The 57,094-nt window shown below is 64.4% G+C and carries 51 protein-coding genes and 1 tRNA gene (1 of these 52 only partly in view); 24 read left to right on the top strand and 28 right to left on the bottom strand.

Annotated elements, in window-relative coordinates:
- Positions 1–464: the 3' end of a pyruvate kinase gene (gene pyk, locus P6U30_RS33955; protein ID WP_407167050.1), read on the top strand. Its footprint begins 976 nt before the window's first position; 464 of the gene's 1,440 nt are visible here — the last part of the coding sequence; the start codon falls outside the window, past its left edge; its stop codon occupies positions 462–464.
- A gap of 57 nt (positions 465–521) precedes the next feature.
- On the opposite strand, the gene P6U30_RS33960 is transcribed toward pyk, so the two are convergent.
- Positions 522–950: an OsmC family protein gene (locus P6U30_RS33960; RefSeq protein ID WP_407167051.1), complete on the bottom strand. Its 429-nt coding sequence runs from the start codon at positions 948–950 to the stop codon at positions 522–524.
- A gap of 84 nt (positions 951–1,034) precedes the next feature.
- Complete coding sequence (locus tag P6U30_RS33965) at positions 1,035–1,709, bottom strand: TetR/AcrR family transcriptional regulator (protein WP_407167052.1); 675 nt, start codon at positions 1,707–1,709, stop codon at positions 1,035–1,037.
- 322 nt (positions 1,710–2,031) lie between these two features.
- Between P6U30_RS33965 and P6U30_RS33970 the strand changes: the two genes are divergently transcribed.
- From P6U30_RS33970 to P6U30_RS33980, 3 genes are all read left to right on the top strand, one after another.
- Positions 2,032–3,015 carry a phosphatase PAP2 family protein gene (locus tag P6U30_RS33970; RefSeq protein WP_407167053.1) on the top strand — a complete coding sequence of 328 codons (984 nt, stop codon included), beginning with the start codon at positions 2,032–2,034 and terminating at the stop codon, positions 3,013–3,015.
- Positions 3,016–3,357: 342 nt separating this feature from the next.
- On the top strand, positions 3,358–4,875 hold the full coding sequence (locus tag P6U30_RS33975) for a hypothetical protein (protein WP_407167054.1): 1,518 nt from the start codon (positions 3,358–3,360) through the stop codon (positions 4,873–4,875).
- A 107-nt stretch (positions 4,876–4,982) separates the two neighbouring features.
- Complete coding sequence (locus P6U30_RS33980; protein ID WP_407167055.1) at positions 4,983–6,404, top strand: 4-amino-4-deoxy-L-arabinose transferase; 1,422 nt, start codon at positions 4,983–4,985, stop codon at positions 6,402–6,404.
- 88 nt (positions 6,405–6,492) lie between these two features.
- On the opposite strand, the gene P6U30_RS33985 is transcribed toward P6U30_RS33980, so the two are convergent.
- The 13 genes from P6U30_RS33985 to P6U30_RS34045 all read right to left on the bottom strand — a co-directional run bounded on the left by P6U30_RS33985 (position 6,493) and on the right by P6U30_RS34045 (position 21,690).
- Positions 6,493–6,912, bottom strand: a complete 420-nt coding sequence (locus tag P6U30_RS33985; protein WP_407167056.1) for a DUF3052 domain-containing protein — start codon at positions 6,910–6,912, stop codon at positions 6,493–6,495.
- A gap of 11 nt (positions 6,913–6,923) precedes the next feature.
- On the bottom strand, positions 6,924–8,846 hold the full coding sequence (gene ftsH / locus P6U30_RS33990) for an ATP-dependent zinc metalloprotease FtsH (RefSeq protein ID WP_407167057.1): 1,923 nt from the start codon (positions 8,844–8,846) through the stop codon (positions 6,924–6,926).
- Between the two features lie 253 nt (positions 8,847–9,099).
- Positions 9,100–10,122 (bottom strand): tRNA lysidine(34) synthetase TilS, encoded by a 1,023-nt coding sequence (gene tilS, locus P6U30_RS33995; RefSeq protein ID WP_407167058.1) that lies wholly within the window; start codon positions 10,120–10,122, stop codon positions 9,100–9,102.
- A 52-nt stretch (positions 10,123–10,174) separates the two neighbouring features.
- On the bottom strand, positions 10,175–11,218 hold the full coding sequence (ybgF, locus tag P6U30_RS34000) for a tol-pal system protein YbgF (RefSeq protein WP_407167059.1): 1,044 nt from the start codon (positions 11,216–11,218) through the stop codon (positions 10,175–10,177).
- Positions 11,219–11,470: 252 nt separating this feature from the next.
- Entirely contained in the window at positions 11,471–11,965 is a 495-nt protein-coding gene (pal, locus tag P6U30_RS34005) for a peptidoglycan-associated lipoprotein Pal (RefSeq protein WP_407148841.1), read from the bottom strand.
- A gap of 308 nt (positions 11,966–12,273) precedes the next feature.
- Positions 12,274–13,011 carry an N-acyl amino acid synthase FeeM domain-containing protein gene (locus tag P6U30_RS34010; RefSeq protein ID WP_407167060.1) on the bottom strand — a complete coding sequence of 246 codons (738 nt, stop codon included), beginning with the start codon at positions 13,009–13,011 and terminating at the stop codon, positions 12,274–12,276.
- 166 nt (positions 13,012–13,177) lie between these two features.
- Positions 13,178–15,505 carry a putative bifunctional diguanylate cyclase/phosphodiesterase gene (locus P6U30_RS34015; protein ID WP_407167061.1) on the bottom strand — a complete coding sequence of 776 codons (2,328 nt, stop codon included), beginning with the start codon at positions 15,503–15,505 and terminating at the stop codon, positions 13,178–13,180.
- Between the two features lie 183 nt (positions 15,506–15,688).
- Entirely contained in the window at positions 15,689–17,017 is a 1,329-nt protein-coding gene (gene tolB, locus P6U30_RS34020; RefSeq protein ID WP_407167062.1) for a Tol-Pal system beta propeller repeat protein TolB, read from the bottom strand.
- Between the two features lie 72 nt (positions 17,018–17,089).
- Positions 17,090–18,022, bottom strand: a complete 933-nt coding sequence (locus P6U30_RS34025; RefSeq protein ID WP_407148845.1) for a cell envelope integrity protein TolA — start codon at positions 18,020–18,022, stop codon at positions 17,090–17,092.
- A gap of 36 nt (positions 18,023–18,058) precedes the next feature.
- Positions 18,059–18,535 (bottom strand): biopolymer transporter ExbD, encoded by a 477-nt coding sequence (locus P6U30_RS34030; RefSeq protein WP_407148846.1) that lies wholly within the window; start codon positions 18,533–18,535, stop codon positions 18,059–18,061.
- Between the two features lie 34 nt (positions 18,536–18,569).
- Positions 18,570–19,283: a protein TolQ gene (tolQ, locus tag P6U30_RS34035; RefSeq protein ID WP_407167063.1), complete on the bottom strand. Its 714-nt coding sequence runs from the start codon at positions 19,281–19,283 to the stop codon at positions 18,570–18,572.
- A gap of 1,173 nt (positions 19,284–20,456) precedes the next feature.
- Positions 20,457–20,843, bottom strand: a complete 387-nt coding sequence (gene crcB, locus P6U30_RS34040) for a fluoride efflux transporter CrcB (protein ID WP_407167064.1) — start codon at positions 20,841–20,843, stop codon at positions 20,457–20,459.
- A 247-nt stretch (positions 20,844–21,090) separates the two neighbouring features.
- Positions 21,091–21,690 carry a superoxide dismutase gene (locus tag P6U30_RS34045; RefSeq protein WP_407148848.1) on the bottom strand — a complete coding sequence of 200 codons (600 nt, stop codon included), beginning with the start codon at positions 21,688–21,690 and terminating at the stop codon, positions 21,091–21,093.
- A gap of 126 nt (positions 21,691–21,816) precedes the next feature.
- On the opposite strand from P6U30_RS34045, the gene P6U30_RS34050 reads away from it, so the two are divergent.
- Both P6U30_RS34050 and P6U30_RS34055 read left to right on the top strand, forming a co-directional pair.
- Positions 21,817–22,347, top strand: coding sequence for a GNAT family N-acetyltransferase (locus tag P6U30_RS34050; RefSeq protein ID WP_407167065.1), 531 nt, complete (start codon positions 21,817–21,819; stop codon positions 22,345–22,347).
- Positions 22,348–22,636: 289 nt separating this feature from the next.
- On the top strand, positions 22,637–24,025 hold the full coding sequence (locus P6U30_RS34055) for an MATE family efflux transporter (RefSeq protein WP_407167066.1): 1,389 nt from the start codon (positions 22,637–22,639) through the stop codon (positions 24,023–24,025).
- 119 nt (positions 24,026–24,144) lie between these two features.
- Here P6U30_RS34055 and P6U30_RS34060 read toward each other — a convergent pair whose 3' ends face one another.
- The gene (locus P6U30_RS34060; protein WP_407167067.1) at positions 24,145–25,296 is read right to left on the bottom strand and encodes a DUF3095 domain-containing protein; all 1,152 of its coding nucleotides are present in this window, start codon (positions 25,294–25,296) and stop codon (positions 24,145–24,147) included.
- A 268-nt stretch (positions 25,297–25,564) separates the two neighbouring features.
- On the opposite strand from P6U30_RS34060, the gene P6U30_RS34065 reads away from it, so the two are divergent.
- Positions 25,565–26,605: an IS110 family transposase gene (locus P6U30_RS34065; protein WP_407167068.1), complete on the top strand. Its 1,041-nt coding sequence runs from the start codon at positions 25,565–25,567 to the stop codon at positions 26,603–26,605.
- Positions 26,606–26,956: 351 nt separating this feature from the next.
- On the opposite strand, the gene htpG is transcribed toward P6U30_RS34065, so the two are convergent.
- The 5 genes from htpG to aspT form a co-directional block, all read right to left on the bottom strand.
- Complete coding sequence (gene htpG / locus P6U30_RS34070) at positions 26,957–28,819, bottom strand: molecular chaperone HtpG (RefSeq protein WP_407167069.1); 1,863 nt, start codon at positions 28,817–28,819, stop codon at positions 26,957–26,959.
- 111 nt (positions 28,820–28,930) lie between these two features.
- A complete protein-coding gene (locus P6U30_RS34075) occupies positions 28,931–29,743 on the bottom strand; it encodes an MBL fold metallo-hydrolase (RefSeq protein ID WP_407170609.1) in 813 nt (270 codons plus the stop codon).
- A gap of 284 nt (positions 29,744–30,027) precedes the next feature.
- Positions 30,028–31,128, bottom strand: coding sequence for an asparaginase (locus P6U30_RS34080; protein WP_407167070.1), 1,101 nt, complete (start codon positions 31,126–31,128; stop codon positions 30,028–30,030).
- Between the two features lie 71 nt (positions 31,129–31,199).
- Positions 31,200–32,801, bottom strand: coding sequence for a bifunctional aspartate transaminase/aspartate 4-decarboxylase (locus tag P6U30_RS34085; protein ID WP_407167071.1), 1,602 nt, complete (start codon positions 32,799–32,801; stop codon positions 31,200–31,202).
- A 41-nt stretch (positions 32,802–32,842) separates the two neighbouring features.
- Positions 32,843–34,531, bottom strand: coding sequence for an aspartate-alanine antiporter (gene aspT / locus P6U30_RS34090; RefSeq protein WP_407167072.1), 1,689 nt, complete (start codon positions 34,529–34,531; stop codon positions 32,843–32,845).
- Between the two features lie 801 nt (positions 34,532–35,332).
- Here aspT and P6U30_RS34095 point away from each other — a divergent pair.
- On the top strand, positions 35,333–36,487 hold the full coding sequence (locus P6U30_RS34095) for an OpgC domain-containing protein (RefSeq protein ID WP_407167073.1): 1,155 nt from the start codon (positions 35,333–35,335) through the stop codon (positions 36,485–36,487).
- Positions 36,488–36,569: 82 nt separating this feature from the next.
- Positions 36,570–37,280, top strand: coding sequence for an alanyl-tRNA editing protein (locus P6U30_RS34100; protein ID WP_407167074.1), 711 nt, complete (start codon positions 36,570–36,572; stop codon positions 37,278–37,280).
- Positions 37,281–37,291: 11 nt separating this feature from the next.
- Here the strand turns inward: P6U30_RS34100 and P6U30_RS34105 are convergent, their stop codons facing one another.
- Positions 37,292–38,581 carry an MFS transporter gene (locus P6U30_RS34105; RefSeq protein WP_407167075.1) on the bottom strand — a complete coding sequence of 430 codons (1,290 nt, stop codon included), beginning with the start codon at positions 38,579–38,581 and terminating at the stop codon, positions 37,292–37,294.
- A gap of 145 nt (positions 38,582–38,726) precedes the next feature.
- On the opposite strand from P6U30_RS34105, the gene P6U30_RS34110 reads away from it, so the two are divergent.
- A complete protein-coding gene (locus tag P6U30_RS34110; RefSeq protein ID WP_407167076.1) occupies positions 38,727–39,053 on the top strand; it encodes a hypothetical protein in 327 nt (108 codons plus the stop codon).
- A 94-nt stretch (positions 39,054–39,147) separates the two neighbouring features.
- Here P6U30_RS34110 and P6U30_RS34115 read toward each other — a convergent pair.
- Positions 39,148–39,224, bottom strand: a tRNA-Met gene (locus P6U30_RS34115).
- Between the two features lie 314 nt (positions 39,225–39,538).
- On the opposite strand from P6U30_RS34115, the gene P6U30_RS34120 reads away from it, so the two are divergent.
- Positions 39,539–40,972, top strand: a complete 1,434-nt coding sequence (locus P6U30_RS34120) for a coniferyl aldehyde dehydrogenase (RefSeq protein WP_407167077.1) — start codon at positions 39,539–39,541, stop codon at positions 40,970–40,972.
- Between the two features lie 32 nt (positions 40,973–41,004).
- Here the strand turns inward: P6U30_RS34120 and P6U30_RS34125 are convergent, their stop codons facing one another.
- Positions 41,005–41,253 (bottom strand): hypothetical protein, encoded by a 249-nt coding sequence (locus tag P6U30_RS34125; protein WP_407167078.1) that lies wholly within the window; start codon positions 41,251–41,253, stop codon positions 41,005–41,007.
- Positions 41,254–41,361: 108 nt separating this feature from the next.
- Between P6U30_RS34125 and P6U30_RS34130 the strand changes: the two genes are divergently transcribed.
- The 3 genes from P6U30_RS34130 (at position 41,362) to P6U30_RS34140 (ending at position 43,864) form a co-directional block, all read left to right on the top strand.
- On the top strand, positions 41,362–41,877 hold the full coding sequence (locus P6U30_RS34130; protein WP_407167079.1) for a CvpA family protein: 516 nt from the start codon (positions 41,362–41,364) through the stop codon (positions 41,875–41,877).
- A gap of 218 nt (positions 41,878–42,095) precedes the next feature.
- Positions 42,096–42,878: an SDR family oxidoreductase gene (locus P6U30_RS34135; RefSeq protein ID WP_407167080.1), complete on the top strand. Its 783-nt coding sequence runs from the start codon at positions 42,096–42,098 to the stop codon at positions 42,876–42,878.
- Positions 42,875–43,864 carry an NADPH:quinone reductase gene (locus P6U30_RS34140; RefSeq protein WP_407167081.1) on the top strand — a complete coding sequence of 330 codons (990 nt, stop codon included), beginning with the start codon at positions 42,875–42,877 and terminating at the stop codon, positions 43,862–43,864. The genes P6U30_RS34135 and P6U30_RS34140 overlap by 4 nt, the downstream gene beginning before the upstream one ends.
- Before the next feature lie 56 nt (positions 43,865–43,920).
- On the opposite strand, the gene P6U30_RS34145 is transcribed toward P6U30_RS34140, so the two are convergent.
- A complete protein-coding gene (locus P6U30_RS34145; protein ID WP_407167082.1) occupies positions 43,921–44,337 on the bottom strand; it encodes a DUF3775 domain-containing protein in 417 nt (138 codons plus the stop codon).
- A gap of 118 nt (positions 44,338–44,455) precedes the next feature.
- Here P6U30_RS34145 and P6U30_RS34150 point away from each other — a divergent pair, with 118 nt between their 5' ends.
- The 5 genes from P6U30_RS34150 to P6U30_RS34170 all read left to right on the top strand — a co-directional run bounded on the left by P6U30_RS34150 (position 44,456) and on the right by P6U30_RS34170 (position 49,172).
- A complete protein-coding gene (locus tag P6U30_RS34150) occupies positions 44,456–45,304 on the top strand; it encodes an MBL fold metallo-hydrolase (RefSeq protein WP_407167083.1) in 849 nt (282 codons plus the stop codon).
- 162 nt (positions 45,305–45,466) lie between these two features.
- Positions 45,467–46,309, top strand: a complete 843-nt coding sequence (locus tag P6U30_RS34155; protein ID WP_407167084.1) for a fumarylacetoacetate hydrolase family protein — start codon at positions 45,467–45,469, stop codon at positions 46,307–46,309.
- 147 nt (positions 46,310–46,456) lie between these two features.
- Positions 46,457–47,068: a glutathione S-transferase family protein gene (locus tag P6U30_RS34160; protein WP_407167085.1), complete on the top strand. Its 612-nt coding sequence runs from the start codon at positions 46,457–46,459 to the stop codon at positions 47,066–47,068.
- Between the two features lie 25 nt (positions 47,069–47,093).
- Positions 47,094–48,284, top strand: coding sequence for a serine hydrolase domain-containing protein (locus tag P6U30_RS34165; protein WP_407167086.1), 1,191 nt, complete (start codon positions 47,094–47,096; stop codon positions 48,282–48,284).
- An 18-nt stretch (positions 48,285–48,302) separates the two neighbouring features.
- Positions 48,303–49,172 (top strand): MBL fold metallo-hydrolase, encoded by an 870-nt coding sequence (locus tag P6U30_RS34170; protein ID WP_407167087.1) that lies wholly within the window; start codon positions 48,303–48,305, stop codon positions 49,170–49,172.
- Positions 49,173–49,348: 176 nt separating this feature from the next.
- Here the strand turns inward: P6U30_RS34170 and P6U30_RS34175 are convergent, their stop codons facing one another.
- Complete coding sequence (locus P6U30_RS34175; RefSeq protein ID WP_407167088.1) at positions 49,349–49,891, bottom strand: methylated-DNA--[protein]-cysteine S-methyltransferase; 543 nt, start codon at positions 49,889–49,891, stop codon at positions 49,349–49,351.
- A 152-nt stretch (positions 49,892–50,043) separates the two neighbouring features.
- Between P6U30_RS34175 and P6U30_RS34180 the strand changes: the two genes are divergently transcribed.
- The gene (locus P6U30_RS34180) at positions 50,044–50,853 is read left to right on the top strand and encodes an alpha/beta fold hydrolase (protein WP_407167089.1); all 810 of its coding nucleotides are present in this window, start codon (positions 50,044–50,046) and stop codon (positions 50,851–50,853) included.
- A 93-nt stretch (positions 50,854–50,946) separates the two neighbouring features.
- Here P6U30_RS34180 and P6U30_RS34185 read toward each other — a convergent pair whose 3' ends face one another.
- Positions 50,947–51,402 (bottom strand): carboxymuconolactone decarboxylase family protein, encoded by a 456-nt coding sequence (locus P6U30_RS34185; RefSeq protein ID WP_407167090.1) that lies wholly within the window; start codon positions 51,400–51,402, stop codon positions 50,947–50,949.
- A gap of 113 nt (positions 51,403–51,515) precedes the next feature.
- Between P6U30_RS34185 and P6U30_RS34190 the strand changes: the two genes are divergently transcribed.
- From P6U30_RS34190 to P6U30_RS34205, 4 genes are all read left to right on the top strand, one after another.
- The gene (locus P6U30_RS34190) at positions 51,516–52,382 is read left to right on the top strand and encodes a sigma-70 family RNA polymerase sigma factor (RefSeq protein ID WP_407167091.1); all 867 of its coding nucleotides are present in this window, start codon (positions 51,516–51,518) and stop codon (positions 52,380–52,382) included.
- 166 nt (positions 52,383–52,548) lie between these two features.
- Positions 52,549–53,223, top strand: coding sequence for a GntR family transcriptional regulator (locus P6U30_RS34195; RefSeq protein WP_407167092.1), 675 nt, complete (start codon positions 52,549–52,551; stop codon positions 53,221–53,223).
- Between the two features lie 113 nt (positions 53,224–53,336).
- Positions 53,337–54,137 (top strand): phytanoyl-CoA dioxygenase family protein, encoded by an 801-nt coding sequence (locus P6U30_RS34200; protein WP_407167093.1) that lies wholly within the window; start codon positions 53,337–53,339, stop codon positions 54,135–54,137.
- Between the two features lie 154 nt (positions 54,138–54,291).
- The gene (locus P6U30_RS34205; RefSeq protein WP_407167094.1) at positions 54,292–55,599 is read left to right on the top strand and encodes an NAD(P)H-dependent oxidoreductase; all 1,308 of its coding nucleotides are present in this window, start codon (positions 54,292–54,294) and stop codon (positions 55,597–55,599) included.
- A gap of 197 nt (positions 55,600–55,796) precedes the next feature.
- Here the strand turns inward: P6U30_RS34205 and P6U30_RS34210 are convergent, their stop codons facing one another.
- Positions 55,797–56,882, bottom strand: a complete 1,086-nt coding sequence (locus P6U30_RS34210; RefSeq protein ID WP_407167095.1) for an NAD-dependent epimerase/dehydratase family protein — start codon at positions 56,880–56,882, stop codon at positions 55,797–55,799.
- Between the last annotated feature and the right edge of the window lie 212 nt (positions 56,883–57,094).

The following is a 57,094-nucleotide window of genomic DNA, read 5'->3' on the forward strand; positions in this document are numbered from 1 at the left end:
ATCGCATCGGCGAGGAAGTGGAACGCGACCCGACCTATCGCGGCGTGCTCAACGCCCAGCGCGTCGATCCCGAACCGACGGTGGGCGACGCCATTGCCGATGCGGCGCGGCAGATCGCCGAGACGCTCGATCTGTCGGCCATTATCTGCTGGACCTCCTCGGGCTCGACCGCGATCCGCGTGGCGCGCGAACGCCCCAAGGTGCCGGTGGTCGCGATCACGCCGAACCTCGTCACCGGCCGCAAGCTCTCCGTCGCCTGGGGCGTGCATTGCGTGGTCGCGGAGGACGCGCATGATCTCGACGACATGGTCAACCGCGCCGGCTCGATTGCTTTCCGAGACGGTTTCGCCAAAGCCGGCCAGCGCGTCATCATCGTCGCCGGCGTGCCGCTGCGCGAGCCCGGCACCACCAACATGCTGCGTATCGCCTCGGTCGGGCCGAACGGCGAAGCGGAAGTGGTCTGACGACGCCGCAGCGTTCCGGATCCGCTCCGTGCATGACCCGGAACTTGGGTGGACCGATCAGCCCTGCAACGATGCGTCGAGCGTGATCTTGGTATTGAGCAGCTTCGAGACCGGGCATCCGGCCTTGGCCTTGCCGGCCAGTTCCTGAAACTTCGCGTTGTCCGCACCGGGGATTTTCGCACTGAGCTTCAGGTGCACCGAGGTGATGGCAAAGCCGTCATCGACCTTTTCCAGCGTCACGTCGGCCGTAGTCTCCATGTGCTCGGCCGTGAGCTTGGCCTCGCCCAGGATCAACGACAACGCCATCGTGAAGCACGCGGCATGCGCCGCACCGATCAGTTCCTCGGGGTTCGAGCCCGGCTTGCCCTCGAAGCGGCTGGCGAAGCCATAGGGATAATCCTTCAGAGCGCCGCTCTTGGTCGATATCGCGCCCTTGCCGTCCTTGATGCCGCCCTGCCATTTGGCCGAGCCATGGGTCGTCGTCATGCGTTGCTCCTTGAGGTTCGCCGCACCCAGCGCCCGAAGCTACAACGCCGATGCGACAGAAAGTGTTCGCATCGCGGCCCGATCTCAGGCGCCGACCAGCGCCTTCGCCGGCGTCGTCGCCTGCACCACGAGCCCACGGGCGCGCGCATCCATGACGCCGACGGCGCGCAGGGCGAGCAGGGTCACGGTCTGCACCGCATCACGCAGCTTCACGGGATCTTCGAGATTGGCCGGCGCCAGCGGACCGACCAATGCCTCGTGCAGCGCGCCGAGCAGGGCTGTGGCCGCCAGGCCTGTGTCCTGGGCCGGCAGATGGCCGGCTCGCACCGCGGCATCGATGCGCGTCGCAAGCTCGCCGGAGATGTCGCGGCGGCAGGCCAGACGCGAGGCGGTGACGTCGACATCGACCGGCTCGGCAAGAATGCCCCAAGCGAGCTTGCGGTGCGACAGCACGTGAATCGCGATGGTTGTCACGGCGGCGGCCAACGCCGATGACGGTCCAGGCGCAGCATCCGCCGCGCGGCGGATCGCGGCGAGTTCGTCACGCGATACATCCGCGATCAGTTCCGAGATCAGATCGGCCTTTGAGGGGAAATAGCGATAGACGGTACCGGCTGCGACATTGGCGCGGACCGCGACCGGAGCGATCTGGACCGCCGCCATGCCGCCGTCAGCGGCAGCGTCGCGCGCTGCGGACAGGATTGCGCTGCGCCGGGCAGCCAGCCGTTTCACGACTTGATGAGTGCGCCGATACACCATGGCGTTGCCATCCCCCCGAGCGCGCAGCCTACCGGCGCCCACCGGCAGAACGCACGCATCTTCAAAGCCTTGAGCGATTGATCCCGCAATCGTCACAAGAAGTGAACAACTATTCAGACAGAAAGACAAGGTGGAATTGTAAGGAATTTGCGACAGCGAAAGGCTGGCCAGGATTGCGGCAGCAACGTCCTTGACGATGGGCTGGCACCGACCAGGACATCGCAAGGCGCACGCGACCGGCACGGATCGACATTGCGCACGGCCGTTATCCTCATCTTAAAGGACGTCGAGGACTCTACCGCTCTCATCATCGGGTGCGGCCATGACTGAATCGGACGCCCGCCTTGCCTGGCGGCTCTTCAATCTCAACTGGATTCCGATTGCTGCAATGAGCTTCGTGCTCCTGCTCGCGGTGCTGTTTGCAGGCTTCTCGCTCGAGCCGGTCACGTTCGGCGTGATGAGCGGCATGGCCGGCGAATTCGCGCTGATGGTCTATCTGTATTTCTGGGCGCGCGGATCGGCGACTGATCCGAAACTGCTGTTCGGGCTCGGCGCCATCGCGCAGTTGCTCTTGATCGTGACGATCATGGGACCGCTGACCTATGTGGCGCTCGCGCTGAACTGGCCGCTGCAGGATCACGCCTTCCTCGCGATCGATCGCGCGATGGGACTCGATCCGGAGATGCTGCTCCACTTCGTGAACGACCACGCATGGCTGATGAGCTCGCTTGTCACCGGATATGGCTTCATCAAGTGGTTTCTGCTGGGCGTTCCGATCATCCTGGCCGCAACGCTGCGACTGGTCAGGCTGCAGCAGTTCGTCGCTGCATTCAGCCTCGCATTGGCCATCACGCTCGTGATCTCGGCGCTCGTTCCGGCAATCGGCACCTTCTACGGCCTGAATATCTCGCCCGCCGATTTCCCCGCCGTCCACGCCGAGATCTATGCGGCCCAACTGCGTGACATCCTGGCGGTACGTTCCGGCACGCTGCATCATCTCGAACTGTTCAAGCTTGCGGGCGTCGTGTCATTCCCGAGCTTCCACGCCGCGTCCGCCGTGCTCTACTTGTGGGCGCTGTGGCCGGTCCGCCTGATCGGCATCGTGGCGGCCGCGATGAATGTCCTGATGATTGCCTCGACACCGGTGATCGGTGCGCATTACGTCATCGACGTGATCGGCGGGGTGCTGCTGGCCGTGCTCTGCATCGTCGCGGCAAAGTACGCCACCGCCTTGCTCGACAGCCGGGCGACGGCTGCCGCGCTTGGCTATGCCCCGGCACGGCCGCTCGAGGCCGACGTGCGCTGAGCGCTGTTTCGGTTCGCCGACACTAAGGGCGTGCCGTTGTCGGCATGGTAAATCGCGATCCAAGATGATCGTTCGATTTCGAGATATCTGCGCCGGCAATCGGCACGGTCTGCCGCGCTTCGCGTGATCTTTCAGTGACTCGTGCCGCATATCGCTCGGCCGCAGGAGCTTTGCCGCGTTGTCGAGCGCTGAACTGTTGGCGGTTTCGGTAAGCCGAACCACGTCGATTGCCGGATCGAATTTACTCGACTTTAGATAAGTTCCCCTAAGCCACCAAGTGGCTCGCGTCCGACGGCCGGCGAGCGCAGAGAGCCATCGGGCTCGCGTCTTCGTGAGGGATCGGTGGACAGGATCCAAGTCTGGCTTGAGCCGACATTCGACAAGATTGCGAACGCGGCGAGCCCCTTCCTTCTGAGATCGGCAGTTTACCTTTTTCTGATCTCGTTCATCTGTCTGTTCTACATTCTGAACGCGCCGCTCTTGCTTGCTCACTATGATCTGGGCTGGCATCTCGCCGCTGGAGACCTGATCCGGGAACGCCATAGCGTCCCTCTCACAGACCCCTGGTCATTCACCCATGGCGACAAGCAATGGTATAATCTGTCCTGGCTCTGGGACCTACTTGCCAGTGTGACGTATCAATATACAGGTTTTGGCGGCCTGCTCCTGAGCACCGTTGCCTGTGGCGCAGCGATCGTCGGCATCCTGGCGTCCATCTGTCTTGGCTACGGTGCGTCCGCGGTTGCGGTTTGTATTTCGGTCTTCCTGGCCTGCCTGCTCTATCCCGCCTACTACGCCACGCCGAACATCTATCTCGCGGTTTCGCCGAATACATGCACGATGTTGCTGTGTGTGGTCTTCTACCACCAATGCCTGCGAAAGACCCGATGGTTCGTACTTCCGCTGCTGATGGGGCTTTGGAGCAATTTGCACGGAGGCTTTCTGCTCGGCTTTCTCGTGATCGGCGTTTTCTTCGGCGTAGCCGCAATGAGAGGAAACTGGGCCGAGTGCAGAAGGTTCGGTCTCGTTGGGATCGGATGTCTTGCCGCGACATTCGTCAATCCGCTGGGCTGGAACATCTATGCCGGTGTCGCCGCGACGGTGGGGCACTTTGTCCAGGGAAACATCAGCGAATGGCGCTCCTACTATCACAACATGGAAATGCCGGGCAGCGTCCCCGGCATCCTGTATATGGCGGCTTTCGTCGCGCTTGAACTTCATTACAGAAATTCAAAGCCGATCCCTCTCCAACCAAGATTGATGGCCTGGCTCTTCTTGATCCTGGGGCTTGATCAATTCAGATACATTGCGTTCTTCTTCATCTTCTCGACCGTGCCGATGGCGCTTCATATCAGCCGGTTGCTGCCCGAACGACTCAACGAGTTCAGCGTGAGGGGACCGCTGCTGGCAGCCGGACTTGCCGGCCTGTGCGCATTGCCGATGGCATTCCTGCACGTTGCACCGACCCTCGACCTGCCCGACATGCTATCGACTGAAGATGCAGCCTATCTACAGAAGCATTTCTCTCACGCGCGAGTCCTGAACCATTGGAACATCGGCGGCTATCTCATCTTCCGCACGCACGGGACTGTCCCTGTATTCGTCGACGGCCGTGCCGCAACCGCTTACCCGGACGATCTGCTGCACGATTATTTCAAGCTGGCGCGCTGGGAGGTCGATGAGGCGGCCTGGGATATGGTGCTCAACAAGTACCGGATCGACGCGGTGCTGTGGGTAAAGGCGCACGAACAGTTGCGGCGGTTTCTCGTCGATCGGCGCGGCTGGCAAGAACAATACAGCGGCGCATTCCAGACCCTTTATGTCAGGCGCGCCCTCAATCCCGCCGATGAAGCCAAATGACAAGTAGCGCTGCGATTCTGCCCGCCGTCACCGTCCCCACCGCCAAGGCCGAAACATTCGCTGGACGGTACGGCGGCCTCTGTGCGCTGCTGCTGCTTGCCGCGGCTTTGCGGCTGCCGCTCGCTTTTTGGCCGAACGTCATTCACAACGACGAGATATATCAATATCTCGAGCCTGCCTGGCGCCTGCTCGGCCACCAAGGGGTCGTCACCTGGGAATGGCGGGATGGAATTCGGAGCTGGTTTCTGCCGACCTTGTTCGCAGGACCGATCGCACTCGGCGACTGGCTGGCACCGGGCGGGTGGGGTGCCTTCGTCGCGCCTCGCCTGATCGCCTCGCTTGCGTCACTGTCGATCGTCGTGACGGCTTGGCATTTCGGCGAACGCATTTCACGCACGCACGCGACCGTTGCAGCGCTTGCCGTCACAGTCTGGTTCGAGCTGATCTACTTCGCGCCTCACACGCTAAGCGAGCCCTTGGCCACGGCCGTCATCTTGCCGGCCGCCTATCTCCTGACGGGACAGCTTTCCCGGAGCCGCCTCTTCATGGGCGGCGCACTGCTCGCTCTCGCCTTTGTCTGGCGCTTCCAGTATGCGCCAGCCTCGGCGGTGTTCGCATTGGGAGCGTGCTGGAGGGACCCACGAAACGCGCTCCCCATGATTGCCGGAGGACTGGCGACTTTGACGATCGCAGCCGGCATCGACGTGCTGCACGGCTCGACGCCGTTCGCATGGCTGATCCTGAATATTCAGCAAAACCTCCTGCATGACCGCGCATCGGAATTCGGCGTCGCGCCACCGTTCGCTTACGTTACCCTGATGCTATCCTTGTGGTCGGGAGCGACGCTGCTGATGCTACCTGCGCTTCGGCGCGGATGGCGGCATGCGCCTCTGCTGATCGTCGCAGCGGTCGTGAACATCGCGTTTCACAGCATGATCGCGCACAAGGAATATCGCTTCATCTTCCTATCGATCGTGCTGCTGGTCATCGCCACAGGCCTTGGCTCCGCAGACTGGGTTCGGCTGATACGGCAACAAGCACCGCGCGCTTGGCGCTTCTGGGCGCTTCCGATCGTGTGCGGCGCCTGGGTGCTGCTATCGCTCAGCCTGTCAGCCACGCGTTTCATGCACGAATACTGGGTGCTCGGCCTGGGCGAGGCCAACCTGGCGGCGGACTTGAGCAGCGATCCGGAATTCTGCGGTTTGGCACTATACGGCCTGCCCGCTCCCTTCTTGCCTGGGCGCGGCCAGCTCGCGCTCGGGCGGCCCGTTTATTCTTTCTATCCGTCGGACCCTCTGGCCAAGGGCCAACTTCCGGCCCTGGTGAAAATGCACCAGCAGGAATTCAACCGCATCGTCGGCCCGATGACGCTCGCAAGCGAGTTACCTTCGGATTTCTCGCCACGAGGCTGCGCACTGATGAGCAGCGATGACGTGACAGCCTGCGTCTTTGCGCGACGCGGCACCTGCGATCTGGCTGCGAGCAGTCCGTTCAAGATCAATGAAGTGCTCACACGCCTGAACTACTAAGGCACGTGGAAAGCGGTCTCCGATTCGCCGCTGACGCCGTGGATCGACGCCAAGCGTCGTCGTGACGCGATACCAAAGGGTCGCGGCGCTATTTCCGCACCGCGCCCCGCTCTTTCACCGGGATGACGAATTTCAGCCCCGACCAGACCTCGTCCACCGCGCAGACCTTGATGTCGACGAGCCCGGTGGCCAGCGCGGTCTCGCGTACCATCGTTTCGGTAAGGTCGGTCGCGACGCCCGAGCTCTTCTTCGGCCAGGACACCCAGATCATGCCGTCCGGCGCAATCGCCTGCCGGTAAACAGCGAGCTTGGCCGCAAGCCCTTTGGTCTCGGCCGCGAACAAATGCACCACGTCCAGCGGTCCCTTCGCGGTCTTTGCCATCCGCACACCGAGAGGCAATTCACCGACGATGTCGGCATAGGTCACGGACAGTCCGTCCACGAAAATACAAAAGCCCGGCTTGAGGCCGAGCTTTTGCACAACTGACTTGCCGGAGGTGCCGGCCATGGCTGCGGGGCTTACGCCTGCGGCTGCGGCTCCATGCCGGCGTCCGGATCGGGACGTGGGCGCGGCTTGCCGGCCGGCGGCACCGCCGACGCGCGCGGCGTTGACGGCTCCAATACCGACTCGCGATTGGGCTTCTTGCCCTTCAGGAGGTCGGTGATCTCTTCGCCGGTCAGCGTCTCGAACTCGAGCAGGCCCTTGGCCAGCATCTCGAGGTCGTCGCGCTTCTCGGTGAGGATGCGGGTCGCTTCCTTGTAGCCTTCCTCGACCAAGCGCTTGATCTCGGAATCGATCTTCTGGACGGTCGCCTCGGACGCATTCTGCGTGCGCGAGACCGACATGCCCAGGAACACCTCGTCCTGGTTCTCGCCATAGGACACGGTGCCGAGCTCTTCCGAGAGGCCCCAGCGCGTCACCATCATGCGGGCGAGGCGGGTCGCCTGCTCGATGTCGGAGGCGGCGCCCGAGGTCACCTTGTCGCGGCCGAAGATCAATTCTTCGGCGACGCGGCCACCCATCATGATCGCGAGACGCGACGTCATCTGCTCCAGCGACATCGACAGCTTGTCGCGCTCCGGCAGTTGCATCACCATGCCCAGCGCGCGGCCGCGCGGAATGATGGTCGCCTTGTGGATCGGGTCGGTCGCGACGACGTTGAGGCCGACGATGGCGTGGCCGCCCTCGTGATAGGCCGTCAGCAACTTCTCTTCCTCGGTCATCACGAGCGACTTGCGCTCGGCACCCATCATCACCTTGTCCTTTGCCTCCTCGAACTCGGCCTGCGTCACCATCCGCTTGTTGCGGCGTGCGGCGGTCAGCGCGGCCTCGTTGACGAGGTTCATCAGGTCGGCGCCCGAGAAGCCGGGTGTGCCGCGCGCGATGGTCTTGAGGTTGATATCCGGCGCCAGCGGCACCTTGCGGACGTGAACCTTGAGGATCTGCTCGCGGCCGACGACGTCCGGATTCGGCACCACCACCTGGCGATCGAAGCGGCCGGGACGCAGCAGCGCGGGATCGAGCACGTCGGGACGGTTGGTCGCCGCGATCAGGATCACGCCCTCGTTGGCCTCGAAGCCGTCCATCTCGACCAGCAACTGGTTCAGCGTCTGCTCGCGCTCATCGTTGCCACCGCCGAGACCGGCGCCGCGATGGCGGCCGACCGCATCGATTTCGTCGATGAAGATGATGCAGGGCGCGTTCTTCTTGGCCTGCTCGAACATGTCGCGGACACGGCTCGCGCCGACACCGACGAACATCTCGACGAAGTCGGAACCCGAGATCGTGAAGAACGGCACGTTGGCTTCGCCCGCCACCGCGCGCGCGATCAGCGTCTTGCCGGTGCCGGGCGGGCCGACCAGCAGCACGCCGCGCGGAATCCGTCCACCAAGCCGCTGGAACTTGCCGGGGTCACGGAGAAACTCGACGATCTCTTGCAGGTCCTGCTTGGCCTCATCGACGCCGGCGACGTCCTCAAAGGTCACGCGGCCATGCGCCTCGGTCAGCATCTTGGCGCGCGACTTGCCAAAGCCCATCGCCTTGCCGGCGCCGCCCTGCATCTGTCGCGACAGGAAGATCCAGACGCCGATCAGCGCGATGAACGGCAACCAGGAGACGAGCAGCGACACGAACCACGGCACGTTGTCGCCCGGCGGCTTCGCGGTGATCGAGACCTTGGCGTCATAGAGGCGCTTCACGAGGTTGGGGTCGCTCGGCGCATAGGTCTGGAAGCTCGAGCCGTTGGTGAAGGTGCCGTGAATCTCCGGTCCCTGGATCACGACGTCGCGGACGTGGCCCTGATCGACTTCAGTCAAAAGCTGCGAAAACGAGATGTCCTGCGAGGAGGTGCGCTGACCCGGATTCTGGAAAAGCGTGAACAACGCCAGCAGCAGCAAAACGATGATGACCCAGAGGGCGAAATTCCGCAGATTGGCGTTCATTGTGTTCCTTCGTGGTCGCGCGGATCGCGGCCTCTCCTATCCTTGGGCCGGCTCTGTGGGAATCCCCAGGGAATCCATCCCGTCGATGGCATACAATTTAGGTGCCGCTGGGGTCGATGCCAAGGGAACCACGCATGACTATTTACCGCATCCTAGCGCAATTCCCGGTCAAATAATGGCGTGGAATCCGGTGTTTTTCGGGGTGGTTAAGCCTCTCTGGCGGATTGTGACGACGGTCGGATCAATCGCCGGGTCATCGTGAGCGCGCGCCGCGGGGCGGCGCTGGTTCAACCCGGATTCGACCGCCGGCTACGCTGATAACGGCCCCGGCAAGCGTCTGTTTCAGCCTCCCTCCGCGTTGCGCGATGACGCGATCCAATACCGCGAGCAAGGTCTCGACCTTGCCGAGCTCGGCGGGCCCCTCATGTCCGGCCCGGTCGATGGCGCGCTTGAGCAGGCGAAGACGAATCTCCTCTGGCATCGCGGCAAACAGCGCGGCATCGAAGCCTGGGCGGGAAGCATCTTTCTCCTTCAACGCGAGATAGCGCTCGGCGCCGTCCGCCAGCACCTCAACGGCGGCATTGGCGCGCGCAAGTCGGGCAGCGAGCCGCGCCAGGCTCCTTGCGTCGCCGCCCTCCTCCGCCAGAGCCGGCATCAGCGCACGTAGCCGTGGGCGCGTGAATGCGGGATCGCGGTTGGTCGGATCGTCGGCGAAACTAACGCGCGCCTTGTTCAGCGTTGCAATCAGCCGCGCCTTGGAAATATCGAGCAAGGGCCGCATCAACCGAACCCCCTCGCGCTCGGTCTCGCGTGCCATCGCCGATAGACCGGCGATGCCGCTGCCGCGCAGCATCCGCATCAGGAGCGTCTCGGCCTGATCGTCGCGGGTATGCGCGGTGAGGACATGCGTGGCACCGTGCTTGCGCGCAGCCTGCGCCAGCAGCCGATAGCGGGCTTCGCGGGCCGCCGCCGGCACGCCTGTCCTCGGCTTGGGTCCGGTCCAGCGCAAGGTGCTGTGCGGCAGGTCGAGGCTTTGCGCCAGCCGCTTGACGTCGCGGGCCTCGCGGGCGGCTTCCGGGCGCAGGCCGTGGTCGACGGTGACGGCAATCAGGCGCGGGCCGCGCGACAGCCCGCGGCGCCAGCGTGCGGCGAGCCACATCAGCGCGACGGAATCGGGACCGCCGGAGACCGCGAGCACGATCGCAGGCGTGGACGCCAAGCCCGCGAACAGGCGTTTGGCATCCTTTGCCGGGATGGCGGATTCGTCGTCGGGCATCGCAAGACCAGCATGTTGCGAGAAGGCCGGATGCGGCCTCCCCACGGCTGGTTTAGCACTTCACCCGTTTTTGCTCACGGTCGACAGCGGCCTTCACGCTGCCGGACGCCCGCGGATATTTCCGCGTCACTTCGCCGAACGCGGCGCAGGCGGCTTCCTTTTCCTTGAGCGCTGCCAGCGACTGGCCAAGCCGCAACAGCGCATCCGGTGCCTTGGCCGACTTGTCGTATTTGGTCGTGACGCCGAGGAAGGTCTCGGCGGCGTCGCGATATTGCTGGCGTTGGAAATAGCTTTCACCGAGCCAGTATTGCGAATCCGCGACCAGCGGGTCGCTCGGATATTTGTGAGCGAAGTTCTTCATCGTCTCTTCGGCGAGCGCGTAGTCCTTGCGCTGCATGTAGCCGATGCCGAGGTCGAACTCGTCCTTCGGCGTGGCCGATGGCGGCAAGGTGGTCAGTCCGCCACCAGCACCGGGAGCGCGCTGCGGGGCCGTATTGGCGAGATCGAGCGGCTCGCCTGCACCGCGGCCGCCGGGAGCGCCGACCCCGGCTTCGCTCGGCATCGGCAACTGGCCGCCGCCCAGCGCGCGGGGTGCGCCGGGCGCGTTCGGGTTCTGGTTGGGATCGAAGGCATCGCCGCCGCCGCGACGGCCGGGGGCCGCAACCGGCGTCGGCTCCTGCACGATCGGCGCGGGAGCCGCAATTTGCGGCTGCTGGCCATAGCCGCCCTGCTCCTGCCGTCCGTATCCCGGCTGGGGCTGGCCGTAACCCTGCTGCGGCTGCCCATAGCCGGGCTGCGCCTGCGGATAGGGCTGGGGCTGTTGCGCCGGCGGCGCCGCCGCGACGCTCGGCTGCGGCGCCGGCTGGCCGGGCGCGCCCGGCGGCTGACCGCCAAGCTGGCGCAGCCGCTCCTCAAGCTGACGGTTGCGGTACTGCAGCTCCTCGTTCTGCCCGGTCAGTTGCCGGAGCTGGTTCTCGAGCCGCTCGATCCGCATCTCGGCATCGGCGTCGTCGGATTGGGCAAGAGCTGGAACGGAAACGGCGAGCATCGCCGCGATCGCCGCGGCGGAACTAAGTAAATGCAATCTGGATGACATTTTGCCCTGACGACGATATCGACGTGAAAAGCGAGCCACATTGGGGGACGGAGTACGCCGGAATTGTGACTGGCCGTTCAAATCCCAGGCAGCGACGCGCGGCTATGGTTTAGTGCCGGCGCCGCAACAAGCAAGCGGGCAATTCGCACAACATCGTTCATCAAGCTGACAGCGCGCTGACAGGGCTGTCGCGCCGGCAAAGTAAAACCGGCGCCCGAGGGGCGCCGGTGAAATATTGGCCTGGGCGGCGGCTCAGGAGCTTGCGTTCAGCACGGTGACGGCGCGGCGGTTCTGCGACCAGCAGGAGATGTCGTTGCAGACCGCGACCGGGCGCTCCTTGCCGTAGGAGATGGTGCGCATGCGGCTGGGATCGATGCCGCGCGAGACCAGATAGGAACGCACCGACTGGGCACGACGGGCACCGAGCGCGATGTTGTACTCGCGGGTGCCGCGCTCGTCGGCATGGCCTTCAATGGTGAAGGAATAGCGATTGTAGGTCTGCAGCCACTGCGCCTGCTTGTCGAGCGTCGCGATCGCCTGCGGGCTCAGATCGGTCTGGTCGCTATCGAAAAACACGCGGTCGCCGACATTGACCACGAAATCCTGCTGGCTGCCCGGGGTCGCGGCGCTCGCCATCGCTCCATCGGCGCCGAGGCCGTTCTTGTTGGCGCAGGCACCCATCGACAGCGCCACCGCCAGAACCGCCGCCAGCTTCATACCCTGGAGGATACGCATCTGATGTTTCATTCCGGAGCCTCCACGCTCACGCTCTTCGTACTGTCATCCGATCTACAGGGCGATGGTTAAGCGAACGTTCCGTCAACCTTGACGAGACCTTGCCGGACCGCATCAAATGCCAGCTAATCGCGAAAAGCGCCCCCGATGGTTAATGGGTGGCAAATGTGGCGCGACGGTGAAGAGAAGGCAAGCTGCACCGGAACCGGCCTGTTTTACAGGTGATTTCGCGCCCGCTAGTGGCCGAACGGCGACAGGTGGTAGCGATTCGCGCGGACAAGGCAGCCGCAGCGGATCGACGGCTGCAGGCTAATTCCCAGTCAGGGATTGGGGACAATCGAGGGCCGCTCGAATGGCCGGACAAGACTGTCGGCCGCGGAGTGACCTTCGCCGCGCTCGAACAGCATTCGCCGCTCGAAGGCGCTTGAGCGCAGGAACGGGTAGCGGGCAAGCACCCTCTCACGCACCGACGGCAAATGCGCGGCCATGAGCCCGACCGGCTTTACGAGCCCGGGATAGAGGCGTGGCTCGGACCAGGTCTCGTGCAGGAACACTCGACGGTAGAACGCCATGTGCTCGGGACGTACCGGGGCCAGGCCGTAATCCGCGTTGAAATGCACGCCTGCGGTCGAGCCAAGGCGAACCGTGACATAGGGCAGTTCCGGACAGTTCCGCGCCTTGTCAGGATCCGCGACGAAGCGCGTTGAATCGATGAAGACCAGGCCCTGATCGAGCTTGGGGTGCAGCACGTCGCCGAACACCTCGACGGTGGGCGCGATGCGGCACTCCGGCGTCACCACCGTGATGCGAATCGAGCTGCACAGCTCGCCCTGCAGATAGACGCCAAAGACCCAGGCGTTCGGCGCCTCGTCAAACTCATCGACAACGCGCTCGTGCGCCGACGGACGGATCGCGCCCTCACGCAGATAGGCCCGATAGCGCAGCCGATAGATCTCGTCCTTCTGCTCGGGGGTCTGGGCGAGGCGGTAATCGACTTGATCCAACGGGTCCGCAAGCCGTCCTGTCGCGGGCTTGATGGCTTCGGCCGCGGACCTCATGAGGTACTCCATTACAAGCAAAACAACTTCTGCGCGCGCCGGAAAAGATTAACAGCATCTTAATTTTATGCAAAGCAATCGCGGGAACACAGTTAATCCGCTACCGCAAGGGGCATATCCCGTTGCGTGCAGACCTTATCTATGACAAGTATAGATTGAGAACCGGTCAGGCGATCGAGCGCGACGGGATCACGTGCAGCTTCTCGTCGCCCCGCCGGCCATGCGATGCGTTCAATAGCTGCCGGATTCGCACCGCTGGAACCGGCCTGCTGAACAGGTAGCCCTGAGCCTCGGTCACCGCGCCGTCGGCGCTGATCAATTCGAGCTGGTCGTTGGTCTCGATGCCCTCGACGACCACGGACATGCCGAGATCGGCCGAGAGGCGCGCCACGCCACGCAACAGCGTCAGCGGTCGATCGCTGTCGATGCCTTCGAGGAAGGACCGGTCGATCTTGACCTTCTGCAGCGGGAAGTTGTGCAGATAGCTCAGCGAGGAATAGCCGGTGCCGAAATCGTCGAGCGAGATCCGCACGCCGAGCGTACGCAACTGCGACAGCAGGTCGTGGGTGAGCTGGGTGTTGTGCAGCAGCGAGGATTCGGTGATCTCGATCTCCAGCCGGTGCGCCGGCAGGCCCGAGACCTCGAGCGCATACCGCACCTCGCTCAGCACGTCGCGCTGGTGGAACTGCTGCGGCGAGAAGTTGACGGCGACGCTCACCGCCTCCGGCCACTTCATGCATTCCATGCAAGCCTTGCGCAGGATCCAGCGGCCGAGGTCGACGATCAGGCCCATGTCTTCGGCAACCGGAATGATATCGACGGGCGAGACCGTACCGCGCGCGGGATGGTTCCAGCGCAACAGTGCCTCGCAAGCGCTCACCTTGCCGGTCCGCAGGTTGATCAGGGGCTGATAGAACAGCTCGAACTCCTCGTTGGCGAGCGCCTTGCGCAAGTCCAGCTCGAGGATGCGCCGCGCCTCGACGGTTTGCGCCATCTCGTCGCGGAAGAAGCAGAACGTGCCGCGGCCGTCGGCCTTGGCGCGGTAAAGCGCCATGTCGGCGTTCTTGAGCAGGGTATCGGCGCTGACACCGGGCGCGGTCATCGCGATGCCGACGCTGGCGCCGATCTCGACCAGATGATTGTCGATCTTGTAGCGTTCGCTGAGCCGGTCGACGATGCGCCGGGCGAGAGCTGCGGCATCGTCGTGCGACTGGATGTTCTGCTGGAACACGACGAACTCGTCGCCGCCGAACCGCGCGACGAAGTCCTCCGGGCGCAGCATCTCGCGCAGCCGATCGGCAACCGCGCACAAGAGCTGGTCGCCGCAGGGGTGGCCCAGCGTATCGTTGACCTGCTTGAACTGGTCGAGGTCGACGAACAGCAGCGCCGAGCGCTGCTCACTGCCATAGCGGGTCGCAAGCAGGCGGCCGATCTCGTCACGGAAATTGACCCGATTGGGCAGTTGGGTCAGCTCGTCATAGCGCGCGAGGTGGCTGATCCGCGCCTCGGCGTCCTTGCGCTCGGTGATGTCCTCGACCAGCACCACGGTGCCACCGCCGCTCATCGGCTGGAAGGTCCATGACAGCGCGCGGTTCCTGCTCGCGTCGGGATCGCTGGTGACGATCTCGCCAGCCTGCGAATTCTCGATCTCGGAGAGAATCTGCCTGGAGGTCGCTGCCGATATTGCGCCGGACAGCACACAGGCATTGCAGATATCGGATGCGCTCGCACCGCGCTGGGCGAAATCGTCCGTCAGTTGCATCATCTCGATGAAGCGGTGATTCATCACGGCGAGACGCCCGTCGGCGCGGAACATGCACAGCCCATGCGGCATGTTGTTCAGAGCCGTGTCGAACTGGCCGGCCAGCGCCGCTTCGCGCTCCTTGGCGACCCAGGCGTTGACGTAGATCCGTTGCAAGCTCGAGGTGAGGTGCCGGATGGCCGTGAAGAACACCAGGCTGAGCAGCGCAAGGGCGATGTGATAGGGTCCGCCGACATACAGCAGCGCTACGATCAGCGGGCCGATCGACAGCAACAGGTGCAGATGAAAGATCTGCGGCCGGCCGAAGGTTCGCCCCACCCCCGCCGACGTGTAGGCGACCACGGTCGTCACGCACAACATATGCGCGGCGGCATCGCTGGTCCTGAGCAGGACGGCGGTACCCCAAATGCCGAGCACGATGCCGTATGCGATCGCCCCGAGCCGATACCGCCTTTCCCAAACCACCGACTCCTCGACGGTGAGGCGAGAATTGCGCTGCTTGTAGCGGTACATCTGCTGCGCACGCGCCAAGCCCACCACGATGAAGAGCGGCACGCACAGCCAACACAGAAGGTCGCCGGTGACGGTCGCGATCACCGCGCCGGCAATCGCCGGGCCGAAGGCGCCGAAGATCATGGGCGCAGGATTCATAAAGAGAGAATCGACCAGCGCCGCGGAGATCGTCGGCGGCATCGGCTGATCCGGTTCTCCCGTCTGACTTGCAATCTGCATTGGAGGGGCGCGCGTCCTTATCAAGTCGCACTTCTACCCGGTGCTGATGAAGTCTTTCTGAGGGAACATCGTTAGCGAGAGCTTGCCTCGCTCGGCACGTAACCGATATCTTCCTTTCATTTCAATGCGATAGCAACTAGACCAAGGCCGGCGGCAGGGTTCCCGAGTATTCTCTTTACCTTGTCAGGACAACAGCGGCGACCAGGCCGGGTCGGACGCGAAGCCCGGCGTCGGCACCCGCAGCTCGTTGCGGCCGGAGACGTCGACGGTAAACAGCGACGGCCCGCTGTTGCCGCCAGGGTCGCGGAAGAACATCACCACGCGGCCGTTCGGAGCAAAGGTCGGTCCCTCATTGTGGAAGCCCGAGGTCAGGATGCGCTCGCCCGAACCGTCGGGCTTCATGATGCCGATCGCGAACTGCCCGCCGCCCTGCTTGGTGAAGGCGATGTAGTCGCCGCGCGGCGACCATACCGGCGTCGAGTAGGTGCCGTCGCCGAACGAGATGCGCTGCGCCTGGCCGCCGGTGGCGGGCATCACATAGATCTGCGGCTTGCCGCCGCGATCGGACTCGAAACAGAGCCGTGAGCCGTCGGGCGCATAGGACGGCGAAGTGTCGATCGCCGGCGTGTCGGTCAGCCGCGTCATCGCCTTCGAGCGCAAATCCATCACGAACAGGTTGGCGTTGCCGCCTTGCTGCAAGCTCATGATGATGCGCTGGCCGTCCGGCGAGAAGCGCGGCGCGAATGACATGCCCGGGAAATTGCCGACGATCTCGCGCTGGCCGGTTTCGATATTGAGCAGATAGACGCGCGGGTCACCCTGCCCGAACTCCATATAGGTGATCTCCTGGGTCGACGGCGAGAACCGCGGCGTCAACACCAGATCCGCGCCGCGGGTAAGATAGCGCACATTGGCGCCGTCCTGATCCATCAGCGCCAGCCGTTTGACGCGGTGCTGCGCGGCGCCGCTTTCATCGACGAACACGATGCGGGTATCGAAATAGCCCTTCTCGCCGGTCATCCGCTCGTAGATTTGGTCGGAGATGATGTGGGCGATGCGTCGCCAGTACTCCGCCGACGTGTCGTACTGCTGGCCCGCGAGCTGCTGGCCGGTGTTCACGTCCCAGAGCCGGAATTCCGCCTTCACGCGCCCATTGGCCTGACGCGTCATGCGTCCGGTCACCAGCGCCTGCGCGTTGATGCTCTTCCAGTTGTTGAAGTTCGGCGCCGCGTCGATGTTGACCTGCTTCTCGAGATAGGCGGCCTGGTCGATCGGCGCGAACAATCCGCTGCGCTTCAGATTGTTGGTGATGACCTGCGTCACGCCGACGCCGACCTCGGTGTCGCCGGGCGTTCCGGCAGCAAAATTCGGGATCGCGATCGGCACCGGCGCGAAGTCGCCCTCGGGGATCGTGATGCGCTTCTGCGCGACGGCTGCGCCGCCGCTTCCAGCCAGCGCACCGAGCGCGGCCATTCCGGAAATCATCTGGCGGCGATTCAAGCGAAACGTCATGGCACGCAAATCTCTTGTGTCGGTCATTGTCGGTAGGCTTTTGTTTGCTATCGGCCAAGCGCCACGGCGGCCTCAGGTCTTTCGCTCTGTGAACACCGGCGCAAAATATTTCCATTCATCGAAATACGCCGCCGGCAGATTGTACGGCTGGCATTCGATGATCGCCCGCAGCGCGCTCTCCTGGTAGACGCGCAGATAAGGCGTCGCCGGGTGGCCTTCCGGCACCGGCATTCCCTCGAGGGTCCCATCGCGCTTCAGCTTGATCGAGAACACGGCTTCGGTCTGCTGCGCTTCGAGGCCGCCATAGGGCTTCTTCCAGCAGCGCTCGACCTGCTGCTTGAACATCGCGCCCCAGGTCGCGGAATTGTCGGCGGCCTTGCCCTTCGAGGTGCCGAGCGCGGCGTTGGAATTGAGCGTATCGCCGGTGATCGAGGCACGTGTCGGGTCGCGCTTGTCGAGCAATGCTGCGATCTTGCTCTGGTCGAACACGCGCTCTTTCGGCTTCTGCTCCGGTGGCGGCTTGGCGGCCTGCTGAACCGGCTTCGGCGGCGGCTTCTTCTCTTCCTTCTTGATCGCTTCCGCGATCGGGTCGGGCTTTACCGGATCGGGCTTCTTCTCGACCGGCTTCGGCTCTTCCTTCGGCTTATTTTCGACCTTCTTCGGCGGATCCGGCTTCTTCTCCTCCGGCTTCTCCACCTTCGGCGTCGGCGCCGGCGCGGTATCGGTCACGACCGGCGGCTTCTTGTCATCGATCTTGCCGACGGCGTCGTCGACCGGCTTGGCCTCGGCGACCTTCTCGACCAGCGGCTTGGGATTGTCCTTCTTGCCGTCCTTCTGACCGGCCATGACGTGGGAGAGCTGGTCGGAGGAGATCACGTCGACGGCGACGGTGTCTTCTTCCGGCATCACGAAGGCCTTGGTCGAAAACGACACGAGGCCCCACCCGATCACGAGGACGTGCAGGGCAATCGACGCCGCCAGTGTCTTGTCGACCTTGACCTTCAATTCAGGCTTCCCCGTGCCGCTTGCCGCACATGAAGTTTAAGTGCCCCCTTCCGGGATGATGACGATGTTCGCCTTGAACCCGGCGGTCCGGATCTCCCCGAGCAACTTCATCATGTCAGTGTAACAAACGTCCTTGTCGCCGCGCAGATAGACCACGCTCTCGGCGTCCGACCGGGTTTCCCTGATCGCCTTGATCTTCGGCAGCAGGTCGGCAGCCGCGATCGGCGCATCGCCGAGATAGAGCTCGATGTTCGAGTTGCAGCCGCCGCCGGTGCGCTTGACCGACAGTGTCAGCGGCGGCTGGTTCGACGAGATCGACTTGCCGCCGCTCGCGACCGGCAGGTCAATGTCGATGTTCGACGTCATCAGCGGCGCTGCCACCATGAAGATGATCAGCAGCACCAGCATCACGTCGACCATCGGCGTGACGTTGATCTCGGCCATCACCGGCTTGCGCCCGCCGCGACCGCGTCGGCCACCGCCGCCGGACGACCCTGCCATGCTCATCGCCATGATGGAGCGCTCGCAAAAGTGATCATCGTCTGTCTCACCCGCGCTCGTCGATCTGACGCGACAGGATGGCGGAGAACTCGTCGGCGAACCCCTCCAGGCGCTGGGCCTGCCGGTTCACCTCGGAGGTGAACTTATTGTAGAAAATAGTCGCCGGAATTGCGGCGATTAGACCAATTGCTGTAGCGAACAGCGCTTCCGCGATGCCCGGCGCCACCACGGCCAGGGAGGTATTCTTCGAGGCTGCGATCGACTGGAAGCTCGACATGATGCCCCAGACGGTGCCGAACAGGCCGACGAAGGGGCCCGCCGAGCCGACAGTCGCCAGCACCAGCAGCCGCCGCTCCAGCCGCTCCACCTCCCGGGCGATCGAGACGTTCATGACCTTGTCGATCCGGGCCTGGAGGCCGGCAAAGGAACGCGACTGGCTCTCGAACGAGCGTTTCCATTCCCGCATCGCCGCCACGAAGCAGGCCGCCATCGACTGGGTCGGCTTGGCCGACAGCGCCCGGTAAAGCTCCTCGATCGACTGGCCGGACCAGAAAGCCTGCTCAAACCGGTCCATCGAGCGCTTGGTACGCGCGTAGAGCAGGACCTTGTCGATCGCGATGGCCCAGACCCAGACCGAGCAGGACAGAAGTCCCAGCATGACGCATTTGACGACCCAATGGGCCTGCCAAAACAGCGCGATCAGCGACACATCGCTCGATGCCAGTGGCAGAGATGATTGAGCCACGTCGGCGGGAGTCATCGGCAATATCCTCTCAACGCAAGTGTCCCCAACAGGCGGTCCGCAAATCGGCACCGGTTCCACGGCCACGCGCCAAGCGCGGCAAAACTGCGCGAGAGCCTTTTACATCTGTCGCATGGGGGGCCCGTCCAAAGCCGGGCCCTGCTTCCCCTGCCAACATGTCAAAACGAGGGCTTTTCACGCGGCATTCCGACCCTAACCAAACGCTAATCATGGTTAAGGCGAGGTTACCAAAGGGAGATTCCGGGGCCGGAAATGGCGCCGGATGAGCCGGTTGCTAGGTTCCGAGAGTTGGCAAGGACCGGCCTGCGCCCGCCCGCCGGCGTCGCCCTGGCCGGAGCCCATAGGCCGACGGAGACCGTAGGGCAATTGTCAGTTCGTCGCTATGGCGAAAGCCGGCGCTGCATCCACCGCCGTCGTCCCTGCGAAAGCAGGACCCATACTCCGCAGCGGCTGTTGTGAACGGGGCGCTCGTTCCAGCTTCGCGCAGCGATAAACATTCGTGGTTATGGGTCCCTGCTTTCGCAGGGACGACAGCGAGCGTTTGGAGCGCTCTGAGTCATACATCCGCGATCTCGCGACATGAATCGTCCGAGCTTTGCATCTCGTTCCGCCCCCTCGTTGAATGGAGGGCGCAGGGAAAGCCGGGTGCCGATCGCACCCATGGGTCCCGCGTAGTAAAAAACGCGGCAGGTAGGACCACAGGTGAGACCGAAGAACACTCCGGCTTTCCCTGCGCGATGGTTTTACGGCTTATACGTGCTCGCCCCGGCGAGACTGGGCTTGGTTGTCACCGTCCTCGCGAAGATGCTGCGCATCTCGCGGGAGACACCCGCCACTAGGTGTGAGCTAGTGATTGGCACGTTAGGAATGCACCGGCGGAAGGGTTCCCTCCCCCCTTGCGGGGGAGGGTTAGGGAGAGGGGTGCCACTCGACGTGCTCTCTCCATATTCGCAAAGCGACACGTGAAGGACGATTGAAAGGGCACTGCGCCCATCGATCATCTCGCCCGGGGCCACCCCTCTCCCCAGCCTTCCCCCGCAAGGGGTGAGGGAGCCTGGGTAGCGTGCTCCCCTTACTGTCATTTCGAGGACGACACGTAGCGCGGCGTTCGAATTAATGCTGACGGAGATGCTCCGCCCGGTTCGCCGGCGGCCAGCTCCAACTTTCCGTTCACGCCAGATGCCGCACAATCGCGAGCCCTGCGAACAGGCCCGCGATCGAGAGCATCACCGACCCCAGCACGTAGAATACGGCTAGTCCGACTTCGCCGCGTTCGTAGAGCAACGCGGCATCGAGCGAGAACGCGGAGAAGGTGGTGTAGCCACCGAGAATTCCCGTCATCAGGAACAGCCGCCACGGCTGGGACGCCTCGCCCTTGAAGGCGAGGTAGCCGGCGATCAGGCCCATCACGGTCGAGCCCGTGATGTTGATGATGAAGGTGCCGTAGGGAAACGCGGTGCCGACGCAGCGCGCGCAGGTGATGTTGATCAGATGGCGCAGCGTCGCGCCGAGTCCGCCGCCGAAGAAGACCAGAAGATAGCTTGCTGCGTTACCCACCATTGCCCCGCTGGTGTGGTGAAGTGAGAGTATCCGAACTCTCGTGCTTTCACCCTCCCCTGAAAGGGAAGGGTCGACGCGAATGAAATGAGCGGCGGGGCGGGGTCACAGTCTCTCCGTTGAAAGACTGTCGGTGTTGAGAGATGACCCCTCCCCGGATCGCTTTTCGCTTCGCTGCATGCGAACCGACCCTCCCCTTTCAGGGGAGGGTCAAGAATGCCGTCAGAGAACTGACGACCAAGCGCGATCAGCCGGCCTTGCCGAACAGCTCGTCGACATAATCCCAGTTGATCAGGTTGTCGACGAACGCCTTCAGATAGTCCGGACGGCGGTTACGGTAGTCGATGTAGTAGGAGTGCTCCCAGACGTCGACGCCGAGGATCGGGACCGCGCCGTGGACCAGCGGGTTTTCACCGTTCGGCGTCTTGGCGACTTCGAGCTTGCCGCCCTTGACCTGCAACCAGGCCCAGCCGGAGCCGAACTGGCCGGCGCCGGCGGCGGCGAAGTCGGCCTTGAATTTCTCGAAGCCGCCGAGGTCCTCGTTGATCTTCTTCTCCAGCCGGCCTGGCAGCTTGCTGCCGCCGCCATTTGGCTTCATCCACTTCCAGAAGTGGATGTGGTTGTAATGCTGACCCGCATTGTTGAAGACGGCGGCATTTTTGCCGAACGACCCCTTCACGATCTCCTCGAGGGACTTGCCTTCAAATTCGGTCCCCTTGATCGCGTTGTTGCCGTTCGTGACGTAGGCCTGATGATGCTTGTCGTGGTGAAACTCCAACGTTTCCTTCGACATATAGGGCGCGAGGGCGTCGTGGGCGTAGGGCAGATCGGGTAGCGTGAAGGTCATGGGGTAATGTCCAACAGTGGTGGGAGACTACACTTAACGGGTCCCCCTTATAGAAGGTTCCAACGCGGAGAAACACCGCATTTTCGGATCGTGTATGACAGGTCGGCGGAGCCGAGGACCGAAGATATGAGCATCGAGATCGACATCCTCAACGGGGATGCGTCATGGCAGCGCGCCGAAGCGCTGCACCGGGCGGTGTGGGGCCGCCATATCGTGGAGAAGCAACCGTGGGCGCATATCGAATGGGCTCACGCGGATTTGCGCGTGCTGATCGACGCGCCCGATGACGGCGGGCTCGCCTGCCATGTCGGTATCTACTTCCGGACCATCACCTGGAATCGCCACAAGGTGCATGTCGGCGGCATCGGCGGGGTCACAACCCGCGAGGATTGCCGGCGACGCGGCTATGCGAGCCTGGCCATCGACGCCGCCGTGCACACCATGCGTGCCAACGACGCGGTCAAATTCGCGATCCTGTTCTGCGAGCCGCACAATTTCGCGTTCTACCAGGCGCGCGGCTGGCATCCCTTCACCGGCGAGGTGTATTGCGAGCAGCCCTCCGGGCAGATCCGCTTCGAGGCGATGGCGCCGTTCGTCTACGACATCGTCCGCGCTCCACGCGACGGCAAGATCGACCTATGCGGTCTGCCGTGGTGATCCCTGCGCCGGCAGAGGTGGTGCGCGCCGGGCACGGCCCTTAAGATGTCGGTCATCATTTATTGACCGCGGGCTTCATCAATTTGACGTCGAATGGCATCGGCAGCGTGCTCCCTCTCCCGCTTGCGGGGGAGGGTTGGGTGGGGGTTCTCTCCACCAATCACATCGCGGCAAGACCCCCATCCGCCGCGCGCTGCGCACGCGTCGGCCTTCCCCGCAAGCGGGAGAGGCGAAGCGAACGCGTGGACAAGCTGGTCACCCGTCCTCGATGTGCGCGAGCCCTTGCTGCATGACCATTGATGCCCCGATCGACGACACACGCCCCGCTGCCGTCGCGGCCGCGTCGCAGGTCAGCCACCTGTTGACCGCACCGATCCTGCCGACGCTGCTCCGCCTTGCGGTACCTAACACGATCGCGATGTTCGGCTCGACGCTGGTGGCGGTGGCCGAGACCTCCTATGTCGGCCGGCTCGGCACCGAGCCGCTGGCCGGCATCGCGTTGGTGTTTCCATTCGCAATGCTGACGCAGATGATGTCGGCGGGCGCGATGGGTGGCGGCGTGTCGTCCGCGATCAGCCGCGCGCTTGGCGCCGGCAACCGCGACCGCGCCGCCGAGCTTGCACTGCATGCGGCGATGATCGGCGCCTGTGCCGGACTGTTCTTCACCGTGATGATGCTTTGCTGCGGGCGCATGTTCTACACGCTGCTCGGCGGACGCGGCGGCGTGCTCGAACAGGCGATGCACTACTCGCAGGTGCTATTCTCCGGCGCAATCTCGATCTGGCTGGTCAACACGCTCGCCTCCGTGGTGCGCGGCACCGGCGATATGCGCACGCCGTCGCTGACGCTGATCTCCGTCTCCCTGGTACAGATCGCCGTCGGTGGCGTGCTCGGGCTCGGGCTGCTCGGACTTCCCAGCCTCGGCATGCGCGGCGTCGCCGCAGGTCAGCTCACCGCCTTCACGCTGGGCGCGATCTTCCTCGCCTGGTATCTCCTCAGTGGCCGCAGCCGGTTGACACTCGATGTCGCCGCGTTCAAGGTCCAGCGCGGCATGCTGCTCGACATCCTCAAGGTCGGTGCGATCTCCTGCCTGTCGCCGCTGCAGAGCGTGCTGACCATCCTGATCTTCACCAGGATCCTGGCCGGCTTCGGCACCGAGATGCTGGCCGGCTACGGCATGGGATCGCGGCTGGAATTCCTCCTGATCCCGATCGCCTTTGCGGTCGGCGTCGCCTCCGTGCCGATGGTCGGCATGGCCATTGGGGCGGGCCTCGTCGCGCGGGCGCGCAAGGTGGCCTGGACCGCTGGCGCGGTCGCGGCACTCGTGGTCGGCCTTGTCGGACTCGTGGTCGCGCTCAAGCCGACGCTGTGGATTGCGCTGTTCACCAGCGATCCCGGCGTGACCGCGGCGGCCTCCTCCTATTTCGCGCTCGCCGGTCCCGGCTTCGGCTTCTTCGGTGTCGGCGTCTGCCTTTATTTCTCCGCGCAAGGCGCGGCGAAGGTCGGCGGCCCCGTGCTCGCCGGTACGATTCGCCTGCTGCTGGTCGGTATCGGCGGCTGGTGGCTGGCTGCTTCCAGCGCGCCGGCGTGGACGCTGTTTGCGCTGGTCGGCGGTGCCATGGTGGCATTCGGGCTCGCGACCGTCATGACGATCAAGCTAACCCGTTGGGGCGATTGATCGGGCAAAGATAGCAGTCGCAGAAATCTTTCGACTTGCCATGCCGGCCGGCCGCTCACCCGCAATTCAAGCTCCGCGTGCGACCTCCTCCCGCAAGCGCGCAAGGTGAAGACGAGCAGCTACGCCGCCCCCTTCTTCAACACCGTAGCCGCGGAGGCGTAACCGCCGCGGGCGCCGTCGATGAAATGGACGTGATCGCTGCGCATCACCGATGGTGTGAAACAGGTCATCATCGCGGCGTCCTGACGGTGCAGGCCATAGCGCACGACGCCTTGGGCCGCGGCGGCGGCGAGCCGCTGCTCAAGCTCGGCTGCAAGGTCCGGCGTGCAATCCAGGATCATGCGCAGGCCGTCGTCATATTTGCGGAAGTCTGAATTCTCCACCACCTGCTGCAGATAAAGCTTCGGGACGAACTTGCCGACCTTGATGCCGAGCCGAAACACCACGTAGGCCCAGAACGCAAAACCCAGCACGACGGCGCGTTGCATCGCGAGCGGGCCGCCGCGCCGCCTGGCGCGCGCTTCGTATTCCATTCCCTGCGGCGGGAAGCGCAGCGGCGGACCGCCTGCCGGGACCGGGCGTCCGGCCTCGGGGCTCCTCTCGACCCGCACGACGATGTCCTCGATCACCTTGCGGAAAGCGGCCGGATCGGCGCTCGTCCCCGGCACAACGAGCACCGACAGGATGACGCCGCGGACTGATGCCATCTCCTCGAACCGGCAGGACAGGCCAGACAGGTCGGGCTGGGTGCCCGGCGGCGCCGGATCGACGGCGAACTCGCCGCGCTTCATCGCGGCGTCGGCGAAGGCCAGTCCGCCGCCGGAGAACATCGCATAGGACAGATTGGCCGAGGGCCCGAAGCGCGCGACGCGGACATCGACGCCCGCGGCACGGATCGAAGCCATCGGCACCAGCGCGACGCGCATGACGAGATCGAGGTCGTCGCGGACCCAGCGCGCGGTCGCCGCCAGCGCCGCGCGCGCTCTGTCGAGATCTTCGGGCGCGACCGCGAAGCTCGCGCCATCGCCACCGAACACGAAGGGGAATTCGCGGCCCTCCAGCGCATTGGTGACGGAAGCGATCACGGAGGCTCCGGCCATATTGACGGCCTTGTAGCGCTGCGCCGCGATCGCCTTGGTGGATTCCACGATGTCGGCGACCCCGACGGTCCAGTTATCGGGCAACGGCGCATACAGCGCCGGATCCATCAGGCGGGTGAAGCCGCGAAACACCGGGATGCCGCCGTAGAAAATATCGCTGCCCGTTTGCATCGCCCAATCGCGCCGGTCCGTTTCAGGAGTGATGTAGCAGATACGGGCGAGGTTGGGATCGGTTTTGCAGCGTCGCCCGGATGGAGCGAAGGCGGCGTAGATGGGGTAACGGGCCCCCGGTCCCCTTCCAAGCCAGCCGCGCTAGCTACGGCGCTATTTGGATGGCGCGCGTCGCGCGGCTGGCTTGGAAGGGGGCGGTCGTCCCTCACATTGATGGTGTAACGGAGTCGAGGCAAGGCCTCGCTCCAAGCATCGAGGAGAGACGACCATGGACCATTATGCCGGAATCGACGTGTCATTGGAATGCTCCAGCGTGTGCGTTGTCGACGCGAACGGCAAGATCACTCGGGAGGCGAAGGTGGCGAGCGAACCGGAAGCGCTGATCGGCTGGTCCCGTTCGCTCGGGTTCGAGCTGGCCAGGATCGGGCTGGAGGCCGGGCCGCTGTCACAGTGGCTTTACGCGGCGATGAAGAAGGCTGGCCTTGCGGTCGAGCTATTGGAGACACGCCACGTGAGCGATGCCTTCAAAGCGATGCCGGTGAAGTCGGACCGCAACGATGCCCGCAACATCGCGCAATTGATGCGGCTCGGCTGGTTCCGGCCGGTGCATTGCAAGTCGATGAGTGCCCAGGAGACCCGCGCGATGCTGACGGCGCGCAAGCTGATCCAGGCCAAGCTTCAGGACCTCGAGAACAGCTTGCGCGGGATCTTGCGTGGCTTCGGCCTGAAGGTCGGCAAGACGACGAAGCGCAGCTTTGCGGCACGGATCGGCGAGCTGGTGGCCGGCCATCCAGCCCTCGAGGCGATCGCCGCGGCGACGCTGGCAGTTCATGCGGTGTTGCTGCGCGAGTTCAACGGTCTTGAGAAGCGGGTGCGGGCGATGTCTGTGCTGGACGCCAAGGCCAGGCTGTTGATGTCGACGCCGGCCGTGGGGCCGGTCATCTCGCTGACCTATGCCAGCGCCATCGATGACCCCTCGCGCTTCACCTCCTCGAAGCGGGCGGGACCGCTATTCGGGTTGACGCCGAAGAAGCACCAGTCAGGGGAGACCGACCACTCCGGCCGCATCAGCAAAAATGGCGACGCTGCCGTGCGCGAGGCCCTCTATGAGGCTGCCCACATCATCCTGACCAAGCCGATCAAGGGCTGTGCACAGCTCAAGAGCTGGGCGATGCGGATCGCCAGGCGCGCCGGCATGAACAAGGCTAAGGTGGCGCTGGCGCGCAAACTCGCCGTGATCATGCTGCGCATGCTTAAGGACAACGTCCCCTTCAATCCGGCTACCAAGGCAACCGCAATGGCGGCCTAACAGAGGAGCGCACAGGTTCGGGCGGGTCACGACACCAGCCTTCCCGAAGCAAAGTCCCTTCGCCGGGACGATGGATCAGGTCAGGCCGTCATCCGGGTTGTCGACGCATCCAACAATGCGATCACGCTTCCGTAGATTGGCCGACCTGCTCCTCCCTAGAACCCCATCAGGCGACGGCCACAGCGCCGATCCCGTACAGAAGCAGGTTCCCGGCGAGCGGATGACGCAAAAGGGATTGACTAACCAAGGCCCGTTACAGAAGCCCGGATGCAGCGCAGCGAAATCCGGGGCACGTCAAGGTATGAAAAGCCCCGGATTGCGCTTCGCCGCATCCTGGCTACGAGTCCCAGCCTACTTCGCGACGCCGCGCAGCACGAGCTGGTTCATGCGGCTGGCGAACGCGGCGGGATCATCGGGCATTTCGCCGTCGAGGATTTGCGCCTGCTCGAACAGCAACAGCGACAGATCCTTCGCCTGCGCGGTGTCAGCCGCGAGCGCCGCGACCAGCGGATGACGCAGGTTGATTTCGAGGATCGGCTTCGCCACCGCGCCGCGGTTCTGCTGGGCGAGCAGCCGCTCCAGCGCACGGTCGCGCCCGTCGCCGCCGGCGACCAGACACGACGCGCTCGACGTCAGCCGCTGCGAGGCGCGGACGTCGGAGACGCGCTCACCGAGCGCATCTTTGACGATGGCGATCGTCGTCGCGGCGTCGGCCGCCGCGTCGTCCTTCTTGTCGTCCTTGTCGTCGGTGAGCGGGATCAGGCCGAAATCGACGTCGCCCTGGCTCAGCGACTTCAGCGGCTTTCCGCCGAATTCGAGCGGCGCCGAGGTCCAGAACGCATCCACCGGATCGGTCAAGAGCAACACCTCGATGCCGCGGGCGCGCGCCGATTCCAGCTTCGGATTCGACTTCAGGCGTTCGAGGGTGTCGCCGACGAGATAATAGATCTCGGTCTGGTTCGGCTTGAAGTCATCAACATATTGCTTCAGCGAGCGCTTCTCGCCCGCGGTGCTGGTGAAGCGCGACAGCGCCAGGAGCTTGTCGCGGCGCTCGAAATCCTCCCACAGGCCCTCCTTGATCACCGGGCCGAACGCATCCCAGATCTTGCCGAAGGTCTCCGGCTCCTTCTCACCGAGGGTCTCGAGCTCGCCGATGACGCGACCGGTGACGGCTTTGCGGATCTGCGCGAGCTGCGGATTGTTCTGCAGCATCTCGCGCGAGATGTTGAGCGGCAGGTCCTCGCTGTCGATCACGCCGCGGATAAAGCGCAAGTACGCCGGCAGCAGCTCGGCGTCGTCGGCGATGAAGACGCGGCGGACATAAAGCTTGACCTTGCCCTTGCGCTCGACCTGGAACAGGTCGAACGGCTTGGTCGACGGTGCGAACAACAGCACGGCATAGGACTGCCGGCCTTCGGCGCGGTAATGCAGCGTCATCGCCGGCTCATCGAACGCGCCCGCGATCTGCTGATAGGCCTGCTTGTAGTCTTCCGGCTTCAGCTCCGATTTCGCGCGCTGCCACAGCGCGCTCGCCGAGTTGATCTGGCGCGGCTCGCCCTCTTCCGGCACCAGCAGGATCGGAAACTGGATGTGATCGGAATATTCGTGGATGATGCGCTCGATCTCATAGGTCTCGAGATATTTCGCCGCGTCCTTCTTCAGATGCAGCACGATCTCGGTGCCGCGCGCGACGCGCTTGGCGGCCTCCTCGCTCGCCGGCGCGATCTCAAAGCCGCTGCCGCCTTCCGACGACCATACCCACACCTCATCAGTGCCGGCGCGGCGGCTGGTGACGACGATCTTCTCGGCAACCATAAAGGCGGCGTAGAAGCCGACGCCGAACTGGCCGATCAAATTGGCGCCGTCCTTGGCTTCGGTCAGCTTGTTCAGGAACGACTTGGTGCCGGAGCGCGCGATGGTACCGAGATTGTCGATCAGCTCCTGGCGGTCCATGCCGATGCCGCTATCGATCACGGCGAGCGTGTTGGCCTTCTTGTCCGGGACGATCCTGATCTCCGGCGGCGCGCCGTCGGCGATCAGGGCCGGATTGGCGATCGCCTCATAGCGCAGCTTGTCGCAGGCGTCGGACGCGTTCGAGATCAGCTCGCGCAGGAAAATATCGGTCTCGGAATAAACCGAATGCACCATCAGGTGCAGTAATTCGGCGACCTCGGCCTGGAACGGCTGGGATTCGGCTGAAACAGTAGTGGTCATGGGGGAACTCGGGCAATCCAGGAGGGTGGGAAAGCCCAGATATAGCGCGAGCGCGCCGGCTGGCAAGATTTGCAGCCGTGCCGGAGCGATCGGTCCGGCGGCCGGATGCGGTCAGCCGCGCTCGGAAATGGCGGCGATATAGCGCTGGACCGAGCGGTCGAAGGCCGGCTTCGCGCCGGAGGCGATATTCTTGCCCCACCAGGCGCCGTAGATGCGGTCGAAGCCGAGCGGCTCGACCGCGCGCGCGATCACGCGCACCGCGGCGGCATTGAGCGGGATGTAGTTCGGGTAGGAATACATGAAGCTCACCGAGCGACGGTCCATCGCGACCATCGCGATGTCGCCGGTGAGCAGCGCGCCGCGGCCGTCGGCGCCGCCGCGCCAATGCAGCACGGTGCCGCCGGCGAAATGGCCGCCGGTGCGCAGCAAGAGCACATCGTCGGAGAGGCGATAGCTGTCGCCGCGCCACGGCACGATCGACGGATAAGGCCGCGTCACCCATTGCGCGTCGTCGCCATGGAGATAGACCGGCGCGTCGCCGAACGCCGCGCTCCAGTCCGCGACTGCGCCATAATAATGCGGATGCGAGATAGCGATCGCCTTCAGGCCACCCAGCGATTTGACATGCGCGATCGCCTCCGCTGTGGCCAGCGGCACGCAGTCCCACATCACGCAGCCGCCGCGATCCGGTACCAGGAGCGCGCGCTGCCCGATCGCGAACGACGGCTCCAGACCGATCCCGACCAGCCCCATGTCGTCGCGCCAGACCAATCGGTGCCGCTGCGCCAGCTCGTCACGCGTCAGCCAGGCCTGTCCGTCCCAATTGACGTATTGCCGTTCGTCCTCACAGATCGGGCAAGCCGACGGCGGTGTGGCGGCTTCAGGAAATTGCGCGCCGCATTGTTCACAGGTCCAGAGGGGCATCAGCATTCACCATCGCTCGCGGGATACGAGCACGATCATACGCGCAAGCCGTGATGCGACCTACCAACAGCATCGTGAGCGTGGCCTCGCTTGAGGCGATGTCCACAAGTGCTCGCGCGAAACCAATGCTGAAGCGATTGGAACGTTCCGTTCAGAACTCGTCCAGGCTCTTGCGCAGCGCGATCTGTCGATCGTTGAAGTCTTCCCCTCGGGCAACCCGGAACATAGGATCACGCCGTCAGGGACTCGCCATTCCGGAGGATCGCACCGAGGTCGCGCTCCGATCACTGCGTCGCAACGAAGGCCTGCTGGACCGCCTTCGGCTCGGTGATACCGTTGGCAATCAGAAGCTCCAGCAACACCCGCGCCTTCTGCGGGTTGAGGTCGAGCGAGACGGCGAAGCCGAGCTCATCGTCGTTGACCTCGACATTGCGATTCACGAAGCCCGAGCCGACGCGGCTGGACCGGACCACCACGACGCCCTGCTTGACCGCGGCGGCGAGCGCATCGATCGCCGCCTTCGACGAGTTGCCGTCGCCGACGCCCGCCAGCACGATGCCCTTGGCGCCGCGCTTCACCGCATCCTCCACCGGCGCAGCGTCCATGTTGGCATGCGAGTAGACGATGTCGACGCGCGGCAGCGGCGCAGCCTCCGGCAGCTTCAGCTTCGGCGTCTTGGCCGGCACGGCCGGCTGCAGGAAGCGGAGCGAGCCGGTATCGACATAGCCGACCGGTCCGGCGTCGGGCGAGCGGAAGGTCTCGACGCTGGTGGTGTTGGTCTTCTGTGCCCAGCGCGCGCCGTGAATGGTGTCATTGAGCACCACGAGCACGCCGCGCCCGCGCGACTCCGGCGCCGCCGCGACCTTCACGGCCTCATAGAGGTTGGCGGGGCCGTCGGCGCCGATCGCGGTCGAGGGACGCATCGAGCCGACCATCACGATCGGTAGCTCGGTCTCCAGCACGTTTTGCAGGAAGAACGCGGTCTCCTCCATCGTATCGGTGCCGTGCGTGATCACGATGCCGTCGGCTTCCTTCTTGTCGATCGCAGCGCGGATGCGCTTGACGAGGTCGAACCAGACCTTGTCGTTCATGTCCTGCGAGCCGATCGCGGAGATCTGATCGGCCGAGAGCTGCGCGATCTTGTCCATGCCCGGAACGGCGGCGACGAGATCCGCCGCGCTCACCTTGCCCGAGTCATAGGCGTTGCCGGCGCGCGCGCTGGCCTGACCTGCGATGGTGCCGCCGGTGCCGAGCACGAGCACGCGCGCCCGCGCGGCATCGGAGGGCTGCTGCGCGGCGACGGGAGATGCGAGCAGCCCCACCACGAGGACGAAGGCCAGGCCGAGGCCCAGCGTGAAGCGATGCAGTTGAAGCGAATGCGACATCGTCTCTGTTCCTTTCGTCTACGCTTGGCCCCCGCGGACCTCGCGGGCGCGACCGCTGCGGGATGCTGACGTCAGCGGCTCGTCTTGCCGGCCTTCTTGTACTCCTCGTAGTACTCGGCGGCGAGCTTGCGCAGCGCCGTGCCGATCGCAGCGTATTGATATTCGTTCAGATTGGCGAGCGATGCACGGCCGGACGGATGCAGCACGCCGAAGCCGCTGCCGGGGAGCAGCACCACGCCGGTCTCGTCCGCGACGCGGAACAGGATCTCCGTCGGGTTCTGCGTCTTCAGCACCCAATCGGCGAACTCCGCGCCATAGAGATCGCGCGAGGCGTCCTCGAGGCTGACCAGCGTATAGTAGTCGACGCTGTCGGCGTCGTCCTTCTGCGGCAGGCCGAGCTTGCTGTAGAGCGTCGCATCCCTGTGCCGGATCAGGGCCTTCACCGCCTGCTTGTACTCCTGACGGGTGTCCATCAGATTGAACAGCGAGAACAGCACCATCTGCACCTGCTGCGGGGTGGACAGGCCGGCGGTGTGGTTGAGCGCGACGGCACGGCTGTCGGCGACCAGTCGGTCGATGAACTTGACCTTTCGCGGCTCGGTGGTGAGCGACGAATAGCGCGCATCGAGCTCCTTCTTGGCCGCCTCCGGCAGATTGGCGATCGTCCGGTCGATGACATTGTCGCGGGTCATGGCGATGACGCCGAGGCGCCAGCCGGTCGCGCCGAAATATTTCGAGAACGAGTAAACCAGGATCGTGTTCTGCGGGCAAATCGCAAACAGCGATTTGAAATCGTCGGCGAACGTGCCGTACACGTCATCGGTCAGGATGATCAGGTCGGGCCGCTTCTTGACGACCTCGGCGAGCGCCTCCAGCCCGGCGTCATTCATCTTGACGGACGGCGGGTTGCTCGGGTTGACCAGGAAGAAGGCCTTGATCGCGGGATCCTCGAGCTTCCTGATCTCGGAGACGGGATATTGCCAGCCCGCCTTCGGATCGGCCTCGATCAGCACCTCCTTGAGCTGATAGTCGTTGAGCTCAGGTATTTCGAGATACGGGGTGAAGATCGGCGAGCCGATCGCGATCTTGTCGCCGGGCGCGATCAGCCGGTTCTCACGCATCGAGTTGAAGATATAGGCCATCGCGGCGGTGCCGCCCTCGACGGCGAACAGATCGACCTCGTCGGTCGTCATGGTCTGCGCGCCCATCTCCCGAATGACATATTCGCGAACGATCCGCTCGCTGACCTTCAGCATCCGGTCCGGCTCCGGATAATTGGCGCCGAGTATGCCGGCTACCATCTCGAACAGGAACTTATCCGCGTCGAGGCCGAGCTGATCGCGGACATAGGACAGCGCCTTGCCGAGGAAGACCACGCCCGGCTTGTCGCGGTTGTCGGCCACGAAGGTGTGGAAGCGGGCGCCCAATCCCTCCGGCCGCGCCAGGCCACCGATGCCTTCGGACATGTAGGAGAAGGACAGTTCAGCTTCCGACACCGCGAACAGGCCGAGCTGGAAGAAGGCGCGGCGCGGCACCGTTGCCAGGAAGTTGGGGTTGCCGCGTCCGGCGTTGAGCATCAGGCGGTCGGCGTGGCTCGAGGCGAGCGCGATCAGATTGTCCTTGAGCTCGAATGGGCTCAGCTTGGAATATTTCGAATAGTCCGTTTTGGCCATCTTCGATTCTCCTTCTCTGATACAGCGTGCGACGCGCGATCTCACGCGAACGCGACGATCAAGGGGCCAAGCAGGGTGAGAAAGACGTTCGCCAGCGCATAGGTGATCGCGAAGGGAACGGTGGGGATGGAATTGCCGGCCTTGTCGAGCACGCCGCCGAACGCCGGGTTGGCGCTGCGCGATCCCGACAGCGCTCCTGCGAACACGGCCGCGTTGTCGTAACCAAGCACGTAGCGGCCAAACAGCATGGCCAGGATCAGCGGGACCAGAGTCACGACCACGCCGATCAGAAACAGCGTGAGGCCGCTGCTTGCGATGGTGTGGATCGCCTGCTGGCCCGACTGCAGCCCGACGGCGGCGACAAATCCGGCGAGGCCGAGATCCTTGAGGATCTGCGAGGCCGCTACCGGCATGTTGCCCATGGTCTGGTGCCGGCTGCGCAGCCAGCCGAACACAAGGCCCGACAGCAGCGCACCGCCGCCGGCGCCGAGCGTCAGCGGAATCGAGCCGGCCCGCACCACGATCAGGCCGATCAACAGACCGACGACCAGGCCGGCGCCGTGGAACACGAAGTCGGTCTTGATATCGGTGGTGAGCGGTGCGCCGGCCTCCGCCACTATGCGCTTGAGGTCCTGCTCGGTGCCATAGACGGTGATCACGTCGCCGACCTTCATGACCGTCTGGTCGCTCAAGGCGAGCGGCTCGTCCGCACGCCTGATGCCGAGGATGTAGATGCCGTGCCGGAGCTCCGGCGTGGTGGAGCGCTTGATCTCGGCCAGCGACTTGTCGGCATAGACCGGATTGCGCAGGATCACGTCCTGCGTATCCATGACAAGCTCCATGCCCGGCTCGCTTTCGAGCTCCATGCCGAGCCCGCCCGCGGCAGCAACGACGCCGGCCCGCCGGCCGACCACCAGCACGACGTCGCCCTGCTTCAGCGCGACGTCGGGCGTGACCGGCACGAGCTGGCCGTTGCGCTTGATACGCTCCACCGTGATGGTCGCATCTCCCGCCGATTGCTCGATCCCAGCCACGGTCTTGCCGGCACCACCGGTCACTTCATAGAGGCGGCCGACGATCTCGGGTATCGCCGGCGCTTCGCCCGGACCGAAGACGACCGCGCCCTTCAGCCGCTCGGCCTCGGCCTTGATCGCGTCGTCGCGGATTTCGCGGCCCATGAACCGCGGCAGCAGGTTGACACAGATGATGATCGCGCCGAGTGAGCCGAAGATATAGGACACCGCGTAGCCGATCGCGACATTGGCCTGCAGCTTCTGCGCTTCCGCCGCCGGCAGCCCGAGACGGGACAGCGCGTCGCCCGCCGTTCCGATGATCGCCGACTGCGTCAGGCCGCCGGCGGCAAGCCCCGCCGCCATGCCCTTGTCGAGCGAGAACAGCTTCGCCATCACGATAACGGTGACAAGCCCGGCCACCGCCGTGAACACCGCAAGGAAGATTTCGCGCAGCGACTGCCGGCCCAGCGACTTGAAGAACTGCGGACCGCTTTCGAAGCCGACGGCATAGATGAAGAGCGCGAACAGCAGCGCCTTCTCCCCGTTGTCGACCGATACACCGAACAGGCTGAGCACCACGGCCGCCAGCAGCGATCCGGCAACGCCACCGAGCTGAAACTTGCCGTAGCGAAACTGCCCGATCGAGTAGCCGACCGCGAGCGACAGGAACAGCAGGAGCTCCGGCGCTTGCTTCAGGTACCCCTGTATCCACTCCATCGTCGCCTCCCGTTGCAGCGAAGTTCAAGCCAGGTCAGCCGTCGCTCTCGTGATTGCGACGAGGTCGTGCGCCTGCGCCCGGGATGCGCGTCAATTGCGGCGGGACACACAGGGCGAAGGCTGTGTCGATGATGCCCAGCGGGACCGTTGGGGCAAACGAGGCGCCGGTCCGGCCACGCCAGATTGCTGTCATTGCTAGGGAGCCGGCGGAGCGGTGCCGCGACAGGGACGCAGAAGCGGAGATCGGCTTGATCGGGAAGGCGTGGGATATTGCGCGACATCAGCCGAATGCTCCCTGGCCCGTCTCGATCAGGCCAACGCCTCATCCGTGGACATGGGTAGTTCGATTGGGCAATGCAACCGGACCTTGATTGCAGCACTATTGCAGCGCGACATCTTCATTTTGATTTCACCGCAAGCCAAATGCCGATGTTCCGCATGCCGACGCGCAGGAATTGCCGTGGCGCCCTCGCGCGCTGCACGCCAATCTCGTCGCGGTGATAAATCACCCGTTCGCAACCTTTGGTTATGCAACCAATAGACAAAGTTGCGACCGACATCAACCGTGTGCTCACGTGGTGCCACGCGCGAACCAACCGGATACCGTATCAGCGACGATACGTCTCAGGGCCGCACGTGCATGGGCACGCTCGCCCGCCGCGGGTGTGTGCCCGCGTGCGTCGGCTTCCAGGCCGCGATCTTTTCGTAAAACCGCTACACACTTTTCCGGATCGTGTTCTAGTATGACACGGTGCAGGCTTGCGAAGTGGAATTCGCGGGTTCGGGAAGGGAAACGAACCGATGGAAATCAGGGCTGTCCTGCCGCCGCGTGGACGCGACTATCGCCTCGATCTGCTGCGCGGGTTCGCCAACTGGGCGATCTATCTCGATCACATCCCCAACAACGCCGTGAACTGGATCACGCAGAAGAACTTCGGCTTCAGCGACGCGGCCGACCTGTTCGTCTTCATCTCCGGCTACACGGCTTCATTCGTCTATGCGCGGATGATGCTGGAGCGCGGCTTCGTGATCGGCGGCACCCGCCTGGTCAAGCGGGCCTGGCAGATCTATGTCGCGCACGTCCTACTGTTCGTCATCTACATCGCCGAGATCGGCTATCTCTCGCAGCGCTACCACGACCCGAACCTGCAGAATGAGTTCAACGTCGCGGGCTTCATGCAGAACCCGGCCGAGACGCTCTATCAGGGCCTCATCCTGGCGTTCAAGCCCGTCAACATGGACGTGCTGCCGCTCTATATCGCGCTGATGCTGGTATACCCGCTGGTGCTCTGGGCGATGCTGCGCCGGCCGAATTTGACGCTGGCAGCATCATTCCTGCTCTATCTGGCCGCGCGCCATTTCGGCTGGAATCTGCCGGCCTATCCAAGCGGCTCGTGGTACTTCAATCCATTCTGCTGGCAATTCCTGTTCGTGTTCGGCGGATGGTTCGCGCTCGGCGGCGCGGTCGAATCGATGTCGTTCATCCGCTCGCGCACGTTCCTCTGGCTGGGCGCGGCCTATCTGCTGTTCGCACTTGTCATGACGTTCGCGGGTCGCTTCCCCGAGCTCGGCCAGGCAATGCCGGCGTGGCTCTTTGACGCGTTCAACCCGAACGACAAGACCAACCTCGCGCCCTATCGCGTGCTGCATTTCGTGGTGCTCGCCTTTTTCGTCACGCGCTTCCTGCCGCGCGACTGGGCCGGCCTGCATTGGGCGATCTTCCGCCCGATGATCAAGTGCGGTCAGCAATCGCTCGAAGTGTTCTGCACCGGCGTCTTCCTCGCCGTGATCGCGCACCTCGTGCTGGTCGAAGTCTCCGGCAGTATCTGGATGCAGATCGTGGTCAGCGCGGCCGGCATCGCGCTAATGACCGCACTTGCCTACTACCGCTCCTGGTCGAAGAAGGTCGACAAGGCGCCGGCGAAAGTGCCGCCAAGCCCGGCCCCTGCGGAGTAGCTCAACTCGATTTCGCTGGTGGCACCAGGTTTGCGGCCTCCGCGAGTGGTCAGCCATCACGCTCATCTGCTAGAAGGATGCGATGTCCCGCGCCTTCTATCACGATTATCCTGACATCCTGCAGCTCGAAGCCGACGTGCTCGATGCGCGCCCCGGCGCGGTTCTCATCGAACGCTCGCCGTTCTTCCCGGGAGGGGGCGGACAGCTTGCCGACCGCGGCACATTAAGATGGTCCGGCGGCACGCTGCCGGTGACAGAACTCGGACGCGACGAACGCGGTCTCTGGCACATGTTTCCTGGCGATGCCCTGCCCTCGGGCAAGGTCGTGCTCGAGGTCGAGCCGGCGTTTCGCGCGCTGATGTGCGAGCTGCACACTCTCGCCCATGTCATCAATGCGCTGGTCTATACCCGGTTCGGCGGCGCCTTGCTCACGGGCGCCCAGCTTAATGCCGACGGTACATTCCGCGTCGATTTCGATCTGCCCGGCGCCGACAATGAGGGCTTGCGGGCGCTCGAGGCGCCGCTGAACGACGTCATTCGGCGCGACCTTCCGGTGAGCGCATCCTTCATGGCGCACGCCGACGCGCAAGCCATCCCCGGCCTGTTCCGCAGCAAGGCCGTCGCTCCCCCGGTCGGCGACGACGGCCTCGTTCGCATCGTCGAGATCTTCGATCTCGATCGCCAGGCCTGCGGCGGGACGCATCTTGCCTCCACCGGGCTGGCCCGTCCCGCGCGGATCGTGAAGATCGACAACAAGGGCCGTCAGAACCGCAGGATCAAGATTGCGGTCTGATCGGCTCCGGCCTATTTCGCGAGTGGCTTTCCGGCCGTCTCCGGCGCCAGCGCGATCAGCGGCAGGCCCACCACATAGATCAGCGACAGCGAGGAGATCGCCAGCGGGAAGCTGCCGGTGCGGGCGGCGAGCGCGCCGATCAGGGTGGGGCCGGCAGCGCCAAGCACACGGCCCATGCTGAAGGCGAAACCGGAGCCCGCGCCGCGCAGCGCGCTTGGAAACATCTCCGGCAGCCAGATCGTGAACAGGCCGAACACGCCGTTGGTGAAGAAGCCGAGCACGGGCAGCAGCACCATGAACAGCGTCAGGCTGTCGAGCCATTCGATCGCGACTTCATAGGAGACCACGACCGAGATCAGCCCGCCGATGAAGAACAGCACCGCGGTGCGGCGCCGGCTGCCGAGCCAGCCGGTGATCGAGGGCACCAGGAAGCAGCCGATCAGGGTGCCGACATTGGTGATGAGCCCGGCCACGGCGCCCATCTCCTGCGCGTGCGCGGGGGTCGCACCCGCTGCCGTCAGCTTGGTCGAGATCACGGTGGGCGCCCAGAAGTTCGACGACCACAGGCCGAAGATGATGCAGGCCATCATCAGCGCCGCGGCCCAAGTGGCCCGCGCCTGATCACCGGCAAACAAGGCCGTCACCGGTGGCCGCTCGCGCGCGGCGCTGTGCGCCGGTTCGGGAATGTTGCTGCGCAGATAAGCAATCAACAGCGCCGGCAGGATGCCGATCAGGAACATGCCGCGCCAGCCGAGCGTGCTGCCGATGGCAAGCGTGACGGCGGCGGCCAGAAACAGGCCGGTCGGCGTCGCCGTGTGCAGCCATCCGGCCAATCGCACCCGGGTGTTTTCAGGCACGGATTCCTGCAACAGCGGCGTGCCCGCAGCCCATTCACCGCCGATGCCGAAGCCGGCCACGAACCGAAACAGCGCGAACATCACGATGCCGGTCGCAAGGCCGCACAGCGCCGTGAACAGCGAGTAGACCAGCACCGTCCAGCACATGATCCTGACGCGCCCGTAACGATCCGCGGCCCAGCCCCATATCATCGAACAGGCCCAGCCCAGCATGAAGATCGAGAACAAGAGCCCGCCATAGATGCCGATATTGGCCTTTGTCGCCGCGATCCCGCTCGCGGGCAACAGATCGCTCAACGCGCCGACAAGGACATAGCCGTACATCGATGAGTCGAAGCCATCGAGCATCCAGCCGAACCAGGTCGCCCAGAACACTTTTCGCGGCGACACGGCGCCAGCCGCCGCGACTGGCGGCGCAAGGGTATCGACGATGCTCTCGGTCATGTTTCCTCCGAAGTCTTCTTTTTGCGCGCGAGACTATGACGGGGTTTGCATGAACCGACATCTCCGGCAAACGCGACGGAGGTATCCGGCACGTGAATGACGCAGCACTCGCGGCGGATCGCTCAAGGCGCGAAGAGCCTGCGCCGTGCGGGATTGTGCCGCGACGCTGCGGGAGGTCGCCTCGCTCGCGCCGGGATCGATATTCGCAATGAGCTTCCTGCTTCCGCTGCAGCTCGCGGATGCGGAGACGCGGCCGGGACTCGAGTTGGCGGTGAAGGGCGCGCGCCAGCGGAACGCCGTTCATGAGCTTCGTCACCCCCGCCGGAGATCATCGCGCTCGCCCGCAACGCCGGCTTCCGCGCAGCGACACCATGTCTCGACCGACGATCTCGCCGCACGCTATTTCGCCGGCCGATCGGACAGCCCGTGCCCTGCCCGTAATGCCGAGGAGTTGCTCGTCGCGCGGACCTAGTCCGGCAGCGTCAAACATCGCCGTCGATAAATGGTGCAGACACGAAAAAGCCCGCCGTGTGGCGGGCCGTTTCGCCTCTGCCGGTTGAGAGATTTGGTTGCGGGGATAGGATTTGAACCTATGACCTTCAGGTTATGAGCCTGACGAGCTACCGGGCTGCTCCACCCCGCGTCAAACCATTGCATGCCTTGCAGAAGGGGCGCCCGAGCCGGTCGGCCAACGCTTAATACGGCGCCGATCGATCCGTCCGGAGGGCTTCCTGAGAAGGCGACCCGGGCCGAAGCCGGCGGGTGCGAGGGGTATGTATCAACGTCGTCCCGGTTTGGAAAGCCCCGCGAGCAGGTTTTTGAGGATTTTGTGACGCCGAAATCGCAGGTTTTCCTGACAAAAATTGCCGCGAGGAACCGGCTCTTGCCAGAAACCGCGCAAAAGCGGAGCTTGGCGCCAACAAAAGCGTCATGGAAACGTCATCTGAGGGGAACGCCATGGAGCGGCCATTGAAGAGTCCCGGGCTTCACACGCTCGAGGATACCTTCCAGCGCCAGGTCGAGATGTCGCGAAACGAGCCCGCGCCGACCCTGCAGGCCCGGCTGGACCGGCTCCGGCGCCTGCGCGCCGCGGTCAGCGAAAACGAGGCGCGGTTCGAGGCGGCGATCTCGGCCGACTTCGGCCACCGCTCCACTGTCGAGACCGTGATCGCCGAGACCATGCTGGTGCTCGGCGAGATCAAGCATGCAGCCACGCATCTCAAGCGCTGGATGGCGACGCGAAAGATCCCGACCACGCTGCAATTCGCGCCGGCCAAAAATCGATTGATCCCGCAGCCGCTCGGCGTGATCGGGATCATCGCGCCCTGGAATTATCCGCTGCAGTTGACGCTGGCGCCCGCGGTCGCGGCGATCGCGGCCGGCAACCGCGCGATGATCAAGCCGAGCGAGTCGGTGCCGCGCTTCGCCGAACTGCTGATGGAGGCGATCGAAAAGAAGTTCGACGCCAGTGAACTTGCGGTGAGCGAGATCGATGACGACATCGCCAAGGCCTTTGCCGCGCTGCCGTTCGATCATCTGATCTTCACCGGCTCGACCCGCGTCGGCCGCCTGGTCGCGGCAGCCGCCGGACGCAATTTGACGCCGGTGACGCTCGAGCTCGGCGGCAAGTCGCCGGTGATCATCGACGGCTCCGCCGACATCGACGAGGCCGCCCGGCGTATCGCCTATGGCAAGCTGCTCAATGCCGGGCAGACCTGCATCGCGCCAGACTATGCGCTGGTACCGGAAGCCTCCGTGCAGCCCTTCGCGATGCGGCTGCACGGCCACATGCAGCAGATGTACGGCACCGATCCCGCCAACCCGGACTACACGTCGATCATCTCGGATCGGCACTACACCCGTCTCGAAGGCCTCGTCGCCGATGCCGCGGCGAAGGGTGCCAGCATCATGCAGCCGGCCGCGCCCAACGATCCCGACTGGAAGAGCCGGCGCAAATTCCCGCCGACGGTCATCGTCGACGCGACGCCCGAGATGGCCGTGATGCAGGAGGAGATCTTCGGACCGCTGTTGCCCGTGATGGGCTATCGCGACGCTGCCGAGCCCATCGCCTACATCAACAACCACGACCGCCCGCTCGCGCTGTACTGGTTCGGCACGGACACTGCCGCCCGCGACGAGGTGCTGGCGCGCACGGTGTCGGGCGGAGTGACCATCAACGACTGCCTGTTTCACTTTGCTCAGGCCCACCAGCCGATGGGCGGCGTCGGTGCATCCGGCACCGGCGCCTATCACGGCGAATGGGGCTTCAAGACGCTGACCAAGATGAAGCCGGTGTTCTACCGCTCGCGCTTGAATCGGCTGGCCGACCTTTATCCGCCCTATGGGGCCAAGATCGCGCGGCTGGAGAAGCTAATGCGGCTGCTGTCTTAGCATGTCGCGAGAATGCGGATAGACATTCTCTCTCAGTCGTCATGGCCCGCCACCGGGTCGCGCGAACGCGCGCCCGATGACAGGCTCCGGCGGGCCATCCAGTACGCCGCGGCCTCTCCGTTCAAGCACCGGCCTCTCGAATACTGGATCACCCGCATGCGCGGGCACCGCGCCGTTTGACCCCTGAACTTGCAACTGCCCCTGTCATTGAAGTCGCCGAACCGCTGTGAGGCGCTGGTGATGAGGATGATTTCTTTACCGACGTCGAATAGGTCGAACATCGACAGGTTCCCGGATCGAGTGGCCCATTGATCGCTACAATTGCGCCGAATGTAATCCTGATTCATTGACCAAGGGACCGTGGCGCAATGGGGTGAGGACTCCCGTCCATGAACAGTTTCGATGCTGTCGTCACCCTCGGGCTACTGTTCGCGATCGTCACGGGCTTCAGCACCGGCCTGTTGCGCAGCGCGATCACGATCCTCGCCTATCTCGTCGCAATGCCGATCGCGGTGGCGATACTGTCGATGATCGGCCCAGGCATCGCAAACCTGCCGGCGTCGCCTTTTCCCCCCAACGGAGTGCTGTTGTTCGCCCTCTTTCTGGTGACCGGCGTCGTGCTCGGAAAGCTGGCGCGAACGATGCTCGACGACGCGGTCGGTTCAGAAATCGGGATCGGTGACCGGCTCGGTGGCGCGCTGCTCGGCGCGGTCAGGGCCGGGCTCGTCGTCACCACCCTTGTCCTGGTTTTCGATCAGCTCGTGTCGCCCGCAAGCCAGCCGCAATTCCTCAATGGATCGCGCTTGCGGCCATTGTTTTCGGCTGCCGGGCAAACCGGCTTCCGCGCGTTGCCACCGGAGGTCACCATGGCCATTGAGCGGTTGCGGCGCGAGCGCCGCATCTAGAGCGTTTTCGAGCGAAGTGGATACCGGTTCGCGTGAAGAAAACGCGTCAAAACTAGAATCTAGAGCTTCGGTTCTGATTCAATCAGAACCGAATATGCTCTAGTCTGTTGTTGCCGGCATGCACTTATGCATTGGATACGCCTTATCGGCGACGCCCGGCCTGGCTAGAATGCCGTCGAACCCTTACAAACCGACCCGACACTACAGGGAGTGAAACCGTGGATCTTGGAATCAAAGGCCGCCGCGCCATCGTCTGCGCATCGAGCAAGGGACTGGGCCGCGCCTGCGCGATTGCACTCGCCAATGAGGGCGTTCATGTCACGCTGACGGCGCGCGGCGCCGAGGCGCTGAAGCAGACCGCCGACGAGATCCGCAAGGCGCATCCCGACGTCACGGTCAGCGAGATCGTCGGCGATATCACGACGCCGGCGGGACGCGAGGCCGTGTTGAAAGCCTGCCCCGATCCGGACATCCTGATCAACAATGCCGGCGGCCCGCCGCCCGGCGATTTCCGCAACTGGACCCGCGACGACTGGATCAAGGCGATCGACGCCAACATGCTGACCCCGATCGAGCTGATCAAGGCGACCGTCGACGGCATGATGGCGCGCAAGTTCGGCCGCATCGTCAACATCACCTCCGCGGCGGTGAAGGCGCCGATCGAGATTCTCGGCCTGTCCAACGGCGCACGTGCCGGCCTCACCGGCTTCGTTGCCGGCCTGTCGCGCAAGACCGTGATCAACAACGTCACCATCAACGGCCTGTTGCCGGGCCCGTTCGAGACCGACCGGCTGCGCGGCACCGCCAAGCCCGAGGCCGAGAAGCGCGGCGTTCCGGTCGAGCAGATCCTGGCCGATCGCGCCAAGCTCAATCCGGCCGGCCGCTTCGGTCAGCCCGACGAATTCGGTTACGCCTGCGCCTTCCTGTGCGGCGCCAAGGCCGGCTTCATCACCGGGCAGAACATCCTGCTCGACGGCGGCGCCTTCCCGGGCACGTTGTGAGGGCGGTCTGGTACGAGCGCACGGGCGCGGCGGCGACGGTACTCACTGTCGGTGAGATGCCGACGCCCGATGCGGGCCCCGGCGAGGTTCGCGTCCGCCTCGAAGCCTCCGGCGTCAATCCCGCCGATGTCGGCCGCCGCAGCGGCAGCTATCGGCAGATGGAATTTCCGCGCGTCGTTCCGAACAGCGACGGTGCCGGCGTCATCGACCAGATCGGCGAAGGCGTGACGCGCTTTAGCGTTGGCGATCGCGTCTGGCTGTTCAACGGCCAGCGCAACGGCCGCGCCTTCGGTACCGCGGCGGAGTACATCACGATCGCCGACCACCTGGTGACACCGCTGGCCGATGACGTGTCCTTTGCGGCCGGCGCGACGCTCGGCATCCCCGGCATGACCGCGTGGTGCGCGCTGTTCGCGGATGGGCCGATCACGGGACAGACTGTGCTTGTCACGGGCGGCGCCGGCGCAGTCGGGCACTATGCGGTGCAACTGGCGAAATGGGGCGGCGCGCGCGTGATCGCGACCGTGAGCTCGCAGGTCAAGGAGAAGCAGGCGCAGCTCGCCGGCGCCGACATGGTGGTGAACTATCGCACCGAGGACGTGGTCGCCAAGGCGATGGCGTTCACCGAGAACCGCGGTGTCGACCGCGTGGTCGACGTCGATTTCGGCGGCAACCTCGCGACCACGCTGAAGCTCATGGCGCAGAACTCGACGATCGCGGTCTATGCGACCAACGGCAACCGCACGCCCACCGTGCCGGTGCGCGAGCTGATGGAAAAGTGCATCACGGTGCGCTCGCTGGTGCTGTTCGCGCTGCCGCCGGCGCTGCTCGCAGCCGCGCAACAGGACATCACCAAGTGGCTCGCGGCCGCGCCCCGCATACACAACATCGCCGGACAATTCGCGCTGGCCGAGACCGCACAGGCTCATCTCGCCGTTGAGAAGGGCGACAAGATCGGCACCGTGATCGTCGACTGCGCGCGGTGATGGATCAGCCCTCGTGCCTTGCTCTCCTCGCCAGCGGGACGAGCTGAGGCAGCGGGCTAATGGATCGCTGCGGCGCCTTCGCCGCCCGGCAGAAGACCGAGCTCGTCAAGACCTTCGGCAAGCAGGTCGCCCAGCATCGGCTCACCAAGGAGATAGCTCGCGGTATTATGCCCCCTGTGTCCGCGGGCGGCTTCGCGCCTGAGATCCGGCCATTCCTCGATCGAACCATCGCCGCGGCCAAGCCGCATCAGGGCAATGAGATCGACCTGCTCGTCCTCGCTCAGCGCGTCGATGAAGCCGGCGATCTCGCGCACCACCGGGTCCCTGCCGTCATCCTCCAGCACGTCGATCATGTCGTCGTCAGCGCTATTCGAGCCGGAGTCCGGATCAACCGCTTCCTCCTTGACGTCGAATTCCCGGGCCTTCTCGATCAGAAAGCCGACCTTTTCAGGAGAGATCGTGAGTTCCGGCATTCGCGCACTCCTCTTTCTCACGAGGCGGTAACGCCGAAGGCGCCGACTTGATCCATTGCGCCGCGGCGCGGAAACCCGCATGGTTGGACAGAGCAACAAGAAACGGAGGACACGCAGCATGCACTGGACCGTGGGCGAGGTCAGGATCACCAAGATCATCGAGCTCGAGACTGTCGGCAGCACGCGCTTCATCCTGCCGCTCGCCGGCCGGGAAGAGATCCAGCGGCTGCCCTGGTTGATGCCGCATTTCGCAAGCGAGGACGGCCGGCTGAAGATGTCGATCCAATCGCTGCTGGTTGAGACGCCCGAGCACCGCATCATCGTCGACACCGGTCTCGGCAACGACAAGCAGGGCCGCAATGTGCCGACCTGGAACAACCGCACGGATCCGTTCCTGGAGAAGCTGACGGAGGCGGGCTTCGCACCCGACAGCATCGACACCGTGCTCTGCACGCATCTGCATGTCGATCACGTCGGCTGGAACACCAGGCTCGTCGATGGCAAGTGGGTGCCGACCTTCGCCAATGCCCGCTACATATTTGGCAAGACCGAATTCGATTACTGGCGCGATCACAGCAGCGATCCCGCGCACGCTGCCGTGTTCGCGGATTCGGTGAAACCGATCACGGACGCCGGCAAGGCCGAGCTTGTGCCGAGCGACCATCGGCTGACCGACGAGATCACGCTGATCCCGACGCCGGGCCACAGCCCCGGTCATGTCAGCATCCACATCACGTCCCGCGGAGAGGAGGGGTTGCTGACCGGCGACGTCGCCCATCATCCGTGCCAGATGTACCACCTGGACTGGTCGTCGACGGCGGACTCCGACCAGAAGCAGTCGGCCGCAACGCGCCGCGCGTTGTTCTCGCGCTTTGCCGATACCCCGACGCTGGTGATCGGCGGGCATTTCGGCGCCGGCCACATCAAGCGCGATGGCGATGCCTTCAGATTCGTTGCGCTGACGTGACCCGGACGGTGTGCGGCCGCCGGCGTGCGGGCCGATGGCTCAGGCACGCCTGCGCCACCCTACCCTGCGCTTTCGGCGGTTGAATTTCCCCGCATGCTGTTCCATGAAGCGTACCGAGGTATACCAGCAACAATCCTCTAGGTACCGCAGGGAGTGATCACTATGAAGCTTGTTCGTTATGGCGAAAAGGGCGCGGAAAAGCCCGGTCTGATCGACAAATCCGGCCAGCTCCGCGACCTCTCGGCCCATCTGAAGGACCTCACCGGCGACGCCTACGCCCCGGAGCAGCTAAAGAAGCTCGCCGGCCTCGATCCCGCTTCCCTGCCCGCAGTCTCCAGCAAGCCGCGCCTCGGCGCGCCCGTCACCGGCATCTCCAAATTCGTCGCAATCGGATTGAACTATGAGGATCACGCCAGGGAAACCGGCGCGCCAATTCCGAGCGAGCCGATCTTCTTCATGAAGGCGAGCACGTCATTGTGCGGCCCGAACGACCAGGTCGAGAAGCCGCGCGGCTCGACCAAGCTTGACTGGGAAGTCGAGATCGCCGCCATCATCGGCACCCGAGCCAAGTACGTCTCGGAGGCCGACGCCCTCAATCATGTCGCCGGCTACTGCATCTGCAACGACGTCTCCGAGCGCAATTTCCAGACCGAGCGGCTGGGTCAATGGACCAAGGGCAAGTCGCACGACACGTTCGGTCCGGTCGGCCCGTGGCTTGTCACCAAGGATGAGATCGCGGACGTGCAGAACCTGTCGATGTGGCTCGACGTCAACGGCCAGCGCCGCCAGACCGGCTCGACCAGAACCATGATCTTCTCGATGGCGAAGTGCATCTCCTATGTCTCGCAGTTCATGACGTTGCTGCCCGGCGACATCGTCACCACCGGCACCCCGCCCGGCGTCGGCATGGGTATGAAGCCGCCGACCTATCTCAACGTCGGCGACGTCGTAACGCTCGGGATCGAAGGCCTCGGTGAACAGCGCCAGGAGATCATCGCGGCGTAGGACGCGACTGACAACGACCGTCATTGCGAGGAGCGATAGCGACGAAGCAATCCATCTTTCCGCGTACTTGGAGACAACGGATTGCTTCGCTTCGCTCGCAATGACGGAAGCGGAGACAATGAGCCTATATCCCCAGGGGGCCTCCTGATGAAACTCACCTTCTCTCCCGCCTCCCCTTTTGCCCGCAAGGTGCGCATCGCGGCGATCGAGCTCGGCCTGATCGACAAGATCGAGCTGGTGCCGGCCACCGTCGCGCCGGGGCAGGCCAACGACGAATATTCGAAGATCACGCCGCTGAAGAAGCTGCCGGTGCTGATCCTCAATCACGGCGACGTCATTCTCGATTCCTATGTCATCGTCGAATATCTCAACGAGCTCGGCGGCGGCCGGCTGATCCCGGGCTACGGCCCGCGGCGCTGGAAAGTGAAAACCGATCACTCGCTGCTCAACGGCATGCTCGATTCCATGCTGCTGTGTCGCTACGAGAAGATGACGCGGCCCCACGGCTCGGCATGGCCGGCCTGGTATGACGATCACTGGAATCGGGCATGGACCGGCATGGCGCGGTTCGAGAACCAGCCCGAGGTGCTGAACGGCCCGTTCGACATCGCGCAGATCGGGCTGGTTTGCGTGCTCGGCTATGCCGACTTCCGCTTCGCCGATTGCGGCTGGCGCAAGGCCTATCCAAAACTCGACGCGTTCTACCAGAAAATGCAGGAACGACCGTCGGTGAAGATCTCGGCGCCGCCCGCGGCGTAACACCGGGACAAACGGGGAGATGAGCATGAGCGATCGCCTCCCCAAAATCCTTCTCTGCGCGAGCCTTTTGCTCGCGCCGATCCCGTCAAGTACGTCAGCAAGGGCGGACAGCATGGCGATCGGTCAACGAAATCTCGCTTGCGGATCACCGTCGTCGCTCGACGATGGCTGGGTGATCGCCTCGCCCGAGAGCGTCGGCATGGACGGCGCGCGGCTCTGCGGCATCGCCGAACGAGTGCAGCTCAGGAGCTCGGAGGTTCACGCCGTCGTGGTGGCGCGGCACGGCAAGCTGGTGTTCGAGCAATATTTTGCCGGGATCGACCAGCCATGGGGTCATCCGGCGGGCCGCAGCGAATTCACGGCCACCACCAAGCACGATATGCGTTCGGCGTCGAAGAGCGTGATGTCGCTGCTCGTTGGCCTTGCCATCGACCGCAAACTCATCGCTGGCGTCGACGAGCCCGTGCTCAAGTTTTTCCCGGATCATCAAGCGCCGCGACCGGCGGGATGGGACTCAATCACGCTGCGCCATTTGCTGACGATGTCGTCAGGCATCAAATGGGATGAGACGCTGGCATGGGCTGATCCTGGCAACGACGAGCCGCATCTGGGATATGAGCCTGATCCAGTGGGCTATGTGCTTTCGCGGCCGATCGCCGCGCCGCCAGATACGTTGTGGACCTACAATGGCGGTGGGACCGACCTGCTGGGTCACATCGTTGAACGGGTCTCCGGCAAGCCGCTCGAGACCTTTGCGCGCGAGGTGCTGTTCCAGCCGCTCGGCATCACCGATCTCGAGTGGAAGACATATCCGAAGAACGGCAAGATCGCGGCCGCGGCCGGCCTCAGGCTGCGGCCGCGCGATGCTGCCAAGATCGGCCAGCTCGTGCTCAATCACGGCATCTGGAACGGCCAGCAGATCATCTCACGGGATTGGATCGCGCAATCGATCGCGCCGCGTTTCCAGGCGGTCGGCTATTTTGGCGGCACGCTGTTCTACGGCTATCAGTGGTGGCTGGGGCGTTCCTTGTCAGACGGCAGGGAAGTGACGTGGGTCGCGGCGTTCGGTTGGGGTGGCCAGCGCATCATCATCGTCCCCAATCTCGATCTTGTGATGATAACGACCGCCGCGCAGTACGGTCTTCCGAAGGAAGGCCTTGCGGCGATGGATATCCTTGCCAACATCGTTATTCCCGCCGTGCGCGACGCGCACTGACTTTCCAAGGAAAGCACCATGAGCCTGAAATTTACCGTCGGCGATCTCACCATTCATCGCATCATCGAGCAGGAGACCACCTTCCTGCCGGCACTCGACATGCTGCCCGGACTGACGCCCGACATGCTCGCGGAGAACCGCGCCTGGATGAAGGCCGCCGGCGCGCTCGACGACAGCGACACGCTGATCCTGGCGTTCCAGTCCTACGTCGTGAAGACGCCGCACCACACCATCCTGATCGATAGCTGCATCGGCAACGACAAGCCGCGGCCGACACGGCCGAGCTGGAACATGAAGACCGACGACGGCTATTTGCGCGCGCTCGCCGCAGCGGGCGTTACGGTCGGCGACATCGATTACGTGATGTGTACGCATATGCATGTCGACCATGTCGGCTGGAATACACGGCTGGAGAACGGCCGCTGGGTGCCGACCTTCCCCAACGCGCGCTACGTGTTCGACAAGACCGAGTTCGACTACTGGACCGAGACCAATGCGAAGGCTGAGGTCGGCCCGTTCGTCGACAGCGTGCTGCCGGTGGTCGAAGCGGGCAGAGCCGAGATTGTGCGCAGCGATTTCGCGATCGGCGATCACACCCGCATCCTGCCGACGCCCGGCCACACGCCGGGCCATGTCGCCTTCAGCTTCGGCCGCGGCAAGGACGACGCGGTGTTCTCAGGCGATCTGATGCATTCGCCGATTCAGACGCATTATCCGGAGCTGTCGCCGAAGTTCGACGTCGATCCTGCGCTCGCGGCGAAGACACGCCGTAGCTTCCTCGAGCGTTATTGCGACACCGACACGTTGTGCTGCCCCGCGCATTTCCCCTCGCCGTCGGCCGGCAGGATCAAGCGGAAGGGCAACGGATTCGTGTGCGAAATGGCGTAGTCGTTCGCTCACTTCACCTCGCCCCGCTTGCGGGGAGAGGTCGGATTGCATCGCAGGATGCAATCCGGGTGAGGGCGTACAGGTCTTTCGGCTGCCACCGCCTCGTGGATAGAGCCCTTCACCCCAACCCTCTCTCCGTAAAGAACGGGGAGAGGGCGTGGAGAGACCGCCCGGCCTCAATCGAACAAGCTCGGCGTGTGGTTCACGACCGCGCCTTCGATCTCCAGCATCTTCAGCTTGGTGACGACGCCGCCATTGGCGGAGAAGCCGCCGGGCTTGTTGCCCGCCGCCAGCACGCGGTGACAAGGCACAACGATCGGGCACGGGTTGCGGCCGAGCGCCTGGCCGACGTCGCGCGACAGTTCGACGCCGCCGAGCTGCTTGGCAATCTCGCCATAGGTCATGGTCTTGCCCGGCGGGATCCTGCGCGCGATGTCGTAGACGCCGCGGTTGAACTCGGGCACGCCCTCGAGATCGAGCACGATGTCGGCAAGGTCGTTCGGCTTGCCGGTCAATAGCTCGACCATGCCGTCGATCGCGTGCTGCACCTCGGCCGGCGGGGCCGCTTCGGTGACGTCACCGCTGCGCTGGACAATGCGCTTGCGCGTCTTTTCTTCGTTACCCATCGGCAGTTGCACGCCGGTGATGCCGTGCTCGCCCCAGACCACGCCGCAGGCGCCGATCGGGGTGTCGAAAATCGCAAAATTCTGGCCCGTCATAGCTCGCTCCAGATGTTCCATTGGATATTTCCTGGGCTCATCTTCTGAACCTGATGTTGGAGCGGAATCTAGGCTTGGAGAATGTTGCTATCCACCCGAATCCTGTGGGAACTTCTCCCAAATCAACAACATCACGCAGTTCGCGAGCCCCTATGCAAAGCCTCCACGTCAACGGTTTCGATATGCCCTATCTCGATATCGGCGTGGGCCCGCCGCTGGTCTGCGTGCACGGCTCGCTGTGCGATTTCCGGATCTGGTCGGCCGTGCTGGGGCCGCTGACGCGCAAGCACCGCGTGATTGCAGTCAGTCTGCGGCACTTTTTCCCGGCGCAATGGGATGGCGTCGGCGACACCTATTCGATCGCCCAGCACGTCGACGATGTGATCGCCTTCATCGAGAAATTCGACTCAAGGCCGGTCGACCTGATGGGCCATTCCCGCGGCGGTCACATCTCGTTTCGGGTCGCGCAGCGGCGACCGGATCTCTTGCGCAAGGTGATCCTCGCCGAACCCGGCGGCGAGCTTGACGGCACGCTCGATCCTGACTTCCAACCCGGCCCGTCGCCGCTCGCGGCGCGGATCGCGGCCTCCGCCGACCTGATCGCCAAGGGCGATATCGACGGCGGCATGCAGATCTTCATCGACGCGTTGGAAGGCCCCGGCGCCTGGCGGCGCCTGCCGGCCGCGCCGAAACAGATGCTGCTCGACAACGCCACGACGCTGATCGGCCAGACGCGCGACAAGCGGCCGCCCTTTTCCAAGGCGGATGCGGAGGCGATCAAGGCGCCGACGCTTTTCATCGGCGGCGCCAACACCAAGGGCGTGCTGCCGAAGGTGCTGCATGCGCTCGCCGCCAATGTGAAGGACGCGCGCGTCGAGATGATCCCGGGCACCACGCATCCGATGTTCGAGCAGGCGCCGCGGCGCTATTGCGAGATCGTGCTCGAGTTCTTGGCAAGCTGAGCTTACTTACCTCGCCCCCTCACCCCGACCCTCCAAGAGCGAGCTGCGCTCGTCTCGCCCCCCGTGAAGGACGGGGAGAGGGAGAACAGCGGCTCACATCTTCCACGCGCCGACCGGTTGGCGCACGGCGACGTTGAGCCGATTCCACACATTGATCTCAGCGATCGCGAGAACCAGCGCCGCGAGTTCGCGTTCGTCGAAATGCTTGTCGGCCTCGTTCCAGATCGCGTCCGGCACCGGATCCTCGCGGTCGCTGAGCCGGGTCAACGCTTCGGTGAGCGCGAGCGCGGCGCGCTCGGCTTCGGTGAAATAGGGCGTGTCGCGCCAGGCGGCGACGGCGAACAGCCGCTCATCGGTCTCGCCCGCGCGCTTGGCGAGCTTGGGATGCATGTCGACACAGACGCTGCAGCCGTTGATCTGGCTGGCGCGCAAATGGACCAGCTCGAGCAGCCGTTCCGGGAGCCCCTGCTTGGTGCTCTCGTTGAGCACCTGGATCGCCTTCATGGCCTCCGGGATGACCATGACCGGGTGGTTCATACGGGCTTGCATGGTGTCAGTCTCCTGCTTTGCATTTTTTGACGCGGCCGTGCCGATCTGCTGTCACATCGGCCGGGTTTGCTCCGTCATGGCCGTGACGGAGCAAACCCAAGGGAATGTGACCGATGGACGAGAAAAAATTTCTGGCCGAGCAGTTCGAGGCCAACCGGCCCCGCTTGCGGGCTGTGGCCTATCGCATGCTGGGCTCGACCGCCGAGGTCGACGACGCCGTGCAGGAAACCTGGCTGCGGCTGAGCCGCACCGACGCCGCGACCGTCGACAATCTCGGTGGCTTCCTGACCACCGTGATCTCCCGCATCTGTCTGGACATGTTGAGGTCGCGCAAATCGCGCCGTGAGGAGCCGATGGGCCCGCAGGTGCCGGAACCGATTGCCGACAGTGATCACGAACGGGAGGCCGAAATGGCCGATTCCGTCGGCGCCGCGCTCCTGGTGGTGCTCGAAACGCTGGCCCCGGCCGAGCGGCTCGCCTTCGTGCTGCACGATATGTTCGCGGTGCCGTTCGAGGAGATCGCGCCGATCGTCGGCCGCACGCCGGCCGCCGCGCGGCAGCTTGCCAGCCGCGGGCGACGCCGTGTGCAAGGCACGCCGCCCGCGGCGGACGCTGACCTCAGCCGGCAGCGCGGAATCGTCGAGGCGTTTCTCGCGGCCTCCCGCAACGGCGATTTCGAAGGGCTGCTCGCGGTGCTCGATCCTGATGTGGTGGTGCGCGCTGATCAGGCCGCGCAGCGGCTCGGCTCGCTTCCGGAGATCCGTGGCGCGGCGGCCGTCGCCGAGGCGTTCAAGGGACGGGCAAAGGCGGGAAGGCCCGCGCTGGTCGATAGCGAGATCGGCATTGCCGTCATCCTTGGCGGCCAGTTGCGCCTCGTGCTGCGCGTTACGATTGCCGGCGACAGGATCGCCGCGATCGAGGCGGTCGCCGAACCAGGGCAGATCGAGACGTTCGATGTCGAGGTGCTCGATCGCGCCTGAGGCTGGGCGCTTGCCGCAAACGGCGTCGCCCGGCCATGGCCAGAACAGAAGCTCATAGTTTTCAATCGATTACATGAATCGGAAAACGAACGCTTGACCGTTCGCGGTCAACGCCGTAGCCTCCGCTTCGAATACGGAATTCCGTATTCCATGATGGATGGCCGGCATGATCCCATTGGACCCGCTTCCGAACCTGATCGACCAGGTCTATGCGCGGATATTGGAGGCGATCATCGATCGCACGCTGCTGCCCGGCCAGCGCATCACCCAGAATGAACTTGCCGAAAAACTCGGCGTTTCGCGCCAGCCGGTCTCGCACGCATTGCATCTCTTGCACCGGCAAGGCCTCGTCGCCGAAAGCGGCCGGCGTGGCTTCGAGGTGACCCAGCTCGATCCGCTGCGTATCCGCCAGCTCTACGAGGTGCGCGGCGCGGTCGATGCGCTGGCGGCACGGCTCGCAGCCGTGCGTGTGAAGGAAGACCCGGCGGGACGTGCGCAGCTCGCGGCGGCGCTCGAAGCCGGGCGCGCGATCGATGGCGACACGCCGCTGGCACGCCTGATCGCCCTCGACGTCGACTTCCACAGCGCGATCTATCGCCTGGCCGGCAACTCCGCGATCGAGGAAATGATCGCGCCGCAATGGCCGCACATGCGCCGCTCGATGGCAACCGTGCTTGCCGAGCTGGATTATCGCGACAGCGCCTGGACTGAGCACGAGGCTATCGCCGCGCAGATTTTCTCCGGCAACGCGGCAGGCGCCGAGGCCGCCGCGCTCGCGCATGCGCAGACGGCGGGACGGATGACGGAAGAGAAGCTGAGGGCAATCGACGTAGCGGCGTGATTTTCGCGTCGTCGTTCCGGAGCGGTGCGAAGCACCGATCCCGGAACCTCGAGATTCCGGGTTCGCTGCGCGTGTCCCGGAATGACAACAACGAACAACAGGAGGAAAGCACCATGAAATTGACCCCGGAGCAGGTCGAATTTTTCCATCGCGAAGGCTGGCTGTTCCTGCCCGAGCTGTTCAGCCAGGAGGAGGTCGATTTCCTCGCGCGCGAGGCGGTCTCGATCTATGACGCCAACCGCCCCGAGGTGTGGCGCGAGAAGAGCGGCGCACCGCGCACAGCGTTTGCCGCGCATCTCTACAACGAGGGGTTCGCCGTTCTCGGCGCGCATCCGCGCATGATCGAACCGATCGAGCAGGTCTTCGGCGAGAAGGTCTACATGCATCAGTTCAAGATCAACGCGAAGGCTGCCTTCACCGGCGACGTCTGGCAGTGGCACCAGGACTACGGCACCTGGAAGCGCGACGACGGTATGCCGGAGCCGCGGGCGATGAACATCGCGATCTTCCTCGACGAGGTGATGCCGATCAACGGCCCTCTGATGCTGGTGCCGAAGAGCCAGACCGCCGGCGACCTCAAGGCCTCGCACGATCTCGAGACCACATCGTACCCGTTGTGGACGCTGGATGAGGAGACTGTCACGCGGCTGGTGAAGCAGGGCGGCATCGTCGCGCCGACCGGCAAGGCCGGCGGCATGCTGATGTTCCACGGCAATCTGGTGCACGGATCGAGCGGGAACATCACGCCTTATCCGCGCAAGATCGTCTACCTGACGCTGAATGCGGTTTCGAACTACATCCGCACCCCGACGCGGCCGGACTACATTGCGCACCGCGATTTCACGCCGATCCAGACCGTGGACGACGACGCATTGCTGCGGTTGGCACGTGCGCCGCGGCAGGCGGCAGAGTAACGATCAGCACACAGTCGTCATGGCCGGGCTTGACCCGGGCATCCACGAACAAGCACAAGTGCTCTCGCCAAGGCGTGGGATGGCCGGGTTACGCCCGGCCATGACGAATTTGGAGACGGTCTACGCCTCGGCGCACCAACATCGGATCCACATCATGAATCTGCATCACCTCCTCCAAACCCGCGCCGCAGCCGGAAAACCCGTCCGCGTCGTGCTGATCGGCGCCGGAAAATTCGGTTCGATGTTCCTGTCGCAGCTGCCGCATACGCCGGGGCTTGAGGTGCCCGTGATTGTCGATCTCGACCCTGATCGTGCGCGCGAGGCGTGCCGCACGGTCGGCTGGGACGACGAGCGGATCAAGGCGACCACCTTCACCGACGACGGCGCGCGGGCGGTCGCCGGCGGCGCGTTCGACGTGGTGGTGGAAGCGACCGGCAATCCCGCGGTCGGCATCCGCCATGCCCGCGCCGCGATCGCCGCCGGCAAGCATGTCGTGATGGTCAATGTCGAGGCCGACGTGCTGGCGGGACCGCTGCTCGCCGAAGAAGCGCGGAAGGCCGGCGTGGTCTATTCACTCGCTTACGGCGATCAGCCGGCGCTGACCGCAGAGATGGTGGATTGGGCGCGCGCGACGGGCTTCCGCGTGGTCGCGGCCGGCAAGGGCACGAAGTACCTGCCCGCCTATCACGACGTGACGCCGGAGGGCGTCTGGCAGCACTACGGGCTCACCGCAGGCGAGGCGCAATCCGCAGGCATGAATCCGCAGATGTTCAATTCCTTCCTCGACGGCACCAAATCCGCGATCGAGATGGCAGCGATCGCCAACGCTTGCAGCCTCGACGTGCCTTCACAAGGACTGCTGTTTCCACCCTGTGGCGTCGACGACCTGCCGCATGTGATGCGGCCGCGCGACAAAGGTGGCGTGCTGGAGAAATCCGGCATCGTGGAGGTGGTGTCGTCGCTGGAGCGCGACGGTCGCCCGGTGTTCCGCGACCTGCGCTGGGGCGTCTACGTGGTGCTGGAAGCGCCGAACGACTATGCCGCCGACTGCTTCAAGCAATACGGCCTCAAGACTGATTCATCGGGCCGCTTTGCCGCAATGTACAAACCCTATCATCTGATCGGGCTCGAACTGAACATCTCGATACTGTCGGCCGCGCTGCGCAACGAGCCGACCGGGCAGCCGCGCGGCTTCCGCGGCGATGTCGCGTCCGTCGCCAAGCGCAACCTGCGTGCCGGCGAGATGCTCGACGGCGAAGGCGGCTACACGGTGTGGGGCAAGCTGATGCCGGCTGCCGCCAGCCTCGCCGCCGGCGCGCTGCCGATCGGGCTCGCGCATCGCGTCAAGCTGAAGCACGACGTCGCCCATGGCGCCGTCGTGCGCTGGAGCGATGTCGAGGTCGACGAGAGCAACGACACCATCAAGACGCGCAAGGCGATGGAGAAGGCGTTTTCACGCTAACGAACTCGCTCGACTCGAAAGACGAAAGAGCTCTCAACTTCTCCCCGTCCTCTACGGGGAGAGGTCGGATCGCGCCGGCGATGGGCAAGTCATGCTGCTAACCAAGCCGCGACGTGCTCACCGGATGGAGCCCCTCACCCCAACCCTCTCCCCGTAGGAACGGGGAGAGGGAGATGAGAGAGCAGAGGCTGACTGACTCAAGGCAGCAACCGGCTGGCCTTCGCCCGCTTGAACCATTTACGGAACATCACCTCGGTGTCCATCATCTCGGTGAAGCCGGCCTGGTTGATCTTGACGGTCGAGACGATCGAGGGCGGGCCCGCCTCGGTTTGCCCATAGCGCATGCTGTAATCGGCATACTGGAACGACAGGCCGACGAATTCTTCGAGACCGGGCGCGATCAAACCATGCGCCTTGCGCAGTTCGTCCCACGGTGCGATCCATTTCGGATATTCCCGTGCGAGCGACAGCGGCACGTGGCGGCCCGGCTTCATCTCGAGCGCATCTGCGATCGCCGGCCAGATGTTGTCCCAGGTGAAGACGTCGCCATTGGTGACGTTGAAGGCCTCGTTGCGCGCGGTCTCGGCTTCGCCCGACCAGGCAATCGCACGGGCCAACAGATCGACATCGACCGCTTGCGCCACCCGCGGCGCGCCGCCGGGATAATCGAGCGGCCGACCCTCCGCGCGCAGCATCGCGGCGTAGACGCCGAGCGGCGGGATCAGGTCCATCGCGCCGCCCATGGCCTCGCCGATGATGAGCACGGGACGCAGGATGCTCCAGTGCCAGCGCTTGCCCTGTTGCAGGTCGCGCAGAAAGTTCTCCTGCGCCCAGTAGAAGTTCGGCTGCTCATACATTTCCGAGCGGCCCTCGCGCGCCGGCACCATGAGCGGCCGGACGTGGATGCCATAGGCCTTGGTGCCCTGCAGCAGCGCGACATGCTTCAGGTCAGGCGCGATCGGTTCGAGCGCCCCCATCAAATTGCGCAGCATCAGGTCGTTGGTCGCGATCTGTTGCGCCTCGCGCCAGCCGTCGACCAGGTTCGGGGCTTCATAGAGCGCGGCATAGATCAAATGGGTCGCGCCGTTGAGCTCGGCTGCGGCGCGCCGGCAATCTTCCGCGCTCACCAGGTCGATCGGTACGTGATGCGCGCCATAGAGATCGCGCGGCTTGCGGCGCGACAGCGCGATGCGCTCGCAATCACCGGATGCGCGGAAGTGTCGCAAGGCAGCGCTGCCGACGAGGCCGGTTGCGCCGGCGACCACGACTTTCTTATGGGCCATGTCCTTGAACTCCCATCACGCTCGTCCCCTTGCCTAGCAGATCGCAGCGCCTCGGGCAGCGTCTGTCCTGCTCTTCGCACCGCGGCATCTTCCCTGATGTTCGCAGCCGTGGTGAGCATGGACGCTTGATTTCCTGGTTCGAACGGTCATCCTCACCCACGGAACCGCATACGCGGCATCCACCAACAAGAGCCGTCGAGGGCCACCACGCA

Origin of the sequence: Bradyrhizobium sp. ORS 111, assembly GCF_045571485.1 — a bacterium.
Taxonomy (GTDB): domain Bacteria; phylum Pseudomonadota; class Alphaproteobacteria; order Rhizobiales; family Xanthobacteraceae; genus Bradyrhizobium.

What these genes read in the sequence shown, in the direction of transcription:
- P6U30_RS34155 (WP_407167084.1), top strand. Translation starts at nt 45,467, where the DNA reads ATGAAGCTTGTTCGTTATGGCGAAAAGGGCGCGGAAAAGCCCGGTCTG.
- tolB (WP_407167062.1), bottom strand. Translation starts at nt 17,017, where the DNA reads ATGACGTTTCGCTTGAATCGCCGCCAGATGATTTCCGGAATGGCCGCG.
- tolQ (WP_407167063.1), bottom strand. Translation starts at nt 19,283, where the DNA reads ATGACTCCCGCCGACGTGGCTCAATCATCTCTGCCACTGGCATCGAGC.
- P6U30_RS34100 (WP_407167074.1), top strand. Translation starts at nt 36,570, where the DNA reads ATGTCCCGCGCCTTCTATCACGATTATCCTGACATCCTGCAGCTCGAA.
- P6U30_RS34120 (WP_407167077.1), top strand. Translation starts at nt 39,539, where the DNA reads ATGGAGCGGCCATTGAAGAGTCCCGGGCTTCACACGCTCGAGGATACC.
- P6U30_RS34165 (WP_407167086.1), top strand. Translation starts at nt 47,094, where the DNA reads ATGAGCGATCGCCTCCCCAAAATCCTTCTCTGCGCGAGCCTTTTGCTC.
- P6U30_RS34210 (WP_407167095.1), bottom strand. Translation starts at nt 56,882, where the DNA reads ATGGCCCATAAGAAAGTCGTGGTCGCCGGCGCAACCGGCCTCGTCGGC.
- pal (WP_407148841.1), bottom strand. Translation starts at nt 11,965, where the DNA reads ATGAAACATCAGATGCGTATCCTCCAGGGTATGAAGCTGGCGGCGGTT.
- P6U30_RS34055 (WP_407167066.1), top strand. Translation starts at nt 22,637, where the DNA reads ATGACCATTGATGCCCCGATCGACGACACACGCCCCGCTGCCGTCGCG.
- P6U30_RS34060 (WP_407167067.1), bottom strand. Translation starts at nt 25,296, where the DNA reads ATGCAAACGGGCAGCGATATTTTCTACGGCGGCATCCCGGTGTTTCGC.
- P6U30_RS33985 (WP_407167056.1), bottom strand. Translation starts at nt 6,912, where the DNA reads ATGGCCGGCACCTCCGGCAAGTCAGTTGTGCAAAAGCTCGGCCTCAAG.
- P6U30_RS34075 (WP_407170609.1), bottom strand. Translation starts at nt 29,743, where the DNA reads ATGCCCCTCTGGACCTGTGAACAATGCGGCGCGCAATTTCCTGAAGCC.
- P6U30_RS34015 (WP_407167061.1), bottom strand. Translation starts at nt 15,505, where the DNA reads ATGCAGATTGCAAGTCAGACGGGAGAACCGGATCAGCCGATGCCGCCG.
- P6U30_RS34195 (WP_407167092.1), top strand. Translation starts at nt 52,549, where the DNA reads ATGATCCCATTGGACCCGCTTCCGAACCTGATCGACCAGGTCTATGCG.
- P6U30_RS34200 (WP_407167093.1), top strand. Translation starts at nt 53,337, where the DNA reads ATGAAATTGACCCCGGAGCAGGTCGAATTTTTCCATCGCGAAGGCTGG.
- P6U30_RS34105 (WP_407167075.1), bottom strand. Translation starts at nt 38,581, where the DNA reads ATGACCGAGAGCATCGTCGATACCCTTGCGCCGCCAGTCGCGGCGGCT.
- P6U30_RS34095 (WP_407167073.1), top strand. Translation starts at nt 35,333, where the DNA reads ATGGAAATCAGGGCTGTCCTGCCGCCGCGTGGACGCGACTATCGCCTC.
- P6U30_RS34130 (WP_407167079.1), top strand. Translation starts at nt 41,362, where the DNA reads ATGAACAGTTTCGATGCTGTCGTCACCCTCGGGCTACTGTTCGCGATC.
- P6U30_RS34145 (WP_407167082.1), bottom strand. Translation starts at nt 44,337, where the DNA reads ATGCCGGAACTCACGATCTCTCCTGAAAAGGTCGGCTTTCTGATCGAG.
- aspT (WP_407167072.1), bottom strand. Translation starts at nt 34,531, where the DNA reads ATGGAGTGGATACAGGGGTACCTGAAGCAAGCGCCGGAGCTCCTGCTG.
- P6U30_RS34050 (WP_407167065.1), top strand. Translation starts at nt 21,817, where the DNA reads ATGAGCATCGAGATCGACATCCTCAACGGGGATGCGTCATGGCAGCGC.
- P6U30_RS33970 (WP_407167053.1), top strand. Translation starts at nt 2,032, where the DNA reads ATGACTGAATCGGACGCCCGCCTTGCCTGGCGGCTCTTCAATCTCAAC.
- P6U30_RS33965 (WP_407167052.1), bottom strand. Translation starts at nt 1,709, where the DNA reads ATGGTGTATCGGCGCACTCATCAAGTCGTGAAACGGCTGGCTGCCCGG.
- P6U30_RS34205 (WP_407167094.1), top strand. Translation starts at nt 54,292, where the DNA reads ATGAATCTGCATCACCTCCTCCAAACCCGCGCCGCAGCCGGAAAACCC.
- ybgF (WP_407167059.1), bottom strand. Translation starts at nt 11,218, where the DNA reads ATGTCATCCAGATTGCATTTACTTAGTTCCGCCGCGGCGATCGCGGCG.
- P6U30_RS34185 (WP_407167090.1), bottom strand. Translation starts at nt 51,402, where the DNA reads ATGCAAGCCCGTATGAACCACCCGGTCATGGTCATCCCGGAGGCCATG.
- P6U30_RS34150 (WP_407167083.1), top strand. Translation starts at nt 44,456, where the DNA reads ATGCACTGGACCGTGGGCGAGGTCAGGATCACCAAGATCATCGAGCTC.
- P6U30_RS34190 (WP_407167091.1), top strand. Translation starts at nt 51,516, where the DNA reads ATGGACGAGAAAAAATTTCTGGCCGAGCAGTTCGAGGCCAACCGGCCC.
- P6U30_RS34170 (WP_407167087.1), top strand. Translation starts at nt 48,303, where the DNA reads ATGAGCCTGAAATTTACCGTCGGCGATCTCACCATTCATCGCATCATC.
- P6U30_RS34180 (WP_407167089.1), top strand. Translation starts at nt 50,044, where the DNA reads ATGCAAAGCCTCCACGTCAACGGTTTCGATATGCCCTATCTCGATATC.
- P6U30_RS34125 (WP_407167078.1), bottom strand. Translation starts at nt 41,253, where the DNA reads ATGTTCGACCTATTCGACGTCGGTAAAGAAATCATCCTCATCACCAGC.
- P6U30_RS34085 (WP_407167071.1), bottom strand. Translation starts at nt 32,801, where the DNA reads ATGGCCAAAACGGACTATTCGAAATATTCCAAGCTGAGCCCATTCGAG.
- P6U30_RS34010 (WP_407167060.1), bottom strand. Translation starts at nt 13,011, where the DNA reads ATGAGGTCCGCGGCCGAAGCCATCAAGCCCGCGACAGGACGGCTTGCG.
- P6U30_RS34160 (WP_407167085.1), top strand. Translation starts at nt 46,457, where the DNA reads ATGAAACTCACCTTCTCTCCCGCCTCCCCTTTTGCCCGCAAGGTGCGC.
- P6U30_RS34080 (WP_407167070.1), bottom strand. Translation starts at nt 31,128, where the DNA reads ATGTCGCATTCGCTTCAACTGCATCGCTTCACGCTGGGCCTCGGCCTG.
- P6U30_RS34175 (WP_407167088.1), bottom strand. Translation starts at nt 49,891, where the DNA reads ATGACGGGCCAGAATTTTGCGATTTTCGACACCCCGATCGGCGCCTGC.
- P6U30_RS34065 (WP_407167068.1), top strand. Translation starts at nt 25,565, where the DNA reads ATGGACCATTATGCCGGAATCGACGTGTCATTGGAATGCTCCAGCGTG.
- P6U30_RS34030 (WP_407148846.1), bottom strand. Translation starts at nt 18,535, where the DNA reads ATGGCGATGAGCATGGCAGGGTCGTCCGGCGGCGGTGGCCGACGCGGT.
- tilS (WP_407167058.1), bottom strand. Translation starts at nt 10,122, where the DNA reads ATGCCCGACGACGAATCCGCCATCCCGGCAAAGGATGCCAAACGCCTG.
- P6U30_RS34045 (WP_407148848.1), bottom strand. Translation starts at nt 21,690, where the DNA reads ATGACCTTCACGCTACCCGATCTGCCCTACGCCCACGACGCCCTCGCG.
- P6U30_RS33960 (WP_407167051.1), bottom strand. Translation starts at nt 950, where the DNA reads ATGACGACGACCCATGGCTCGGCCAAATGGCAGGGCGGCATCAAGGAC.
- ftsH (WP_407167057.1), bottom strand. Translation starts at nt 8,846, where the DNA reads ATGAACGCCAATCTGCGGAATTTCGCCCTCTGGGTCATCATCGTTTTG.
- htpG (WP_407167069.1), bottom strand. Translation starts at nt 28,819, where the DNA reads ATGACCACTACTGTTTCAGCCGAATCCCAGCCGTTCCAGGCCGAGGTC.